Origin of the sequence: Thalassospira sp. MIT121401 (assembly GCF_047125595.1) — a bacterium.
Taxonomy (GTDB): domain Bacteria; phylum Pseudomonadota; class Alphaproteobacteria; order Rhodospirillales; family Thalassospiraceae; genus Thalassospira; species Thalassospira povalilytica.
Window position 1 is genome coordinate 814,902 of record NZ_CP138926.1, and the last position, 57,671, is coordinate 872,572.

At 54.6% G+C, this 57,671-nt stretch carries 27 protein-coding genes (2 of these 27 cut by a window edge); 11 read left to right on the top strand and 16 right to left on the bottom strand.

All coding sequences use genetic code 11. From position 1 onward, the window contains the following. A protein-coding gene (locus SIB88_RS03770; protein WP_412559366.1) for an energy-coupling factor transporter transmembrane component T family protein crosses the window boundary here: on the top strand, positions 1–239 show its final stretch. The gene continues 358 nt to the left of window position 1, outside the view; only the last 239 of its 597 coding nucleotides appear in the window; its start codon lies beyond the left edge, outside the window; its stop codon occupies positions 237–239. Between the two features lie 97 nt (positions 240–336). Here SIB88_RS03770 and fghA read toward each other — a convergent pair whose 3' ends face one another. Both fghA and SIB88_RS03780 read right to left on the bottom strand, forming a co-directional pair. Further along, a complete protein-coding gene (gene fghA / locus SIB88_RS03775) occupies positions 337–1,194 on the bottom strand; it encodes an S-formylglutathione hydrolase (protein ID WP_412559367.1) in 858 nt (285 codons plus the stop codon). 76 nt (positions 1,195–1,270) lie between these two features. After that, complete coding sequence (locus SIB88_RS03780) at positions 1,271–2,395, bottom strand: S-(hydroxymethyl)glutathione dehydrogenase/class III alcohol dehydrogenase (protein ID WP_101245291.1); 1,125 nt, start codon at positions 2,393–2,395, stop codon at positions 1,271–1,273. Positions 2,396–2,516: 121 nt separating this feature from the next. On the opposite strand from SIB88_RS03780, the gene SIB88_RS03785 reads away from it, so the two are divergent. From SIB88_RS03785 to wecB, 3 genes are all read left to right on the top strand, one after another. Then, positions 2,517–3,392: a LysR substrate-binding domain-containing protein gene (locus SIB88_RS03785; RefSeq protein WP_412559368.1), complete on the top strand. Its 876-nt coding sequence runs from the start codon at positions 2,517–2,519 to the stop codon at positions 3,390–3,392. A 169-nt stretch (positions 3,393–3,561) separates the two neighbouring features. Continuing rightward, entirely contained in the window at positions 3,562–4,746 is a 1,185-nt protein-coding gene (locus tag SIB88_RS03790) for a glycosyltransferase family 4 protein (protein WP_412559369.1), read from the top strand. Between the two features lie 6 nt (positions 4,747–4,752). Beyond that, positions 4,753–5,904, top strand: coding sequence for a non-hydrolyzing UDP-N-acetylglucosamine 2-epimerase (gene wecB, locus SIB88_RS03795; protein WP_412559370.1), 1,152 nt, complete (start codon positions 4,753–4,755; stop codon positions 5,902–5,904). On the opposite strand, the gene SIB88_RS03800 is transcribed toward wecB, so the two are convergent. From SIB88_RS03800 to SIB88_RS03835, 8 genes are all read right to left on the bottom strand, one after another. Further along, positions 5,870–7,327, bottom strand: a complete 1,458-nt coding sequence (locus SIB88_RS03800; RefSeq protein WP_412559371.1) for a lipopolysaccharide biosynthesis protein — start codon at positions 7,325–7,327, stop codon at positions 5,870–5,872. The genes wecB and SIB88_RS03800 overlap by 35 nt on opposite strands. A gap of 20 nt (positions 7,328–7,347) precedes the next feature. Continuing rightward, a complete protein-coding gene (locus SIB88_RS03805; RefSeq protein WP_412559372.1) occupies positions 7,348–8,097 on the bottom strand; it encodes a class I SAM-dependent methyltransferase in 750 nt (249 codons plus the stop codon). Beyond that, positions 8,094–9,164, bottom strand: coding sequence for a GNAT family N-acetyltransferase (locus SIB88_RS03810; RefSeq protein ID WP_412559373.1), 1,071 nt, complete (start codon positions 9,162–9,164; stop codon positions 8,094–8,096). Before SIB88_RS03810 ends, SIB88_RS03805 begins: the two co-directional genes overlap by 4 nt. Further along, on the bottom strand, positions 9,130–10,455 hold the full coding sequence (locus SIB88_RS03815; protein WP_412559374.1) for an O-antigen ligase family protein: 1,326 nt from the start codon (positions 10,453–10,455) through the stop codon (positions 9,130–9,132). Before SIB88_RS03815 ends, SIB88_RS03810 begins: the two co-directional genes overlap by 35 nt. Next, a complete protein-coding gene (locus tag SIB88_RS03820; protein WP_250281649.1) occupies positions 10,448–11,680 on the bottom strand; it encodes a hypothetical protein in 1,233 nt (410 codons plus the stop codon). The genes SIB88_RS03815 and SIB88_RS03820 overlap by 8 nt, the downstream gene beginning before the upstream one ends. A gap of 10 nt (positions 11,681–11,690) precedes the next feature. Beyond that, positions 11,691–12,560: a hypothetical protein gene (locus SIB88_RS03825; RefSeq protein WP_412559375.1), complete on the bottom strand. Its 870-nt coding sequence runs from the start codon at positions 12,558–12,560 to the stop codon at positions 11,691–11,693. A gap of 157 nt (positions 12,561–12,717) precedes the next feature. Next, positions 12,718–13,500, bottom strand: coding sequence for a 3-hydroxybutyrate dehydrogenase (locus SIB88_RS03830; protein ID WP_412559376.1), 783 nt, complete (start codon positions 13,498–13,500; stop codon positions 12,718–12,720). Between the two features lie 130 nt (positions 13,501–13,630). Then, positions 13,631–15,259, bottom strand: coding sequence for a sigma-54-dependent transcriptional regulator (locus SIB88_RS03835; RefSeq protein ID WP_412559377.1), 1,629 nt, complete (start codon positions 15,257–15,259; stop codon positions 13,631–13,633). 224 nt (positions 15,260–15,483) lie between these two features. On the opposite strand from SIB88_RS03835, the gene SIB88_RS03840 reads away from it, so the two are divergent. After that, positions 15,484–16,716 carry a methionine gamma-lyase gene (locus tag SIB88_RS03840; RefSeq protein ID WP_206926701.1) on the top strand — a complete coding sequence of 411 codons (1,233 nt, stop codon included), beginning with the start codon at positions 15,484–15,486 and terminating at the stop codon, positions 16,714–16,716. A gap of 116 nt (positions 16,717–16,832) precedes the next feature. Here SIB88_RS03840 and SIB88_RS03845 read toward each other — a convergent pair whose 3' ends face one another. Further along, a complete protein-coding gene (locus tag SIB88_RS03845) occupies positions 16,833–17,735 on the bottom strand; it encodes a hypothetical protein (protein ID WP_250281658.1) in 903 nt (300 codons plus the stop codon). Positions 17,736–18,194: 459 nt separating this feature from the next. On the opposite strand from SIB88_RS03845, the gene SIB88_RS03850 reads away from it, so the two are divergent. Continuing rightward, positions 18,195–20,579, top strand: coding sequence for a hypothetical protein (locus SIB88_RS03850; protein WP_101245298.1), 2,385 nt, complete (start codon positions 18,195–18,197; stop codon positions 20,577–20,579). Positions 20,580–20,600: 21 nt separating this feature from the next. Here SIB88_RS03850 and SIB88_RS03855 read toward each other — a convergent pair whose 3' ends face one another. Next, positions 20,601–22,499 (bottom strand): AAA family ATPase, encoded by a 1,899-nt coding sequence (locus tag SIB88_RS03855; RefSeq protein WP_412559378.1) that lies wholly within the window; start codon positions 22,497–22,499, stop codon positions 20,601–20,603. Positions 22,500–22,763: 264 nt separating this feature from the next. Between SIB88_RS03855 and SIB88_RS03860 the strand changes: the two genes are divergently transcribed. Together SIB88_RS03860 and SIB88_RS03865 are read left to right on the top strand one after the other, a co-directional pair. Next, complete coding sequence (locus SIB88_RS03860; RefSeq protein WP_412559379.1) at positions 22,764–23,183, top strand: Ldh family oxidoreductase; 420 nt, start codon at positions 22,764–22,766, stop codon at positions 23,181–23,183. 180 nt (positions 23,184–23,363) lie between these two features. Beyond that, a complete protein-coding gene (locus SIB88_RS03865; protein ID WP_412559380.1) occupies positions 23,364–24,290 on the top strand; it encodes a calcium/sodium antiporter in 927 nt (308 codons plus the stop codon). Positions 24,291–24,314: 24 nt separating this feature from the next. On the opposite strand, the gene SIB88_RS03870 is transcribed toward SIB88_RS03865, so the two are convergent. The 3 genes from SIB88_RS03870 to SIB88_RS03880 form a co-directional block, all read right to left on the bottom strand. Next, positions 24,315–25,037: a MarC family protein gene (locus SIB88_RS03870; protein ID WP_114112780.1), complete on the bottom strand. Its 723-nt coding sequence runs from the start codon at positions 25,035–25,037 to the stop codon at positions 24,315–24,317. A 122-nt stretch (positions 25,038–25,159) separates the two neighbouring features. Beyond that, positions 25,160–25,495, bottom strand: coding sequence for an HNH endonuclease signature motif containing protein (locus SIB88_RS03875; RefSeq protein ID WP_114112781.1), 336 nt, complete (start codon positions 25,493–25,495; stop codon positions 25,160–25,162). 6 nt (positions 25,496–25,501) lie between these two features. Next, entirely contained in the window at positions 25,502–26,395 is an 894-nt protein-coding gene (locus tag SIB88_RS03880; RefSeq protein WP_101245302.1) for a M48 family metalloprotease, read from the bottom strand. Positions 26,396–26,894: 499 nt separating this feature from the next. Between SIB88_RS03880 and SIB88_RS03885 the strand changes: the two genes are divergently transcribed. The 3 genes from SIB88_RS03885 to SIB88_RS03895 all read left to right on the top strand — a co-directional run bounded on the left by SIB88_RS03885 (position 26,895) and on the right by SIB88_RS03895 (position 56,733). Beyond that, a complete protein-coding gene (locus SIB88_RS03885) occupies positions 26,895–29,390 on the top strand; it encodes a type I secretion system permease/ATPase (RefSeq protein ID WP_412559381.1) in 2,496 nt (831 codons plus the stop codon). Next, positions 29,390–30,694: an HlyD family type I secretion periplasmic adaptor subunit gene (locus tag SIB88_RS03890; RefSeq protein WP_412559382.1), complete on the top strand. Its 1,305-nt coding sequence runs from the start codon at positions 29,390–29,392 to the stop codon at positions 30,692–30,694. Before SIB88_RS03885 ends, SIB88_RS03890 begins: the two co-directional genes overlap by 1 nt. 245 nt (positions 30,695–30,939) lie before the next feature. Next, the gene (locus SIB88_RS03895) at positions 30,940–56,733 is read left to right on the top strand and encodes a M10 family metallopeptidase C-terminal domain-containing protein (RefSeq protein WP_412559383.1); all 25,794 of its coding nucleotides are present in this window, start codon (positions 30,940–30,942) and stop codon (positions 56,731–56,733) included. A gap of 90 nt (positions 56,734–56,823) precedes the next feature. On the opposite strand, the gene SIB88_RS03900 is transcribed toward SIB88_RS03895, so the two are convergent. After that, positions 56,824–57,671 carry the 3' portion of a tRNA dihydrouridine synthase gene (locus SIB88_RS03900; protein WP_412557403.1) on the bottom strand. The gene runs 151 nt beyond the window's last position, so the window shows 848 of its 999 coding nt (coding positions 152–999); the start codon falls outside the window, past its right edge; the stop codon is at positions 56,824–56,826.

Here is a 57,671-nt window from a genome sequence, read left to right on the forward strand (position 1 = left end):
AGCGCGCCCTGCGTCCGCTTAAGCCACTTGGTGTGAGCCCGGAAAAGGTCAGCCTTGCCATTTCAATGGTGCTGCGCTTTATCCCGGTGATTGCCGCGGTCGCATCGGAAATCCGTGATGCCCAGCGTGCGCGCGGCCTTGATCGATCCATCCTTGCGATGATCGTACCGCTGATCATCCGAACCCTTAAAATGGCCGATGATGTTGCCGATGCGATTGAAGCGCGCAGCTTTGATTAGGCGATCATTCGTGCATGAAAAAAGAAAAAGCCCCGACACGTCAGGGGGGTAGGGTGCATGGCGACGTGCCGGGGGAGTTCGAAGATCAGGGGTGCAATCAGCTCAGGCCAAGATGCTTGGCGTGGAAGCGGATGTGATCTTCGATAAAGCTTGAGATGAAGTAATAGCTATGGTCATAGCCATCCTGCATCCGCAGGGTCAGTGGATAGCCTGATGCCTTGGCCGCGGCTTCTAGCGCCTCTGGCTTAAGCTGTTCGGCAAGGAAGCCGTCAGCATCACCCTGATCCACCAGTGCCGGGGTTTGGGCATCGGATGCGGTGGCCGCCTTCATCAGTTCCGAACTGTCCCAGGCCTTCCAAACCGATTTGTCATCGCCCAGATAATTGCCAAGCGCCTTTTGGCCCCACGGGCAATTGATCGGGTTGGTGATCGGTGAAAAGGCCGTAACCGATTTGAAGGTGCCGGGGTTGCGCAGTGCAATCATCAAGGCACCATGCCCGCCCATCGAATGGCCGGAAATGACGGCATCGTCGCTGACCGGGAAATGATCCCTGATCAAGTCGGGCAGTTCCTTGGTCACGTAATCATACATGCGGTAATTGCGTGCCCAGGGTTCCTGGGTGGCATTGACATAAAAGCCCGCACCCTTGCCGAAATCATAGGCTTCGTTCTCGTCATCGGGGACGTGATCGCCACGCGGGCTGGTATCCGGGGCGACAATCGCAATGCCCAGTTCGGCGGCAACGCGAAACGCACCGGCCTTTTGCATGAAGTTTTCATCGGTACAGGTCAGGCCCGAAAGCCAGTACATCACCGGAACCTTGGTGCCGTTGCCCGCCTGTGGCGGCAGGAAGATGGCAAAGCGCATGTCACAGCCCAGTACCGCGGACGGGTGGGTGTATTGCTTTTGCCAGCCACCAAACACCTTGTTGCTTGACGCGTTTTCAATACCCATTTCGGGGCTCCTTCTGATCGGCCATTGCCGGATGGTGTCCGGCAATGGCGTGATAGTTCAATTAAATAATCAATGATCAGTAATGGATGACCGAACGGATGCTTTCGCCTTCATGCATCAGGTCGAAAGCCTCGTTGATGTCTTCAAGCTTCATGGTATGGGTGATGAAGTCCGACAGCTTGAACTCGCCGGCAAGGTAGCGTTCAACATAATCGGGAAGCTGCGAACGGCCTTTGACACCGCCAAACGCGGTGCCGCGCCAGACGCGGCCGGTGACAAGCTGGAACGGACGGGTCGAGATTTCCTGACCGGCACCGGCAACACCGATAATCACCGATTCACCCCAACCCTTGTGGCAGCATTCAAGCGCGGATCGCATGACATTGACATTGCCAATGCATTCAAACGACCAGTCGACGCCACCGTCGGTCATCTCGACAATGACTTCCTGGATCGGTTTGTCGAATTTCTTGGGATTGATGCAATCGGTCGCGCCGAGCTGTTTGGCGAGATCGAATTTTTTCTCATTGATATCGATGGCAAGGATGCGGCCGGCACCGGCCATTTGCGCACCGATGATCGCCGAAAGACCAATGCCGCCAAGGCCAAAGACGGCCACGGAGTCACCCTTTTGCACCTTGGCGGCGTTGACCGTCGCCCCCATGCCGGTGGTGACCCCGCAGCCAAGCAGGCAAACTTCTTCAAGCGGGGCGGATTTGTTGATTTTGGCCAGCGAGATTTCCGGAAGCACGGTGTATTCCGAGAAGGTCGAGCAACCCATATAGTGATAGATCGGCTTGCCATTCTGCGAGAAACGGGTGGTGCCATCGGGCATCAGGCCCTTGCCCTGGGTGACGCGGATTTTCTGGCACAGGTTGGTTTTGCCCGATTTGCAGAATTTGCACTCGCCACATTCCGGGGTGTAAAGCGGGATCACGTGATCGCCGACCGCAACGCTGGTCACACCTTCGCCGATGGATTCAACAATGCCGCCGCCTTCATGGCCAAGGATGGCCGGGAAAATGCCCTCGGGATCGTCACCCGACAGGGTAAAGGCATCGGTATGGCAAACACCGGTGGCAACGATTTTGACGCGCACTTCGCCGGCCTTGGGCGGGGCGACCTGGACTTCTTCGATCGACAGCGGTTTGCCCGCTTCCCATGCGATGGCGGCTTTGCAGGTGATGGTTTCAAGGCTCATGACGCTTCTCCGGCAGATGAATATTTGAATATGCCCAGTCTATTTATTTCTTCTGATCCGATAATCCGGTATTTTGGTAAATGACTTTTACTATTGTGTAATAATCTGATCGGATAGGGGCATGAATACCTGGAACGGAATCAGCGAATTTATCGCGGTTGCCGAACATCAAAGCTTTACGGCGGCGGCCAAACAGCTTGGCATTTCGGTTGCCCAGGTCAGCCGTCAGGTCACTGCCCTTGAAGAAAAGCTTGGCACACAGCTTTTTTACCGCACCACGCGCAAGGTCAGTGTGACCGAGGCCGGGCAGATTTATTACCAGCATTGCCGTCAGTTGCTTGATGGTCTGGGCGAGGCGGAACGCGCCATTGGCAATCTGAGCGAGGTGCCGCGCGGCAAGCTTAAATTGACCGCGCCGACGACCTACGGGGAAACCGTGATCGCGCCGCTGGTCAATGATTTCGTCGTGCGCTATCCCGATCTTGAAGTCCAGTGCCGCTTTACCAACCAGAAGCTTGATCTGGTGCTTGAAGGCTATGACATGGCGATCCGTCTGGGCCGGTTGGAAGGCACGACCGGAAGCCTGATGACCCAGCAACTTTCAACCCGCCGTCTTTATGCCTGTGCGGCACGCAGCTATATCGCCAAACGTGGTGAGCCATATTCCCTTTCGGAACTGACCCATCATAATTGCCTTGTCGGGACGCTTGATTACTGGCGCTTTGAAGAGGATGGCCGCGAACGTACCATCCGCATCCATGGCTCCATCCATGCCAATAGCGGGCAGGCGCTTCTCGATGCGGCGCTTAAGGGGATCGGGATTGTGCAATTGCCCGACTATTACGTCGATCCCTGGATCGCCAGCGGCGATTTGATCCCGGTCCTGACCAAATACCAGCCTTCAGACGAAGGCATCTGGGCGATCTACCCGACCAACCGCCACCTCAGCCCCAAGATCCGGATGCTGGTGGAGCATTTGGGGCGGTATTTAGGATGACGGTCTTTGATGAAGTTTGAACTCGTTCGAGGGGATTTGGACTTTCTTTTATCAGGGTTTGATTGTTTTATACTGAACTTAACGGCTTTGGATTGATGTCAAAGTCGTTACCCGATGTTTTGGTTCGGAGTGGAACAAGATTGCGAGCTGCCGTTAAAAGGTCCCTGTTTTGACGAAAACGCTGATTGTCGTTGTTGCCGCGCGCATCACAGAATGGGTTGAGAAAGGGGAGGTTTCCCCAGGGTATTTCAATCCAGACAGTAGATTTGAGCAAATTGTCATTGTGTCGCTGGTCCAAGACGCTGCGGGGCAAGACGTGCTTCGATATTTGTGTGGTGGTGCGGAATGTTTGTTTGTGCCGATAAATTTTCTGTCCGTTTCCGGTTTACTGCGTTCGGCAGGATTTAACGCATACCTGACGGGCTTTTATATAAAGAAGTGGGTCGTGCCGAAATTACCGACGAACCGCGAGTTTGTTGTGCGGTCATATGGTGATACATTTTCGGGCAAGTTTGCGGCAATTCTTGCGAGTTTTCTGCGGTGCCGATCTGTTGCCAGTATTCACACCACATTCACCCATTTACCACCCCAAGAGGTCCAGACACCAAAGAGCAAGACCATCAGAATTCTTGAGGGGTGGTCGCGAGAATATGCACATCGGCACATTGATGCACTTGCTCCAGTTTATAGCCCGATCACGGCATCGATTTCAGTTTCATATCACGATAAAACCTACATTGTGCCCAACGCCGTTGACGTTAAAAAAAGCGACAGAAAAACTGACTTTTCCCGCTCGGGCGACCTGAAAATCATATGCGTGGGTCGGCTTGTTCCGGGGAAAAGTTTGCTGCCAATCCTGGAAGGACTTCTTAAGCTTGATCAGTGGCACTTGACCATTGTCGGTAGTGGGCCGTGCGAAGGAGAAATAAGAACGTGGGTCATGAAGCATGGCAAGGAAACAAATGTCACGTTCATTGCATCCATGCGCAATAAAGAACTTATTGCTTCTTTAAAGGATTTTGACTTGTTCGTAGCGCATACAAGTTACGCCGAGATCCCCAAGACAGTGATCGAAGCAGGCTTGATCGGGTTGCCAATTATTTTAAACCAGCCTGTTGCAACAGCATCCCAAGAGTACGTCGATGCGCCGATTTTTTGGGCTAATGCGAACGCAGAGGGCTATTATAATGCCTTTAAGGATTTTTGGGCTTGTCGGGAAAAGTGGCAGGGAATAGGCCATAGCACGCGAAAGCATTTCGAAAGATGGTTTGAGCCTGTTTTTGCTGGAAAAATGATGGCTGATCTACTATCGCAGAGCGAGAATGATTGTCTGCGCCCGTGGAACGAGGAATAGGATTGCGTGACTGATATTGCACCGAAACAGATTGCCGTTGTTGCAGGCACGCGACCAGAGTTCATCAAGCTGGCTCCCGTTATTCGTTCTCTGCGTGCAAAATTGGGGGAAGCCCGTGTTAGGGTCTATTCAACCGGTCAACACAGAAGCCTGATGGATCAGGCAATCCACAGTTTGCATTTAAAAGTTGATGTTGATTTTGATTTGATGACGCATGCGCAGCCCGCAGCTGAGATACAGCGTCGAGTTATATCTGCTCTGGACCGCGAATTTCAGGCGAGAAAACCAGATATTGTTGTCGTTCAAGGCGATACGATCTCTGCATTTGGCGGTGCAATGGCCGGATTTCTTAACCATATTCCGGTTGCTCATGTTGAGGCAGGGCTGAGAAGCCATAACATAAATAATCCCTGGCCCGAGGAAGGGTTGAGGCAGATGATCGCGCGGATTGCATCGATCCATTTGGCTCCAACACCCATAGCAAAACAAAATCTTCTTACTGAGGGCATTTCTGACGATTGCATTCATGTTGTTGGGAACCCGGGTATCGATAGCCTGGTCGCGACCCAAAAAATCAACTCAACAAGTTCGCGTGTTGGTGTGGTTGAGCATTATTGCCCGGGAGACAAGCCTTTTGCGCTTGTGACAATGCATCGACGTGAGGCGCTTCAGGGTGCACTGGACGCGTTCTGTGAGAACCTCGAGCTTGCCATAAAAAGACATCCCGAAATTGACTTTGTGTGGCCCGTGCACCCGAACCCGAAGGTTCGCGATACTGTCGGGCGCCATTTCGTTGCCAAGCTCCCAAATATGTATTTTGTTGAGCCGCTGCCCTATGACGAAATGATGGCTCTGCTTCCGCAAGCTCGCATCGTCATCAGCGATTCCGGGGGAATGCAGGAAGAAGCACCATATTGTGGTGTGCCCATTATTGTGATGCGCGATGTCACCGAACGGCCCGAGATCATTGATCTGGGTTTGGGCAAGCTTGCCGGGGCGTGTGGAGCAAGTCTCCCTGATGAGCTGGAGAGATTGCTTGCTCTTGGTGTAGATGAACGGGCAGTTGAGCGCTGGCAGAGTATTCAGGGAAAAGGCAAGGCGGCAGAAGCAATATCAAAGATTCTTATTGCGCGTTTAACCGTTGCAGAACTGGTGTAAGCAAAAAACGGATTGCCCCGTACGTTGCTGCAAAAATAACAGCAGAAAACGCAATTTGGTAGAAGAGCGAAGATGTCGTAAGTATTTGATATGCAAAGAAGTATGTTGTGATTGCCGTGATACCATTAACGGTCACCAGCGTCACGAATGAGCGCATTGGCCAAGCACAACCTACAAATCCGTTTCGATTGGCGCTTATTGCGAAAAATAGCCCAAGCGTTGCCTTGCCAATCAGCATTCCAGACGCAACTCCGACCAATCCCCAGGAGGGAGCTAATTGCCAAGCGGAGCCAAAGCTCAGCAAGGAGCAAATAACCGAAGCTGTCATTAGCCTTTTTCCGGATGAAACGCAGACCAGGTAGTATTCCCAGCCGGTGGTCATCTGCGATATCAGAATTGCACAGCCGGCAAGGAGTATGACCGCCGTCATGTTGCTTACTGGGCTGTTCAATAAAAGTGAAACCGCGGGATTTACGACCAGAATGGCCAAAGCCAATATCGGTAAAGCCAATTCTGTAAACAGCATGGTGCGTTGCCTGACAGTAACCCGGCAATGCTCAGTTTCACCATTACGCACGTGGGCGGAGACGGTTGGAAAAAGCAACCACCAAATTGGTGCCCCCAATGCAGCCAGAACGGACAAAATCATGATCGATGCGCCGTAATGTGCAACGGCCTCGGGGCCAAGAAAGCGCCCCACAATCAGTCGATCGCCCAAGTTCCCCGCCCATTCTGCCAGCCCTGCCAGCATAAATGGTAATCCGCTGAGTGCTACTTGTAAAAGAGAGCTTTTGTTCTTGGTGCTGTGCTTCTTTATACGAATTAGGATCGGTATGAGTAAGTATGCAATTACTACGACCTTGGCAGCTGCAATCGACAGCAGCGTCGATCCCAAAGACAGTTTGTCAAACGTAAGAACGACACCTAAGAATGCCATTTGAAGTGCGAAACTGACAATTTGAATATAAAGAGAAAGTCGCGCTTTGATCATTGCGCGCATATATTCGCCGATTAATGCTTCGACGGCAAAAATCCATGCAAGGCTTGGCACCACTATCGTAAGCCAGCTGGGGGCTAAAATAGTGTTGAGAGATAGAAATATCAGTACGTTTTCGGCCGTGAATGCAAGAATCAGCATGAGAGATAGGCACAAAAAACTTACGATTCCTATCGCTGTCAGCAAAAGATTCGGGGCATCAGAGCTATCGGTCCGACCTGCCAGTTTGCGGATTACGGTAAATCCGAGACCGGCTGATACCAGCGGTACAAATGCAAAGGCAAGGCTCATTATCTGAAGGTAACTGCCAAAAACAACAGCACCAAGTGACCATGAGAGAAGTGGTGTTAGGATAAATGCGTTTGAGCGCACAACACCTTCTGCGACAAACCTCACGCCAAGGTCGCTTTTGAAAAATGTGATCATTTTCCTTGATACGTTATCGATCAAGTTTCAAAGGCCTTTTGCAGAACGATATATTCGCGATTGGCGAAGGTGGGTATCCGTGCAGAAATTTTGCCATCAAGATCGGGAGCCTGCCGCGTGGAGTGGATCAAGCTACGCAGGCGTGTTCTGCTTTCAACAAATGGAAGATACAATAATTGGCTCAGGAAGCCTGTTGCGATGCTTTCGATTACAGTGCATCTCAAATCTCTGAAGAGTTTTCGGGTGTTACCTGCCGAGAGGGGAAAAATCCCCGGAAATCCTATTTTCTTGTAGTGATTTCGCCAATAAAGCCATCCTATGTTCCAGGGACGGGCGATATCCAGGATGATATATCCCCCTGGCTTGACGGTGCGAACAAGTTCGGCAATTGCGTTTCCCTGATCCGGCATAAGGAGAAGTGTGGCAAAACAATAGGCCATGTCTGCCGAATTGTTTGTGATCGGAAGGGACTGTGCAGCTGAAACAACAGGGATTGGTCGCTGCTCTTGTGTGATTGCAAGGAATTCTTTGCGATTACACATCTGCTTGAGCATGCCGGGACTTAGATCAACACATATAACTTTCCGCCCAAGACAGGAAAGGTCTACGGCGTGTCGGCCATTGGCGCCACCAACATCAATAACCGTCTGGCCCGTTTCTGAATATTTCTCAATAAGTTGCCATTTAAGAGCTTGAGGATACTCTTCGCCAATTTCGGTTTCGTACCCTGCTGCACGCTCATTAAAATGCTTTTGTTCTGTAGATGTCACTTTTTAGTCCTGCCCTGTCGCAGATATCTTGCAATGTTCATCAGGGATTCCGTAACAGGTCGATATATCATCTGCCCCCGAAAGTAAGGGTATAATGTTCCCCCAAATGATTTTTTGAAGTCGTTCAGGCCCTTGAGTTTGCCGTCCGCCGCGCCGGGAAATGCTTCTCCACACTCTAGGTAGTCAATTGAAGATTTTGAGAACTCGGTAATTGCATGCCATATCCCGAAATCGTTTGCGCAAAGCTTTAAAGCATCATTGCTTCCTGCTGTCGTCCAATAAAGCGCTTTGTTTTTGTAAAGCAGAAAAGTATGAATCGCCAGAATAGTAGGCCCGTTTTGAACGATGCAGCATTTGGATAGGCCTGCTTCTGCGACTTCACCAAATATGGATTCAAAATAACCTCTTGGATGCGGTGGAATGCCATTTCGGCTACAGGTTTCCAAATGCAAGGCGTAGTAGTGGTCGAGCAAAGAGGCGGCTGGTTCAACCAAGTTTGCGGATAACTGGTTTCGTTCGGCCTTTTTGATTTGTTTTCGGCAACGGTGCTCTAGGTTCGACCAAATCTCACTCTCGCTCTTGCCTGCAATGTTAACCAGCCAAGATTGTGTTGAGGTATCAGAGTAGCCGAAATGACATAATGGGTTTGGACAGGGGTGCGATGCGAGTAGGAGGTTTGGTGCCAGCGGAGGGCAAGAAAGGTCTACTCTTCTTGCTGCTGCATATAGCGCTAAATTCTTGATTTCCTGTGCTATCAGAGCACGCACTTTGTCTTGCGTTCTTCTCGGCAGTTTATCGTTAACAGCAGGGCCTCCAGTACTTTCAAGATGTGGTCCCAAAAGTAATTGTGCGCGTTGCGGTTGGACAGCGACAAGCGGAATTAAAGCCACTAGCTTTGAGCCGTTCTGTCGATCTACGATCGCAAAGGATAAATCGTTCGTACGCGCCCAGTTGCTGCGTGCTTCCAGAAGTTCCCATCGATGCCATGCCCAAGCGTTGTCGATGTCGTCGGCAGCTTGGTTCCAAAGAGCTTTAGAGCAATGTTGGCGATTGAGAACTTCGAGCATTTTGGCCTGCTGTATTATCCTTGCTTGGGTTCAAAGAGACCCATATTCCAAGCAGAGTAAAGAATATCAAGTGAATGTAGTGGAACCGGGTTACACTTAAATCAAACGCCTCTGCAACAAAAAGTCCAAATAGAACGCCTGAAATTACGTGACGATGATTTTCTTTGGGACTGCAGTTGTTTGAGGTGTAGTCGTCAGACAGTGCTGGAGCTATCCAAATCGCGATCAAGGCGAAAGTCCCTAATGCGCCAATTTCCAGAAATGAGTTGAGGAAGACTGAATGGACGGCTTGTGTGTTTGCGGCATCTCCGAACAGGTACTCGGATCCAACACCAAAACCCACACCAAACCCCCAGTTTTGCAAGGCCGCATTCCAAGCTAAGGCCCAACTATCTGCGCGTTCACGGAGTTGCAGTAACTCAAGTTTCTCGACCAATGGCATGTTTGATAGCAGCGTATTTGACGTTCCTGCAGAATATATGAGGAAAGAAATAATAAATATAGCTGATGTGAGCACGAATAATTTTCTGATTTTCACCGATGGTAAGCTCATGTATGTGAAATTTGCCAGAAATAGCACTGCACCCATTCGTGAAAATGAAAGAATCAATCCAGTGATTGAAATGATGCGGATAGTGTATTTAATCCGATTCGAGTATTTGAAATTATATGAAAGTCCAAAAGTAATTGCACAAACTATGGCGAATCCGTTTGGGTTTGGAAATATTCCTGGAATTCTCTGGAGTAAGTACTTTGATTCTTCAAAGGAGAAGGATCTATGCGCAACTTTTTGGGATAATTCTACTCCAAATATATTGAAATCTATTGTGTTTGTGGCTAGTCTGGAAATGTATCTATCTGAAATAATTGCTCCAAATAAAGAGTATAATACAGATATTGTTGTAATAATTATTATGCCATTCATTATGCCATTTGAGAATTCAATGGGTAATTCTTTTCTTATTACTATGTATATTAATACAATTGGGGGGGTGTAGGTGATTGCAAGCCTGTAGAGGCTTGTTTCTGTGCTGTCTGATAATATAGATGATATTAGACTGAGAAATAAGTAAATAAGTGATAGGGATATTAATTGTTTTTTTTCTATGCATTCTGATCTTGGTAGGAAAGCGGTTGCTCCTATTTGAAGTGTCATGATTGTTAGTATTTGTATTAAATTTGGTGCTTTTATATCATTTCCATTTATTGTAATTGTGCAAAAAGATATCAGTGTAATAGATGACAATGAGAATCCGATAATTGTTGGTAGTGTTTTTATTTTTTTAATCATTTTTTTTACTATTTCTTTTTATTAATGATAAAAAGTTTTTCCCCACTTCGGTGGCGGCGTAGGTTTTGTCTGAGGAGTTGTGTGTGGGTGTGCGCTTGTGTTGATTTAGGATGTTAAACATTGCGGATGTTATTGAATTCACATCGTCAATATTTGCGACGTGTTGGTTTCTGGATGTCGTGATTTCTTCTACTGTTCCTTGTTTGCAGATAGCTAATATGCTGGTTCCGCTCCCAAAGTAATCAATTATCTTTGACGGCAAATAGAAGCTTTCACTCAGTTCGGTACTGTCGATGACGATTAGCAGGTCAGATTTCTGCATAATTCGCAAAGCGCTCTTGTGCGGAATTTGTCCCATATGGGCTATTTTACAGTTTGCATGCGTTTGATTGAACTGCTCGAACTCGCGATATTTCTCGTGAAAAGCCCCATATATTTCAATTTGTAGTTTCTTGTTGTTGGGGACTTGCAAAAGCGATAGTGCGCGTATGAGTATGTCGGGCTGTCTATTCCCATAGAAGGATCCGAAAATTCGCCATTGAAGTTCTGTCTGGTCAACTTTGGCGTTAGAGGCGATCGAAGCTTCACGTTCACCGTAAAGCTCAACGTCATAGCAGTGTGGGATTACGGTAGATTTTTTTGTTAAATCTTTTGTTCCTTTGGTCATGTGCTGTAGTAATCCCGCTGTCGGGAAAACCAAGAAATCAGCATTCTTCAGGACCCGGTTTTCTTGAAGTTTACTGTAGCGCGAAAATAGCGGCACGCTTTGTTGGTGGTCTGATCCTGACCAAGGGTCGGAAAAGCATGCGATCCAAGGTAGATGAGGAAATTTTCTCTTAAGAGACAGGCCAACCAAGTGCGCGGAATGATATTGCGATCTTGTGACAATGCAGTCATAGCTTGCAGGATCAAGTTTTAGAGCTTGTTTTTTCGTTATTCTATTTGCAAGTAACCATCTGTCTGGTCGTAGTGGAAGGCGTGGAATGCGGCATAACTTTTTGGTTAGCCAAGAGGGGGTTACTTTAATAACTTTACCATTAATGCCTTCTGCATACCTCCCCATTTCCAAGTCACAATAGTCACTCACGAGGCCGTCTTCAAGTGTAAGGACGTCAATTTCACATTCTGGTATATTGCGTAATAATTTCGCGGTTACAAATGCTTCTGGGCTAGCGGTGGGGGGATAGCAGTAGCCTATGACAAGAATCCGCGGGCTTTTGGTCATATGTGCTTACTCAGTTAACCTGATAAGGAAATGAAACGTTATAGCCCGGCAGGCAATACGGCTTAAACTTCACAAGCAAATCTAATATTTCTTGATCTTCTGAAATGTCGGCGGGGTCAAAGTAAATGTTCATCACGAGATTTGAGCCTAATGATAAGGTTGAAAGGTAATCTTTTAGTGCGTCAATTAAGCTCTGTCTGCCTAGAGCGTCTGGAGCTGAAATGAAGCCCCAGCTGTCGATTAGTTGTGCTGGTCTTGTCAGGCAGCCGCTAAGCGGAATTTCGATTATACTATGCTTTTGCCGATGTATTGGGCCGAGAATGTGTCCCAATATTGGCGTCGAAGACGTTGAGATTTGGTAGTTAAGGGTGGTAAGGAAATCATACAGGCGCTCGAGTTGTTCCGGCTTGTCGAATTCACCAAAATGGGGAGTCCGGAAAATTGTTGGGGCCTTACCAGTTAAGGCTTTAATCGTATTGTGACCATCGATAATGTCTTGTTGCCAGACATGATCTTCTACGTCTCGGTATGTGAAAGTTGAATACGGACGCCCGCTTATCGGATCTATGGCAGCGTGTTCGCGATAGCCGTGGTTTATAAAATAGCCCCCCAAGGAAATAAGTTCCTTGTAGCTGTCCCAATGTTTTTCCAGTAACTGCCCTGGTATGGCATAAGCTGCGTTCATTCCGGCGCTGTGAAGTTGCCTTTGGATTTTCAATGAGGCTGACGCATCACGGCTGGTATCGCAATCAAAAGACAGAAAAAAAACGGCATTATCCGCGATGTGGTCTTTTGCCCATCGGATTGCTTTGCGTCGGTACAGGTTGGGTAATAGCCGTAGCGCTGCCTTGTTAAGGAAAATTTGGGTCGCGCTTATCATGGGTCGAACGTTTTCGCATGTATTTGGCCAACTGGTAGTTCCTAGCATGAGAGATCTAATATGCATAGGAAAATACGTGCTTTCCGCCAAGTGTAAGGTGTTCTGCGCGGGTTGGTTAGCTGGCAAGTGGTGGTTCGAGTAACCCGCGCAAAGATTTTTATTGCGCGGTCCAGCCGCCATCAACTGAAAGATGCGTGCCGGTCATTTGCGATGCGGCGTCAGAGCACAGGAAGAGTGCGGTCTGGCCGATCTGTTCGGGGCTGACAAACTGTTTGGACGGGTGTTTGTCCGAGACAAGGCGGGTTGCGGATTCTTCAATCGAAATGTTGTTTTCCTTGGCGCGTGCCTCGATCTGGCGTTCGACCAGTTCGGTGCGGACCCAGCCCGGGCAGATCGCATTGGCCGTAATGCCGGTTTCGGCCGTTTCAAGGGCGGTGACCTTGGTCAGTCCGATCACGCCATGTTTGGCCGCGACATAGGCTGCCTTCTGGACCGAGGCGACAAGGCCGTGGGCAGAGGCGGTATTGATGATCCGGCCCCAGTTTTTCTTGCGCATATAGGGAACGGCAAGGCGGGTGGTGTGGAAAACCGATGACAGGTTGATCGCGATCACCGCATCCCATTTTTCGGGCGGGAAATCTTCGACATTGGCGGTGTACTGAATGCCGGCATTGTTGATCAGGATATCAATGCCGCCAAATTTGGCCTCGGCATCCTTCATCATGGCTTCGATCTCGTCGGGTTTGGACAGATCGGCACCGCTATAGTGCGCGGTGACGCCATAATCGGTTTCAAGGCCCTTGCGGGTTGCCTCGATTTCATCTGCGTCGCCAAAGCCATTGAGCATCACATCAGCGCCGGCACCTGCAAGCGCCTTTGCCATGGCAAGGCCGATCCCGCTGGTCGAGCCGGTCACGAGTGCGCGTTTTCCTGTCAGCATAATTCTTCTCCCTGTTTTCGGGGCTTTCCACCCCTTGATTTAGGAAGATCATGCCGCACTGCAACCAAGCTGGCAAGAAGTGGCGTGACCAATCGCCATAAACTTGATCATAGCGGGGTATCCGGGCGGTTTACTGTCCAATGCCGTATTTGCGCAGTTTGTTGGCGATCGATGTGTGCGAAACACCCAGTCGTTCTGCCAGTTTGCGCGAACTTGGATAATCCGGATAAAGCCGCATCAGCATTTCACGTTCCAAAAGATCAAGGCCGGCATTGAAATCGTTTTGTGCCAGGGCGGCAGCAATCGGGTCAGAACTGGTCGCTATACCTTTTTGGTGGCTTACAGGCGGGCTGGGGAAATTGTCGGATGGGGGTGTGTCAGCAGACGTCATGGTGCCGCTGGCTGCACTGGTCAGATCGCCCGCACCAAGAACATCTCCGTCCAGCAGGGCGACGGCACGAAACAGGGTGTTTTCCAGTTCGCGGACATTGCCCGGCCAGTCATGGGCGCGCAGCCAGTCAAGCCCGTCCCTGGCAAGATAGGGTGCCGGGCGTTCGGTTTGCTGGGCGGTGCGGTCGATAAAGAACCTTGCCAGATCCGCGATGTCTTCGATCCGGTCGCGCAGCGGTGGCAGGGTGATGGCCAGAACATTGAGGCGGAAATAAAGATCTTCGCGGAATGTGCCGTCATGCGACATGGCTTCAAGGTCGCGGTTGGTGGCGCTGATGATCCGGACATCGACGGCAATCTCGTCCGTGCCGCCAACCCGGCGGAACCGGCCGTCTTGCAGGACGCGCAAAAGTTTGGCCTGCAAATAGGGGGTCAATTCGCCGATTTCATCAAGAAACAGGGTGCCACCATCGGCAAGCTCCAGAAGGCCGGGCTTGCCGCCGCGTCGTGCGGATGTAAAGGCCCCCGCCGCATAGCCAAACAGTTCGCTTTCAGCCAAACCTTCGGGCATGGCGGCACAGTTAAGTGCTAGAAACGGTTGATCGGCGCGTGTGCTGGCGCGGTGGCAGGCGCGGGCAAAAAGCTCCTTGCCGGTTCCGGTTTCGCCAAGGATCAGAAGCGGCGCATCAATCGCGGCAAGTCTTTGTGCCTGTGACTTTACCCGTGTCATTGCACGGCTCGTGCCGATGATGTCGTCAAAACCGGTATGGCTGCGATCCTGAAGGGCGGTGATGACCCGCCCCAGTCGTGCAGCCCGGTGAAAGACCATGACCCCGCCCCACGGTGCATCGTCGGCCGCGTCCGAGCCATCATCAACATGACCGATCGGTTCGACCTGCAACAGATATGTCTGCCCGCCCAGGGTTACTTCATGTTCGGGCATGCGAAAGCCGCTTTGGCGCAAATCTTCAATGCTTGGTTCGGCAAGGATTGTGGAAATATCCTGATCGCGCAGCGGTTTCTCACTGGTGCCTGCGATCGATTGGGCCGCCGGATTGGCCTGGGCGATCTGGCCATTGGCATCAACCGCAATCACCGGATCGCCAAGGGCGGCAAGGGTGGCGTGAAGCTGCGCGCGCCTGCGTTCGGTGGGCAGGCGGTCAATTTCGCGAATGTCGGAAATGCCCGGGATTTGTTTCAGGGCATGGGCCAAAAGCGGAAAGCGACCGGGGCGAATGGCCGGAATATCGGCATAGATGTGATGGGTTGTGACCTCAAAGGCGCGGATATCAAGCCCCTGATCTGTCAGAACATTGACCACATCGCGCGTAATGCCGACCCTGTTTTCACCGCGAATTTCAAACCGCATGTCTGTAACGAAAAGTGTACACTGTAACGAAAAGTGTACATGTGCATGTCGCTGATTTCCAGGGATTTTGTCGTGAAGGCGAAATCCGGGCGAATAAGTGTAAATAAATATTTACACCAAAAGGCAGCAAGATTTATGCAAAGCCCGGAAAACCGGGGCTTTTGTGATCTGGCACGGGGTTTGCGGTTATCAGGGCAGAATAAACGCATTTTCAGGAGCCTCACATGTCTGCCAATGACAGCCGCAACAGCAATGTCGCCAAAACCGGTTTCGCCACCCGTGCGATCCATCACGGATACGATCCGCAAAGCCATAATGGCGCGCTGAACCCGCCGGTTTACATGTCTTCGACCTTCGCGTTCGAAACGGCCGAGCAGGGCGGGCGGTTCTTTGCCGGTGACGAGCAGGGCTTTATCTATTCGCGTATTGCGAACCCGACGCTTGATCTTCTCGAAAAGCGTCTGGCGGTGCTTGAAGGCGGTGAAGCCGCCCTTGCGACCGCGTCGGGAATGGGGGCGATTACATCGGTCTGCTGGACCTTTATCGAGCCGGGTGACGAGATCATTGTGGATCGCACCCTTTATGGCTGCACATTCGCCTATTTCCGTCATGGTCTGGAAAAGTTCGGGATCAAGCACACCCATGTCGATCTGACCGATCCGGCCGAACTGGAAAAGGCGATTTCGGACAAGACCAAGATTGTCTATTTTGAAACCCCGGCCAACCCGAATATGCGCCTGGTCGATATCAAAGCCATTTCCGAGATTGCCCACAAACACGGTGCCAAGGTGGTGGTTGATAACACCTATTGCACGCCATATTTGCAGCGTCCGATTGAGCTTGGTGCCGATATCGTTGTGCATTCCGCCACCAAATATCTGGGCGGCCATGGGGACCTTATGGCTGGTGCAGTGATCGGATCGCTTGAAGATATGACACAGGTCCGTCTGGTCGGGCTTAAGGACATGACCGGTGCGGTTCTGTCGGCACAGGATGCCAATCTTGTGATGCGCGGGCTCAAGACGCTTGAACTGCGGATGGAACGCCATTGCGACAATGCTGAAAAGATCGCGGCTTTCCTTGACTCCCATCCCAAGGTCGAGCGGGTTTATTACCCGGGTCTTGAAAGCTTTGCGCAGCATGCGCTCGCAAAGGCGCAGATGGACCGTTTCGGTGGCATGATCGCGTTCGAGCTTAAGGGCGGGATCGAAGCAGGGCGCAAATTGATGAACGGCCTTAACATGATTACCCGTGCGGTCAGCCTTGGCGATGCCGAAACCCTGATCCAGCATCCGGCGTCAATGACCCATTCGACCTATACCGCCGAAGAACGCGCCGAATATCAGATCACCGATGGGTTGATCCGCCTGTCGGCCGGTCTTGAGAGCATCGATGACATTCTGGCCGATCTGGCCAATGCGCTTGATGGTGGCGAAATGGCGATTGCCGCCGAATAACAAGTCGAACAATCAAACCAAAAATCACCCGGTGCTGTATTTGGACCCGGGGGTAACAGGGCCGGTCTGTTTTCGCAGATCGGCCTTTTGGTGTTTGGAAGATTGATTTGTCGGGATTATTCAAACAGGCCGTATTGTTTCATGATTTGGCGTGATTTTTCCGGAAGGTTTTCATTTGTGCCGTGAATGATCCGGATACTGCCGAGGTCCAGCCCGCTAAAGGACGGAGCGGTTTCCGGATGTGATTTCAGCAGTTCAAGCAACATGCCGTTGGAATAGGCCCGTTCCAGTCCGGTTTGAATGGCATCACGCAGGGCCGGTGTTGTCGGGCTGAAAAAGAAATAGATCGGTTGCGGATAATAAAGGGCAATGTCGCGTGACACGGCGATATTGGGGGCCTGGCTTTGCATCCAGGTCCATTCGCCAATGATCTGCCAGAAAGCGCGGGGATACAGATCAAACCGGTTGGCACCAAGCATCCGGTGCAATGTCTTGTAGCGACCATCGGCGACGGTAAAGCCGTTTTCGATCAGAATGGCGGAATCCGGCCAGCCAAGGCCCTGTCCCATCGAAAAGGTGCGCAGGTCGTCTATGGTTTCGACTTCACGCAGTGCTGGCAGGGTTTCGGGGCGCGCCATAAAAAGACGCAGACCGGTCGTGCCAAGATATATCGGAACATAGGCCGGCAGCAGTTTTTCTTCACGGTTTGAAGACGTCCCGAAAAAGACAGTATTGATCTGGCTTGCCGTCAGCAGCATCGAAATGCGGCGTTCTTCGGTCGGGTAATCCATGCAGACCGGGGTGATTGTGATGTCACGACCGCTTAGCCGGGCGGCAAGCCGCAACAAATCAATGTGATATTCCGAATGCTGTTCCCACGGAATTTGTCCCTGACAATAGGCCGACTGATGATCCATCGGCAGCGTGATCTCAAGATCGCTGGATGCATCCTGTGCGGTGGCCGTCGATTGTGCGGATTGCCCGATCCCCAGAAACAGCGCCAAGGCGGCAGAAGCCATGATCTTCACGGGCCTGTGCCTGAAGATCGAAATCGCCATTGGGGAAAAATGAAATCTGATCAATTAAATTCCGGGGTGAAAGAATGGGCGAAGACGCATGCTATACGAATGGTAGAATTACTACACGATTGGCGAGATTGCCTTGAATTGGTTATTGTTCCCTTAAACCCGGTTTGCGGCGAAGTTTCGCGATATGCATGACGAATCGCTGTCATAAATGTGCCAATTCGCGACCACGAAATATTGTTTCAGACGGGAAATTCGAATGTTTGACCGGGATTGTCGCAGCCGATTCCACGTTTGAGGCAAAAGTGACGAATCTTGTGTGAAATGCAGGTGGCATCCCTTGATTTCCGTCATTTCCCCTTAAAAATCGGTAATTCAATACCGGAATGTCGCGGGCCGATAAAAGTCCCGCAAAAGACCCGGAACAGCAGGCTCGAACAAGGGATCAGGAAAATGTCAGCACAGGATGCCGCACCCGAAATCGGTGAAATTATCGAAGCCACCAGCACCGGCAATGTCAAAGCCGAAGACCTTGAGATGCTGGGGCAGATCGAAAAGAAGGTGCGCTGGCTATCAAGCTGGACGATCCATAATGCCAACCATCTGCGTCCGAAGCGCGACGGCATCAAGGTTGGCGGCCATCAGGCCAGCTGTGCGTCCATGACGACGTTGATGACGGCCCTTTATTTCAATGTTCTGCGTCCGCAGGACCGGGTGGCGGTCAAGCCGCATGCAAGTCCGGTTTTCCATGCGATCAACTACCTGTTTGGACGTCAGACCAAGGAAAAGCTTGAAAACTTCCGTTCATTTGGCGGCGCGCAATCCTATCCGTCGCGGACCAAGGATGGCGATCAGGTTGATTTTTCCACCGGCTCGGTCGGGCTTGGTGCGGCGGTGACCAATTTCGCAGCCCTGACACAGGATTATCTGCGCTATAAAAACATGCTGCCCAAGGGCGAGAAGCCCGGCCGCATGGTCGCCCTTGTCGGGGATGCCGAACTTGATGAAGGCAATATTTACGAAGCCTTGCTTGATACCTGGAAGCATGACATCCGCAATGTCTGGTGGGTGATCGATTATAACCGTCAAAGCCTTGATGGGATGATTGATGCGCATCTGTTCCGCGTCATTGGCCGGTTCTTCCGCGCGGTTGGCTGGAACGTGATCACCATCAAATATGGCCGCAAGCTTCATGATGCCTTTGCCAAGCCAGGCGGCAAGTCGCTTAAGAAATGGCTTAATGATGTGCCAAATGACATTTATTCGGCCCTCACCTTCCAGGGCGGGGCCGCATGGCGCAAACAGATCACATCCGATATGCCCGGCGACAATGCATTGGCCAATCTTCTGGGGGATTATGATGATGACGCCCTGCATGATCTGATGACCAATCTGGGTGGTCATTGCATGGAGGCGGTGCTTAATGCCTTTGATGCAGTTCCCAACGATAAACCGACCGTGTTTATTGCCTATACGGTCAAGGGCTATGCCACCCCGCTTCAGGGTCACAAGGACAACCATGCCGGTTTGATGAATATCCCGCAAATGGATGCCTTCAAGCTGCAAAACAACATCGCCGACGGGCAGGAATGGGATATGGCGGCGGGCCTTGATGTCAGTGCCGAGCGTGTGCGCGACTATATTGCCAATGCACCGTTCAATGACCGTGCCCCGCGCCATAAAATGGCCGAGGTCATCACCATCCCCGAAATGCCCTATGCCCGGGTTGAGACATCCAGCACCCAGGAAGTGTTTGGCAAGATCCTCAATGAACTGGCCAAGATGAAAGACAGCGATCTTTCCGATCGTATCGTCACCACTTCGCCCGACGTGACGGTTTCGACCAACCTTGGCGGATTTGTGAACCAGCGCGGCCTGTTCGGGCGCGAAGAACTGGCCGATGAATTCCGCGAACGCAAAGTTCCCTCGGCCCAGAAATGGATCAGATCGCCGGGTGGTCAGCATGTCGAGCTTGGCATTGCCGAAAACAACCTGTTCCTGAACCTGGCCGCCCTTGGCCTGTCGCACAGCCTGTTCGGGCAGCGCCTGTTTCCGATTGGCACCCTTTATGATCCGTTCATTGCGCGTGGTCTGGATGCGCTTAATTATGCCTGCTATCAGGATGCGCGGTTCATGGTCGTGGCCACGCCAAGCGGCATTACCCTTGCCCCGGAAGGCGGCGCGCATCAGTCGATCTCGACCCCGATGATCGGCATGGGGCAGCCGGGCCTGACCAGTTTTGAGCCAAGCTTTGGCGATGAACTGGCAACCATCATGGGCTGGTCGTTTGATCACATGCAGGCCCCCAAGGGCGGGTCGGTTTATCTGCGTCTGTCGACCAAGCCGCTGGCTCAGCCCGAACGCGAACTTTCCGATACCACCAAGGCGGAAATTGTTTCCGGTGGTTATTGGCTGCGTGAACCGGGCAAGGATTGCAAAATGGTCATTGCCTATTGCGGGGCAATGGCGCCCGAGGCAATCGCCGCCTGGGAAAAGCTTTCCGAAACCCATCCGGGTTTGGGACTTTTGGCTGTGACCTCCACCGACCGGCTTTACAATGAATGGCAGGATCTGGAACGCGCCCGCCTTGAAGGCAAGGCAAAGGGCGAAATGTCGCATGTTGAAAACCTGCTTAAACCGCTGGCATCCGATGCGCGCCTTGTCACGGTGATTGACGGCCATCCGGCCGCGCTTGCCTGGCTTGGCTCGGTCCGTGGTCACGCGGTCGCACCGCTTGGTGTGAATGGATTTGGCCAGTGCGGCGACAGCATCGCGCTTTATGATCACTACCAGATCGGCACCGATGCGATCCTGCGTGCAGCAAAACGTTGGGACTAGAGCAAGCTATTCAAGATAGAGCTACTCGTTGTCGGCGAGCCTCTTTGATAGAGAGTCTAGTACAGATTTTGAGGATTTTCTGAACTTAGTGCCCAAGTCAATGATGTCTTCGCTGGCTAATTTCTCTTGGAAGAAGCGAAGTATTTGAGGTTTCGTTGGCGTCTCGGTCAAGTTTAGGGACGTCATGATGGTTTTTGCGGCTTGCTCATCAATTATGTCTTCAATCACTTTTGCACTCTCGACGATTTCGTCGAGAGTGATTAGGTCTGTGCCCCGAATGCCGTAATCATTTGTATATCTCCGTTTCTCTTTTTTACCCTGCGGGTCTCCATCAAGGAGAAAAATGCATCCAAGATTCCAGCCCACATTCAACGCAGCCAGTGCTCCAAATGTGCCTGCGCCGATTCCGGGGATTAATGGCAAATCGATTACTTTGAGCATTTCGGCAGCGTACCGCAGAATGAAATAGTCTGATTTTCCCTCAACTACGATTGATTTAGTTCTCAAATCGAACCTTGAGGGGGCAACCTCGAGGCGGTCCAGAATAGGCTGAAAGTAGCTTGTTTGGTTAGAGTGGCTGTTAACAAATGATCGGTACGAAGTTGCTGTGACATCAAGAGATTCGTCGTCCAGCGATATCTCATCTAGGATCGATTCCGATGGATCGTCCGTTCTGTTGGATACGATAAATGTTTGCTCCAGCCACTTCGGCTCAATCATGTAATGACTATGAGTGGAATAGGCCAAAACATGACCGTTACGGGCGATTTCGGGAAAGCTATCAATAAGTTTTTGTTGTGCGGCCGCATGCAGATTTGATGCCGGTTCATCGAAAAGAAAGAGTAGGGGCTGACTGCCGCTACTAGCTCTAGCGACTCGGAATTGTGTAAATAACATAAACGAAAAGAACCAGCGGAAGCCAAGAGATCGATCATTAACGAAATATCTTCTAGTGCCATCCTTAATTTGAAATTTTACAAAAATATCGTGCTGTTCTGTTTTTGTTTTAACTCCATTTACTATAATTTCTCCCTCATCTGCGCTATAAGTTATTATTACTTCCTTTCCTCCAGTTTCTTCGCCAAATATCTTATTCCATTTTCCAAAGACAAGCCGAGTTACTGCAGCGCCAGCTCTGTCAACGACATGCTGTATCTTGTCTTTTTCATCATAGGTACTCCAAAGAGGAAGAAAACTGGACCATGAGGTTTGAAGTTTTTCGTTTCTAACCCTTCTTATAATGTCTTTCTCAATAGTCTGACCACGTCCGTCATAATCGAGGATATCTTGGAATGCCCTACGGTAGAATTTATCAACTACTCCACCCCTGTCAGTTAAGTAAATTGTTTTTGGAAAGTTGAAAACGAAAGTGGGAAAATAAGCTATTTTGGGTGCGTATTGAAATATCACATCTCTTACGATTGTCTTTATAGGGACATTCATTTGCTTCCACGTTTTTTGTCTTTTTTTCTTGTATTCAATCTCTGTTCGAATAGTGAAAAAATTGTGCTGAAAGTCACCATCTTTAAACCTCTGGTGCCTTTCTAGTGATATTTTATTTGGAAATGTAGTGGGATTTAGTTCTATTTCGTGATCTCTCTTAAGTTGTGTTTTTATTTTTTGTTTATCATCTTCAGTAAGTTCTAGCGTCGCAGTTACTGAAACATCGCCGGTAAATTCTGAGAAAAGGTGTCTTGGAACACGTTCTTTTATTGGTACACCCAGCCCCTCGTCGCCCCCAAGAAGTTCGCTTGTTGCTTCATCTGGAGCAAAGCTATGGATCGCCTCTAATATTGTGGTTTTTCCACTTTCATTTAACCCAACAAATGCGAAAACACTTGCACCAGCAACAGTTTCGAGTTGCACAGTTGTGTCCTTGATTCCTTTGAAGTTTTTAATGCGGAACGAAACGTATCGCATCTGTGTGGCCTTCCATCCAGTTTTTGGTGTGAGAGATCGACATTAACTAAATTATAGGTTGATAGGCAAACCTTAAGCGCTCGCGCGAGCTTTTAGGGTTCGTTGCTCAAAAACTGAGAGGGTTATTCGGTTGTTAGAAGCTGTTGTTTTTCGCTATATAAAAAAGCCTGTTTGACACCAACAATGATGAACTGAACCGCAAGGGCAGCCGGGGTCATGTCAAGCCGGTGCGATACCACGGTTGCCACTGTTGGGCTGAGGTGTTTGGCAACAACGTTCGATGCCGATGGTCAACCGACCACCGATGCCACCAAGGCCCTTGAAGGTGCGATGCTGACATTTGGCGGGCATAAGGGTTCGGCCCTTTCGACCATGATCGGTTTGCTGGCCGGCCCCTTGATCGGTGATGTGCTGGGCCATGAAACCCATGCCGCGTCCGAAGATGCACCGGGCAATCCGCATCACGGCGAGATCATTATTGCCTTCTCCCCGGAAACCTTCCTGGGGGCAGGGGCGCAACAACATCTTGATCATGCCGAAGACCTGTTTGAACGGATCATGGCACAAGGTGCCCGTCTGCCGTCGCAGCGCCGGTTCGAAGCGCGTGAACGCAGCCGTCAAAACGGGGTGACGATCCCCAAGGCCCTGCATGACGAATTGGTTGCGCTGACCATGGCAGGCTAGAGGAACTAAATGGTTTGAACAGCACCTTTGGCCCTGTCGCGGTTTTTATCTTTGCGCTGTGATCTGTATTGCTTGCAAACGGGTCGGGCGTGACACACATCTCGGCGTTGCGGCCATGTGGGGGCATTTCGGACCCATCTGGGGCAAAGTCATTGGTCGGCAGATGAAAAGGCGTCGATTGTGGAATATTTGATGTTGCTGGGTGGTTTGGCGGGGCTGTTTTTCGGGGGAGAGGCCCTTGTCCGCGGCAGTGTCGGCATCGCGCGCCGGCTTTCGATGCCGTCCCTGCTGATCGGATTGACTGTGGTCGGTTTCGGGACGTCAACGCCCGAACTTCTGGTGTCACTTGATGCGGCCTTGCGCGGGGTGCCCGATATTGCGCTTGGCAATGTGGTGGGATCGAACATTGCCAATATCCTGCTGATTGTCGGGGTTTCGGCACTTGTCTGGCCGATTGCGGTTTCGGGCGGGACCCTTGGTCGTGACACCGCGGTCATGCTGGCAGCAGCGATTATTCTGATACCAATATTTGCATTGGGTGACGTCGGACGCATTGCCGGATGTGTGATGTTTGCCGGGCTGGTGACGTATTTGCTGGTGGCCTATCGCCAATCGCAAAGCCAGCCGGTGAATGAAGATGCGCCAACCGATCCGTCAGTGCCCGGCGGGGTCTTGTGGGTGTCGGTACTTTGGGTGGTTGCCGGTTTGGTGCTTTTGATGGTTGGTGCCCGTTTTCTGGTCGACGGGTCGGTCACGATTGCCCGATCCTTTGGTGTTTCAGAAGCCTTTATCGGTTTGACGATTGTTGCGGTGGGCACATCCCTGCCAGAGCTTGCGACATCATTGATCGCCGCCCTGCGCAAACAGTCCGAAATTGCCATCGGCAATATCGTCGGATCGAACATTTTCAACATTTTGGGCATACTTGGCCTGACCGCGGCAATATCCCCGATCCCGGTTGCCGCGCGTTTTCTGAGCTTTGATTTGCCGGTGATGATTGCCGTTTCGCTGTTGCTGACCGTATTGCTGAGGCGCCCGTCAATCGGGCGTCCGGTCGGTCTGGTGATGCTGATCGGTTACGGCGTTTATGTCTGGGCCGCGCAATAGAGTTTGAACGGCCCGGGTTTCCGGTTACTGGAAAAACGCCTGTTTGACGCCATCAATGATGAACTGAACCGCAAGGGCAGCCAGGATCATGCCAAGCAGGCGCGATACAACGGTTGCCACTGTCGGGCTGAGGCGTTTGGCAACAACGTTCGATGCCAGGAAAAAGGCAAAGGCGATCAGCATGACAACAGCAACCACGCCAATCACACTGGCCTGCATGGCGATGTTGTTTTCAAACTTGCCCATCAAAAGCATGACCGAGGCAATTGCACCGGGACCCGACAGGAAGGGGATCGACATCGGGAAGATCGAGATGTCGTCGGCTTCTTCGTCAGGGATGGTATGCCCGGCTGTTTGCGGGGCGGATGTGCTGTCGGGTTTGGTCTTTTCGCCGTCGTGGTCGTCTTCGAGTTCCTGATGAACCTGTTCGGCGCGCTCATTTCGTTTCTGGCTGCGCTTTTCAAACAGCATTTCAAGTGCGATCAGGAACAGAAGCGTGCCACCGGCAATGCGGAAGGCCGGCATGTGAATACCGAAAATGCCCAGCAACCCTTCGCCAATCAGGGCAAAGGCGGCAAGGATGAAGAAGCTGGTGATACAGGCGCGGATCGCCATGCGCCGACGGTGGGCGGCACTTGTGCCTTGGGTCAGGACAATGAAAACCGGGACCAGACCCAGCGGATCAATGATCACGAAAAGCGTGACAAAGACCGGGATCAGTTCATTGAGCATGTCAAAGCTTGGCATCGGCTTTTCCTGAAAACGACAGTTACGGTGCAATCGGGCAGGATCACCATAAGCCCGGTGGGCTGGACAAGTAGCGAGCATAGTCTGGCAGGTAAATGTTTTTTTGCCAATTGTCGCCGGTCTTAACGACGTTTTCCCCGGTTCCTGCCATAACGGCCGGCACTTTCGGGCCAGTCGATGTAATCAACGGGCTTTTTGCGAACCCATGTGATGAATTTCACGATGTCGGGGTGGGTTTTCAGCCTGTCGGGTGTGTCGTAATCACGCGCAATCGTTGCTTCGTCAAACAGGCGGTGGATCATGCGATGGCACACCCGATGGAGCCATTGGGTATCGGTGCCACCCTGTGATTTGGGTCGCCAGTGATGGCGATCAACACTTGGCCCGGCAATCATCAGACGGCCGCAGATCGGGCAGGGGCCAAGGTCGGTATCGGTTTTGTCACGGTGCGACGCCATGACCCATTATTGTCCGGGCATGCGGCGGTTTTCAAAAAATTTCTGCCAGGTTCCGGGTTTGAGTGCGCGCAAGGCCTTTATCCGGGCGGTGACCGATGGGTGGGTGTCGAGAAGTGTTGGCGGCTGCGTGCTGCGATAGGGGATAAGTCCGAGGCGGCGGCGATTGATCTGATCGATATGAAGCAGGGCATCAATCATGTCTTCGGGACCGTTCAGCAAATCACTGGCCCCGTGATCGGCAGCAAATTCGCGATCACGGATGACCGCCCGTTGCAGTAAAAAGCTGATGGTTGGGACTGCGCCAAACAGAACAACCATCCATGCCGGCGGATTGAAATCGCCAAAGATAAAGATCGCCAGACCAAACAGCGCAATGGTCCATGTCGCGCGATACAAAACATCCGTCATCAGCAAAATCCGCGTATCCCCATGCCAGGCATGGGCGATTTCATGGGCCAGAATGGCCCGCATCTGTCGCGGAGACAGATCATGGAGTGCGTCACTTGAAATGGCGATGGTGGTTTGCGCATCGGTGCCGGTGGTAATTGCATTCACGCCCTTGCCCGGCAGGATGAAAAGCTTGGGCGTGTGATCAAGCCCTGCGCGTTCGCACAACAGATGCATCATTTCATGGATCGCGGGATAGTCTTTGGGGCGCAGCGGATTGGCGCGCAGCATCTTCATCAGAATTTCGGGGGATATCATCGGTGTCAGAAACAGCATCAGCGACACGGCAATACCGGCCGAAATCATCATCGAAAACCCGCCAAGCATCCAGGCGCATGCCGCCAGAACACCAATCATGCAGGCCATCAGCGTACCGGCATGGGATGTGCTGCCAGGTTCGATGGCAAGAAATCGCTGGATGACGTCAGGAAGTTGCGGGGTTTCGTTTGTCATTGGCATTCCGCATGTTGCGAGTCTTTGGGGTGACATGCCCGGTGGCAGTATTTCCGGGGGCGATTACGGCACTTGGGCGTTGATGGTGCCGATGCGCGAAGCGGTCGCGATATCCGGCTCTGATCTATAGATGGGGGTGGAGACGGGGCTTGCGCAAATCGCGATCGGCTGAATTGTCAAACAAGTATGAATGACAAGGCGTTGCCGGCATTGATCTATGACATTTGTGATGGCGGAAATATCGGATGTCGTTCCGGTGCGGCCCGTGGTCAGGCAGGGTTGCCAGGCAGCGGATAGCGCAATGAAATAAAGGGATTTCGGGCAGGATTTTAACACATCCTTATATATTCAACCAGAATAGTGGCAGTATGCCATTGGCTAGGTTACCCGTCTCAGCACTGTTGCGCGGGGCGTTTGCCATGCGCAATAGGCAGATGCCAATGCGCAGCGGCATGATATGATAAGGCAGTTGCCAAAGGCGACAAAACGGAAGGAATGCATGGGCCTGCTCGATAAAATCCGGCCAACCCGCAAAGCGGATGCGGGACGCGAGGGGGATCGGACCCCGCTTGAACGGTTGTTCTGGCGGTCGATCGCGCTTGTCGGCGGATTCTCGATGGTGATCAACATGCTCAACATGGTGATCCCGATCTATTCCATGCAGGTATTTGATCGCGTCCTTTCAAGCCGCAGTGTCGATACGCTGGCACTTTTGACCGTTGGTATCGGGCTTGTTCTTTTGTTCATTGCCTCGATGGAGCAATTGCGGTCCCGGGTTCTGATCCGGGTGGGAACGGCCCTTGATCTGCGTCTTGGCGGGGATCTGTTTGCCCATGTCGTGCAGCAATCGGCACGCGGTGCCCAGATGCGCCAGCGTCCGTTGCGCGATTTGTACGGGCTTCGCGGGTTCCTGACCGGCAGCGGGCCCTTTGCGCTGATCGATTTCATGTGGGCGCCGGTTTATATCGGGGTTGTGTTTATCTTTGATGTCCGGCTTGGGCTTGTTGCCTGTGGCGGGGCGGTGCTTTTGATTGCCATCGCCATTGCCAACGAAGCCGCAGCCAAGATTTCCGTCGACCGGTCCGAAGAAAGCCAGAACCGCGGCATTGCGCAGGAAGAAACCTATGTCCGCAATGCCGAGGCCATGGAAGCCATGGGCATGACCCAGTCGGCCCGCCAGCGCTGGCAGGCAGACCAGTCGGACGCCCTTTACTGGGAAGGTCAGGCCAGCCGCCGGGTCGGGACATCAACCACGCTTTCGCATTTCATCCGGCTTGCCATGCAGGTGTGCTTTATCGGGGTTGGTGCCTATCTGGTTTTGTCCGAAAGCATCACGATCGGGATCATGGTGGCGTCGATGATCCTGGGCATGCGCGGGCTTGCGCCATTTGACGGTGCGGTCAGTGCCTGGCGCAGCTGGAATGCGGCGCGCAATTCGTTTGAGCGTCTGAACAAGATTTTGCTCGATAAACGACAGACCGTTCCGGCACCGCTGCCGCGTGGTCGGGGCATGGCTGTCAGTGTGGACCGGCTGGTCTTTGCGCCGCCTAACAGTCGCAACGTCCTGTTCAAGGGGTTTTCCTTCAAGGCCGGACCGGGCCAGATCATTGCGATCGCCGGGTTTAACGGTGTTGGCAAAACCGCGCTGTTGAAGCTGATTATGGGGATCTGGCTTCCGGGTTCCGGGTCGGTCAAGCTTGACGATGTCGAAGCGTCGCGTGTCGACCGTTCGGAAATCGGGGCGCAGATCGGGTATCTTGCGCAGAACCCGTTTCTGTTCCCGGGCACGATTGCCGAAAATATTGCCCGCCTTGGCAATGCCGAGATGCGCGATATCATCCAGGCCGCCGAACTGGCCGGGGCGCATCAGTTTATTCTTGATCTTCCGGATGGGTATGACACGCGCGTTGATCGCGGCGGGCGTAACCTTTCAGGCGGGCAGCGCCAGTTGATTGCATTGGCCGCGGCCCTGTTTTCGCGGCCGCGCATGTTGTTGCTTGATGAGCCGACAACCGCCCTTGATGACACCGGTGTCAGCCATATCAGTGATCTGATCGACATTCTGCGCAAGAACGGCATTACGACATTTATCGTCAGTCACGAACGCGCCATCCTGGCCCGGGCGGATGCGATCCTTGCGCTTGCAGACGGGCAGATTCAGGTGGTTCCGGTCAAAAACCCGGCTGGTGTCGCCACCGGCAAGCCGACCGTCCAGACCGAAGATATTGCGCGCGGTCTGCCGCCTGTGGCCCGCCCGGTTGAGAATGCCGATCCGGCGACCGTTGCCGCAGCGGGCACCACGGACGGGCAAATGCGGATCACGCCCAAACAGATCGAGATCCCCAACCCCGACGCACCGCGCCCGATTGTTGAAAAGAATTCCAGTGCCGGACAACACCCGGCAAGCGTGATCGAAGAACCGGAAATCGCCGATGCAATGCCCGAGATCGAGGATTTCGGGCGCAGCAGTGATGCCGGATCGGACCGCGCACGGGCCGCCAAACAGGCGGCCGGTATTGCCAAGCCGGAAATGAAACCACAGCCGACCCCGGGTGGAACCATGATGACCATGCGCCCGGTCGTGCCAAAGGCGGAAAAGGCTGAAAAGGCGGCAAAATCCGCGCCGGTGAAAAAATCGGTCAGCTGGTCCGAAGACGAAAAGTCTGAGCAGACGGCCGCAAAAGCAAAGCCCGCTCCGCAAAAGCCGCGCGCCGAGCGGCAGCAGCCAAGTGGCCGAAAAACTGTAAGCAAACCGGCCAAGCCGGACGCGCCGAAACGCAAGATGAGCGAAGCCGAAGCCATCGCACGGGCACGTGAAGAGGCGGCAATGCGCATGCGCAAGGTTCGCGAAGACGCCGAACGCGCCGCCGCACAGCGTGCTGCCACCCGCAAGAAACCGACTGCACCCGCCGCATCGGGGGATGCACCGCGTCGTGGTCGCCCGCAATTGCGGGTTGTCGAAGGATCGGCTGAACGTCGACAAGGTGGGGCCTGATGTCCGGAGTAGAATTACCAACCGCGCGCCAGCTTGATACCGATGTGAAGCCGCTTGTGCGGATCGGGCTGCTTATCCTGTTTCTCGGGGTTGGGTCGGTTCTGCTATGGGCGGGGACGGCCGAGGTCAATTCGGCAGCAACCGCAAGTGGTGTCGTGGCCCCGTTTTCCGGGCGGCAAAGTGTGCAGCATCTTGAAGGCGGCATCATTCGCGAGATCCTTGTGCGTAACGGAACGCGGGTAAAGGCCGGGGACGTTCTTGTGCGTCTGGATGATACGCGGTCGCGGGCAAGTTATGATTTGCTCAATAACCGTTATCTGAATGCGCTGGCGACCCAGACGCGCCTGATTGCAGAGCGGGCACAAAAAGACGAACTGATATTCCCCGATGTTTTGAACGATCCGCGATATTTTTCGATTACGGATGCGCAAACCACGCTGTTTGAAAGCCGGCGCAGTGCGTTCAAGGGCGAGGTCGAGCTGTATGACGAGCGGATCAAGGAATTGCGTCGCGAAATCGTTGGCACGCGCGAACAGAAAACAGCCGCCGAACAGCAAGTCGGGATCGTCAAGGAAGAGCTTGCGATGGTCAAGCCGATGGTCGAGCTTGGCTATGCGCGCCGCACCCGGCTTTTGCAGCTTGAAAGTCGGTTGGTCGAGACGCTTGGCAATATCGGTCGCTATTCCGCCGATATCGCCCGGATCGAGCAGCAAATTCAGCAGGTCAAGGCCAGCCAGTCACAATTGATGCGCGACCATCTGCAATCGATCAATACCGAGCTTCGCGATGTCCAGAGCGAGATTTCCGATCTGAATGAACGGTTGCGTTCGGCCGAGGATGTTCTCGTGCGCTCCGACATCAAGGCACCGCGCAACGGGACAGTGACCAACATGCAGTTCACGACGGTTGGCGGGGTTATTCCGCCCGGTGCGCAGGTTCTTGAAATTGTGCCCCTTGATGACCGTCTGGTGATCGAGGCGCGTGTTTCGCCCAATGATATCGACGTGGTTTCTGTCGGGCTTGGTGTGAATATCCGTGTCACCGCCTTCAGTCAGCGCTGGTTCGCGCCGGTCAAGGGGGTTGTCACCGATGTATCGCCCGATCGCCTTACCGATTCGGAAGGCAGATCGTATTTTCAGGCCATGGTCGAGATCGATGCAGACAGTCTTGCCGAACATGAAGGCATGATCCTATCCCCTGGTATGCCTGCCCAGCTTGAGATCGTAACCGGTTCCCGGACGATTTTGGCCTATCTGTTTTCCCCGATTACCACCAGTTTCGAGCGCGCTTTCCGCGAGCAATAACGATTTTTATGCTCTGATTGGATGCGGTGTTTGACCTATACAACCTGACAGAATCTGACAGGTTGTATTTAGAGCTTCCAAATCCCGAAAAAACATGAAAAAAAACTAAAACAGGTTGGTTTCCAGCCTTTCAGTGGTTGATGGGTTGCAGATAGTGATCTATACTAGTGTATAAATCGATTCTGCTGTCAGCGCCGCTGCTTTCGAATCAGGTAAATATAATTCCCAAGTAGGGAGTAACTCTCGTGGCCTCGCCCGCCAATCAAGATGATGGTGTTGGTGTTACCGACACCGATATTGAACAGGTTCTTGATAACCGCGCAGAAGATGATTCTGCTGCGGCGAATTCCGATTCCGGAACCAGCGCGCAGGGCGGCGGCAATTCCCCGGCCTTGGCCAATCAGGTTTTCACCAATGTTCAGCACGTCATCGGCAGCGCCTATGACGATGTTCTGGTTGGGGATGGTGCAAACAACACGCTGATCGGCGGCGAAGGCGACGATATCCTCGAATCGGGCGAGGGTGAGGATGTCGTAACCGGTGGTGCCGGGCGTGATACCTTTGTGCTTGAAAGCGGGTTCGAGAAAACCACCATCACCGACTTCAATGTCGACGAAGACGAGCTGGCCTTTACCGATCTTGGCGTCGACAGTATCAACGACCTGATGTTGCTGGCGGCCGATGATGGTGCGGGCAATGTGGTTGTGACCTTTGCTACCGGCGATGTTCTGGTGCTGCAAGGGGTGACCAAGGCGCAGCTTGCCAGTGCAACCATTGTCGAAGCGCCGCAAATTTCCCCGGTAACCGTGGTTTCCGATGACAGTTCCGATGCCGGTGGCTATGCGGCAACCGACGAGACGGCCAATGTCATCGACGGTACTTCGGGCGATGACACAATTGCCGGGTCTGACGGCGATGACATGATTTCGTCGGGCGGTGGGGCGGATACTATCGACGGTGGCGCGGGTGAAGACACCTTGTCGCTTGATGGTGCTGCTGATGGCATGCGGGCCGATCTCGGCGAGGGGCTGGCGACCGATGATCTTGGTGCCAACCGTGTTTCGTTCAGCAATTTTGAAAATATCCGCGGCACGTCGGGCAATGATGTGCTTGCCGGTGATTCCGGTGACAACACGCTTGTCGGCGGTGCTGGCGATGACACGTTCAAGGTCAGTGACGGCAGCGATGTCATTGACGGCGGTACGGGCGAGAACACCCTTGATTACAGCAGTTCCGAGCAGGGCGTTCGCGTTGACCTTGGTTCGGGTGCTGCGCAAGGCAATGACGTCGATGAGACGTCGGAAAATTCTGCTTCTGGCGATACCGGCGGTTCGACCGGCGGCGACAGCACGTCTGAGTCCGGTGCGTCTGAAGCCGGTACGGGTGACTCTGCATCAGGCGATGCAGGTGCAACTGATCCGGATGCCGGTGATGCCGGTGATGCGGGCGCGTCCGGCGAGGGTAGCACGGATACGGGCAATTCATCTGAAACCGATACAAGCGGCGATACGACAGGTGGCGATTCCGCAAGCGATGATGCCAGTGGATCGGACGGCGCGGACCCGGTGGAGTCCGGCGCAGGCAGCAGCGATGCCAGTTCCGATACGAGTTCCGATGCAGGTTCCGGTGGCGGATCGGATGACACGACGTCCGATCAGACCGACGCAACGAATTCCGGTGACAGTACAGACAGCACTGGCGGCGACGGCACTTCTGCCGGGGCAGAGGGCAGTGGTGCGGATTCTGGTTCAGATTCTGGCACGGAATCCGGCGCGGATGCCGGAACGTCCGGCGGTTCTGATGCATCTGGTGAAACCGGTGGTGCAGAAACTGGTGAAACAGGCGGTTCAACAGGTTCCGGTGCAGATGACGGTACGAATGCGGCATCGGGCGGCGATGGTGATACACCCGCCGAAACCGGATCCGGTTCGAATGATGCGACCGGGGATGGCAGTTCTTCGGACGGTGGTTCATCAGATGGCGGATCTTCTGATTCCGGTGCATCAGCCGGTGGTGCAGACGAAACTGCGTCAAGTGGTTCTGATGGCGTAAATAGCGGTTCCGTTACGGATGAAACAGCCGGTTCCGACGGTGGTGATACAGCCGGTGGCGATGCAGTCAATGACGGCGCGGGTAGCGATGCGGGTTCGGGCGAGACCGCATCGGGTGACAGTGGATCAGTTGCTGGCGACAGCACATCTGGCGATAGCGGTTCTGCTGACACCGGCAGTGATGCGGGTGCAGATGCCGGTACGGATACCGGGGCAGATCAGCCTTCTGGTGATTCCGGGGCCGAAAGCGGTTCGGAGCCACAAACCGGTGCCGGTGATGAAACATCGGGCGCGGAAGGCAGCGGTACGCAAACTGAAGCCGGTAGCGGTTCGGATGGATCCGATAGCACCGATGGTACTGGCGGCTCTGATGGTGCTGATGGTGCCGATGGTTCGGACACGCTCGGCGGTGCTGACGACAATGCCGGCGGCACTGTTGATACCGGTGATACCGGCCTCGAAGGTGGCGAAGGGTCTGAGGGTGCGCTGCAAACCGGTGCGCAGGATGGAACAGATCCTGTTGCCGGTGGTGACGGTTCCGATCCGCTGGGGGATGCGGGTGCAGGTGATGGCACCACCACCCAGGAAGACAACACGACCCCGGGCGCGCAGGCTGGTGCGGGCGCTGGTGGTGATGCGACCAGCGATGCCGAAGCAGGTGCACCAACTGATGGTGCAACCGAAGGTGCTGCCGAGGGCGAAGAAACAACCGGATCGAACGAAGCCGATCCCAATACCGAAACCAACGAAGATACTGCGTCCTCTGGCGACGAAACCGAGCAGACCGGCGATACCGGTACCGGTGACGAAACCAGTGAAGAAACCACCGATGGCGACGGGGATGCTCCGGCCTCTGGCGATGCTGGCGATGGCGACAGCACGGCAATTTCGTTTGATAACGTCCCGACCGCAGGTGATGACCTGATGCAGGGCGGCGAAGATGCAGACGTGTTTGGCGGCGGTGCGGGCAATGACACCCTTCAGGGCAATGGTGGCGACGATACCCTTGTGGGCGGTACCGGCGATGACCTTTTGCAGGGGGCGGCCGGTGATGACGTCCTGAGCGGTGAAGCCGGGAACGACATTCTTCAGGGCGGCGAAGGTAATGACAGTCTTGATGGCGGTACGGGCGACGATGTCCTGCAAGGGGGATCGGGCAACGATCAGCTGATCGGTGGGGCCGGTAACGACGTTATGGCCGGTGGATCGGGGGATGATACCCTTTCCGGTGGCGCCGGGGATGATCACATCCAGGGTGGCAGCGGCACCGATACCGTCGATTACAGCGATGCAACCGGCGCGGTGACGGTCGATCTTTCCAATGAAACGGCGACTGGTGCGGCGGGCAATGACGTTGTCCAGATGGTTGAAAATGTCGTCGGGTCGGATTTCGACGACCACATCAAGGGTGACGACGGCAACAACGTTCTTGAAGGCGGTGCGGGCATCGATACCCTGACCGGCGGAGCAGGTGATGACACGCTGAGCGGTGGTGCGGGCAAGGATGACTTCGAACTGACCGAGAATTTCGGCAGTGACACCATCACCGATTTCAACGGTTCTGAAGATATCATCGATCTGTCGCGTCTGGGCATTCAGGATTTCGCGACCCTGCAAACCATGATGTCGGACGATGGCAACGGCAATACCGTCATCGATTTCGGTGAACAGGGCGTTCTTACCCTTGAAGGGGTAAGCAGCGACAGCCTTGTTGCCGATGATTTCCGCGGTTTCGGTCGTATCTTTGAAACCGAAGATGATGACATCGAATTCGGAACCGGCGGCAATGATGCTGTTTACGGTTACGGGGGCAATGACACGCTTGGCGGTGGCGACGGCGACGACGTCATTTCCGGCGGCTTTGGCAATGACACCGTTTCGGGCGGTGCGGGCAATGATACGCTGCGCGGGCAGGAAGGCATCGACACCGTCGATTATTCCGGTGCGAATGGCAGTGTTCGCGTCGATCTTGAAGCCGGTACCGCAAGCGGTGCGGACGGGGACGATCTTCTTGATCGTATCGAAAACGTCACCGGTTCAAACCATGACGACGAAATTTACGGCGATGGTGGCGTAAACGTTCTTGCCGGCGGGGCTGGCAATGACACGATCGTCGGCCGTGGCGGGAATGACACCCTTGATGGTGGCGCGGGTGATGATCTGTTTGTCGGTGAAGACGGCAATGACACCATCATCGGTGGTGACGGATCAGATACGCTTGATCTCAGTGCGCGTGACACCGCGCAAGATGTGCGTCTGAATACGGGGACCGCACGCGATTCCGAAACTGGCGAAAGCGACAGCATTTCGGGCATTGAAAACATCATCACAGGTGCGGGCAACGATACGGTCATTGGTAGCGGGGATGACAACTTCATTTCCACCGGCGCAGGTGACGATCTTGTCCGTGGTGTTGGTGGCAACGACACCCTTGATGGCGGCGAAGGAACCGACACCATTGGCTTTGGCAGCGAAAGCGGGCTGAATGTCAATCTGGAGACCGGTGTTGCGGTTACCAATTCCGGTACGTCTCAAATCTCGAATTTCGAGAACGTGGTCGGCACCGGCAATGATGACATTATTACCGGCGATGATGGTGACAACGTTCTTTCCGGTCTGGCTGGTGATGACACCCTTGCCGGTGGCGGTGGCAATGACACCCTGCTGGGTGGAGACGGAATTGACACTGTTGACTATTCAGATGTCGCAAGTGGTGTTCAGGTCGATCTTGTAAACGGCGTTGCCCAAGGGGATGGCACCGACAGTTTGTCCGACATCGAAAATGTTGTCACAGGTGCTGGTGATGACGTTGTTGTCGGGAACAGTCAGGGCAACATTATCGATACCGGTGCCGGTGATGATACCGTTTATGGAAGTGGTGGCATCGACACCCTGATCGGTGGCGATGGCACAGACACCCTGAGCTACAATTCTGGCGTGGACAGTACCCTTGCATCTGGTGTTTCAGTTGATCTTGAGGCTGGCACGGTTACCGGGCGCAACTTTGTCGACCAGATTTCCGGCTTTGAGGAAATAGAGGGCTCCGCTGGCGCTGACACCATGTTGGGTAGCAGCGGCAATGATGTTTTCATCGGCGGTGCGGGTAATGACACCATCGATGGGCGCGGTGGTGACGATACCCTGACAGGCGGTTCAGGCGCTGATACTTTTGTTGTATCCCCTGAAAGCGGAAACGACGTCGTCACTGACTTCAATCCGGCGGTGGACGTCATCGATATTCAAGGCATTGATGGTCTTGAACTGTTCTCGGACATCACCGATTTCATCGGCCAGGATGCTGCTGGTAATGCGACGATCACGGTTGGTGATGCGGTAATTACCCTTGAAGGTGTTGATCCCGATAGCCTGACATATGCAAACTTCCGGGGTATCCGGTCGCTGGAAGGCACGGATCAGAAAGACATTCTGGACGGTACAAGTCGCAGCGACGTCATTACGGCAAAGGCTGGTGACGATACTGTTACCGGTGGTGACGGTAATGACATCATTGACGGCGGATCGGGCAATGATCTGATATCTGGCGGCAAGGGTTCCGATACCATTACCGGCGGTGATGGAAATGACACCATCAATGGTGGATCGGGCAGTGATGTTCTGGACGGTGGCGACGGCGTTGATACGCTTGTCTACCAAGGCCAGTCATCAGGGGTCAGTGTCGATCTTGAGACCAATCAGGCCGTGTCGGGCAGTGACAGCGATACGATATCGAATTTCGAAAATGTCACCGGGTCCTCATATAACGACAACATATCGGGCGATGACAATGCCAATATCCTGAAGGGTGGCCTTGGGAACGATGTGCTTGAGGGGCGCGGCGGTGACGATGAACTGATTGGTGGTGCCGGTGCGGATACGCTTGCCGGTGGTGCAGGCAATGATATCCTCAATGGTGAAGCTGGCTTTGATACCGTTACCTACGAGGATGCAACGGGTGGCGTAAACGTTAACCTTGCGGCTGGGACCGCAACCGGTGCAGACGGTGAAGACAAACTTGTCGAAATCGAAAACCTTATCGGATCCGATTATGACGACATTTTAACCGGGTCGTCTGTTGATAACACGATTATCGGTGGTGCCGGTGATGACACCATCAATTCCGGTGCCGGGCAGGATGTGATATCGGGCGGCGACGGGGCAGATACTTTCGTCCTGAGCAATATCAGCGACGACGTGGTGGTGACCGATTTTGACCCCGCCGAAGATCAAATTGATCTAAGTGATTTCGGCATTCCGAATTTCGAAGCACTCAAGAAGCTGATCACCAGCAACGACAATGGTGACTCGGTCATTTCGATTAATGGTCGAACAATGACACTGACCGGCGTTTCCCCGGACGAGCTGAGTGCGGATAATTTTGTCGATATCGACAGCCTTGGTGCCACCGACGGTGATGATGTGCTTGAGGGTACATCCGCCGAAGAAATCATTGACGGCCTTGATGGAAACGACACGATCAGTGGCGGCGCCGGAGACGACACAATATACGGAAACAGTGGTGATGACACGATTTCCGGCGGTCAGGGCAATGACATCATTGATGGTGGCGATGGCGAAGACACCGCCGATTACAAAGGTAGCGGTGGCATAACAGTCGATCTGGCTGCGGGCACTGGCGGTGTTAATGGTGAAGACACTCTTGTCAGCATTGAAAATGTCAGCGGTTCAAACCTCAAAGATGTGATCTCAGGGGATGACGGTGCCAACACCCTTTTCGGTGGGGCTGGTGATGATACGATTTCGGGCGGTGCAGGTGATGACGTCATTCTGGGCGGCACCGGAAATGACAAGCTGGTTGGCGGTGCGGGCGACGATGCACTGGTCGGTGGCGAGGGCGTTGACCTTGCCGACTACAGTTCCGCCGATGGTGGGGTTACTGTCGATCTGGCCGCGGGCACAGCCAGCGGTGCGTCCGGGAATGATACCCTTGCAACCATCGAAAATGTTACTGGTTCCGATCACGACGACACGCTTGTCGGCGATGATGGTGCCAACACGCTTGCCGGCGGCCTCGGTGATGATGTGCTTGACGGCGGGGCTGGTGACGATCTTCTGATTGGTGGTGTCGGGAATGACACGATTGAAGGCGGTGAAGGCGTTGATACGGTCAGTTATGAAACCGGTGGCGCTGTTAATATTGACTTGTCAGAAGGTATCGCAACCGGTGCAGATGGAACGGATCGTCTCAGCGGCGTAGAAAATGTCATCGGTTCGAACCAGGCCGACACGATTACGGGTGATGATGGTGCCAACATTATCAAAGCCGGTGGCGGGGCAGATACCATCACCGGTGGGGCGGGCGATGACACCCTGATCGGTGGTGCTGGTGCTGATGTCTATGTTGTTGGTCCGAATGACGGAACCGATACAGTAACCGATTTCGCTGTTGGTGAAGATCAGATCGATATTACCGGCCTAGGTATAGATACCTATGGCCAGTTGTTCGAACTGATGTCGGAGAACGAAAACGGTGACCTTGTCATCGATTTCGGTGAAGGTACGTCGATGATCCTTGAAGGGGTCGGTCTGGATGACATTTCAGCCGACAACTTTATCGGGGTACGTGACATTGTCGGCAGCACCGGCGACGACACAATGTATGGTACCGACGGCCAGGATACGATGTCGGGGCTTGACGGTAATGACATCATCTATGGTCTTGAAGATGATGACAGCATCTATGGCGGCGACGGTGATGATACGCTGGTTGGCGGGGACGGAGATGACGTCCTTGATGGCGGCGATGGTGTCGACACTGCTGATTACAGCGACGAAACCGAACAGGTTACTGTCGACCTGAACGCCGGGACGGCCACGACAGATGGCGGGAATGACACGCTTCGCAATATCGAAAACATCGTTTCCGGTGCGGGCAATGACCACCTGACCGGATCTGGTGCAGACAATATTCTTGTCGGTGGCGAAGGCGACGACGTCCTTGAAGGACTGGATGGTAACGACACGCTGGTTGGCGGTGACGGGCGCGACACGGTCAGCTATGCCAATGCAGACGGCGGGGTGACGGTCAATCTTGAAGATCAGACCGCAAGCGGTGCAGCAGGCGAAGACACCCTTTCAGGGATCGAAAACATTGTCGGTTCCGGCCATGCCGATATGCTCGAAGGTGATAGCGGCGATAACAGCATCAATGCCGGGGCTGGCAACGACACCATTGTTGCAACGGGCGGCGATGACGTGCTGCGCGGTGGTGCGGGATCGGACACTGTCGATTATCGCAATGCAACCGGTGGCATCACGGCTGACCTTGAGGCCGGTCGGGTAACCGGTCTTGGCACCGATCAGCTTGAAAATATCGAGAACCTGACGGGATCGGATTACAACGATACGATCAGTGGTAACGAGCTCGACAATATTCTGTCCGGTGAAGGCGGCGACGACATTCTGTCGGGCGGCAATGGCGATGATACCCTGCTTGGCGGGGCTGGCAACGACACCCTTGTCGGTGGCAGGGGCAATGACCTGATTGATGGTGGCGAAGGTGTCGACACCGTTGATTATGCAGATGAACAGCAAGGTATCGAGATCAATCTCGGGACTGGCGAAACCGACGAGAATACCGGTGACACCGTCCTGAATGTTGAAAATGTCGTCGGTAGCGGCTTTAACGATGTCATTACCGGATCTGATGCGGATAACACCCTGCTTGGTGGCGGTGGCCAGGATACCTTCAATGTCAGTGCCGGCGATGATGTGATTGACGGCGGAGCCGGTATCGACACCGTTGACTACAGTGGCAGTCAGACCAGTGTGGATGTTGATCTTGGTGCGGGGACGGCTGACAAGGCCGACGGCACCGACAGTCTGAGCAACATCGAGAATGTTATTGGTTCGGATGCCAATGACAGCATTACCGGATCGGCTGACACCAATACTCTGGTGGGCGGGGCTGGCGACGATACCATTGATGGCGGTGCCGGAGACGATCTGATCGCGGGTGGTGAGGGGAATGATACCCTTGCTGGTGGTCAGGGTACGGATACACTCGATTATTCCGATGCAACGGGTGCACAGACCATTGAGCTTGCGGCTGGTACGGCAAGCGGCGCGGATGGCGATGACACCATTTCCGGGTTCGAGAATGTCGTCGGGACCGAATACGGGGATACCATTACCGGGGACGATGCCGCCAACGTTATTGACGGCGGTGCGGGTAATGATCTTCTGACTGGTGGCGCTGGCAACGACACCCTGCGCGGTGGTGCAGGTGATGACAGCTTTGTCGGTGAACTTGGTGATGACACCTATTTCGGTGGTGAAGGTGCCGATACGCTTGATTATTCGGATGCCGGTTCGGGTCTGGATATCAATTTGCAGACAAATATCGCGACCGGTGCCGATACCGGGACAGATAGTTTTAGCGGCATTGAACAGGTTATCGCATCCGACCACGACGATGTGATTACCGGCGGTGCCGGCGACGATACAGTTCTGGCAGGCGACGGGAATGATACGATCACCGGCGGTGCTGGCAATGATGTGCTGTCTGGTGAAGATGGCGACGATACGATTTCGGGTGGATCCGGCCGTGACACGCTTGACGGCGGCGCGGGCGAGGATACCGTATCGTTTGCAGGTGAATCTGGCGTATCTGTTGACTTGCAAACCGGTGTGACAAGCACCGGCGACATTATCTCCAACTTTGAAAATATTACCGGTTCGCTTGGTGATGACACCCTTCGGGGCGATGCAGGTCGTAATACCCTGAAAGGTGGACAGGGCAACGACGTTCTTGATGGTCGTGGCGGTGATGATGTTCTGTCCGGCGGGGCGGGGAATGATACCCTGCGCGGTGGTGAAGGCAGTGACACCCTTGATGGCGGCACCGGTATTGATACCCTGGATCTGTCGGATATTGATGGTGACCAGACCGTTGATTTCACCACTGGGACCGCGACGGATGGCACGGATACCGACAGCTTCAGAAATATTGAAAATGTCACGACCGGTGACGGCGATGACCTGATCACCGGCGATGGCAACGGCAACGTGATCGATGCCGGCAATGGCGACAATACCGTCAATGGCGGTGCGGGTGCCGATACCATCAGCACCGGTGACGGCGAAGACATTATTGATGGCGGTTCAGGTAATGACACCATCAATAGTGGTGCGGGTGCCGATACCGTTCTGGGCGGTGATGGCAATGATGTCATTTCGTCTGGCACGGGGGATGACCTTGTTGAAGGCGGAGCCGGGAACGACACCATTTCGGCCGGAAGCGGAAATGACACCCTTGATGGTGGTGCAGGCAACGATACCCTGCGCGGCGGCGAAGGTGATGATGTCCTGATCGGTGGCGATGGCGTTGATACCGCAAGCTATATCGATTCAGAATCCGCCGTCACCGTTGACACCAGCAACAATACTGTCAGCGGCACATCAAGCGGTACTGATACCCTTGACGGGATCGAAGTGGTCCGCGGTTCGGAATTCAACGATACCTTTATCGGCGGCGGTCAAAGCGACACCTTTATCGGTGGCGCAGGCAATGACACCTTTGATGCCGGCGCCGGTAATGACACGCTGAGCCTTGGTGGCGGCGCCGATCAGGTCATCTTCAATCCGGGTGACGGCAATGACACCATCACGGACTTCAATGTCGGTGCCGACCAGATCGATCTGACCAGTTTCAACATTGCCGGTTATGACGCGCTTGAGGAAATGTTTGGCACCAATGCCAATGGCGATCTGACCATCAATCTTGAAAGCGGCGATACCATCACGCTTAAAGGCGTGTCGGCAGCCCAGCTTAGTGCAGACAACTTCATTGGTGTCGATGTCCGTTTGGGCACCGACGATGCTGATGAAATGATCGGCGGGGACGGCGATGACATCATCAATGCGCTGGGCGGCGATGATACCGTCGAAGGCGGCATTGGCAATGACCGCCTGATCGGTGGTTCCGGCAACGACACCCTTGATGGCGGGACAGGTAACGATACGCTGGTTGGCGGTTCGGGTTCGGACGTGCTGGTCGGTGGCGAAGGCAGCGATACGGTTGATTATTCGACCGAAGGTGCCGGCATTGTCGCCGATCTTGAAAACGGCACGGTTACCGGCGGTGACGGCGACGACGTTCTTGACGGGATCGAGAATGTTACCGGCACGCTGCATGATGATACACTGATCGGTAATGATCAGAACAACACGCTGTCTGGTCTGGACGGGGATGATACCCTTGTCGGCGGGACCGGTGATGACGTCATTGATGGCGGCGAAGGGTCCGATACCGTTGATTACAGCACCGCAACCCAAAGCGTTGATGTCGATCTGGATGCCGGTACTGCAACCGGTCAGGGCACAGACCGCCTGAACGATGTCGAAAATGTCGTCGGTTCGGACTTCAATGATGAAATCCGTGGTGATGCCGCGAACAACACCATTTCGTCGGGCGCGGGTGCCGACGCGGTGGATGGTGGTGCCGGGGATGACGTGATCGATGCCGGTGACGGTGCCGATGAAATCAGCGGCGGTGACGGCAATGACACCATCGAAGGCGGTGCCGGTGGCGACATCCTTCTGGGTGAAGCAGGCGACGATACGCTGAGCGGCGGCGACGGCGATGACATTGTCGAAGGCGGCAGCGGTGATGACTGGGTCTATGGCGATGCCGGGGATGATATCCTGGATGGTGGCGATGGCGATCTTGATACGGTCGACTATTCCAATGTCGATGGCGGCGTCACGGTTGACCTGATCAAGGAATATGCGACCGGTGCGGCCGGTGATGACATCGTGCGCAACTTCGAACGCGTGATCGGTACCGATTATGCCGATACGCTGGTCGGTAGCGACGGCATCAACACCCTTGATGGCGGATCGGGCAACGACACCCTGTTTGGTGGCGCGGGCGATGACGTCATCATTACCGGTGACGGCGAAGACATGATCGTTCTGAAGCCGGGTGGCGGCCATGACACCGCAACCGATTTCAATGTCGATGAAGACATGATCGATCTGTCATCCTATGGCATCGAAGATTACGCGACCTTGCGTGACCAGATGGCCGATGACGAAAATGGCAATGCGGTCATCACACTTGATGATGGGGACAGCATCACGCTCGAAGGCGTGTCGGTTGATGACCTGTCGCCAAAGAACTTCTTTGGCTATGACGTCATTTATGGCACCGAATTCGAAGACAACATCACCGGCAGCCAGATCAGCGATGAAATCCACGCTCTTGAAAGCGACGATATCGTCGATGGCCAGGCCGGCAATGATGACATTTACGGCAATGAAGGCAATGACACGCTGATTGGTGGCGCAGGCAATGATACCCTGCGCGGCGGCGATGGCAGCGACACGGCCGATTATTCCGACACGACCGAAGGTGTGACTGTTGATCTGAGCGCGGGGACCGCGACCGGCGAAGCAGGCAACGACACCCTTGAAAGCATCGAAAACGTTACCGGTGGCGCCGGTGATGATGTTCTTGTTGGTGATGACAATGACAACATCCTTGACGGTGGTGCAGGCAATGACACCGTTTATGGCAATGGCGGTGATGACACCCTGATCGGTGGCGACGGCGACGATGTCCTGTCCTATGAAGATGCCCAAGGCGGTGTAAATGTCGATCTCGATGCCGGAACCGCAACCGGTGGTGCAGGCAATGACGTCATTGACGGTTTCGAAACCCTGATCGGGTCGGACCATGACGATACGCTTGCCGGCAATGATGCCGATAACGTCATTGATGGCGGTGCCGGTGACGACACGCTTTCGGGTGGTGCGGGCAATGACACGCTGATCGGTGGCGACGGTGCCGACATCGTTGATTATTCCAACGATACTGACGGTGTTGCGGTCGATCTTGAAACCGGTACCGGCATTGCGACCGATGGCACCGATACCCTTGACGGTATCGAAGGTGCGACCGGTGGTTCGGGCAATGACACCCTTACCGGATCGAGCGGCGACAACATTCTGGATGGCGGTGCCGGTGATGACACCCTGAGTGGCGGTGCAGGCAATGACACGCTTGCCGGTGGCGAGGGTGCGGACCTTGTCGATGGCGGCGCGGGTGATGACGTTCTGTCGTTCGAAGGTGATCGCATTGGTGCGGACGGTGAAACCACCGATCATGTCGGCAGCCCGACCACGGATGGCACCGGTGACGTTGCCGATATTTCCGGCAAGAACATTTCCGATGACAGCTTTGTCGGTGGGGCAGGCAATGACACCCTGGTTGCCGGTTCCGGTGACGATGCGATTATCCTCGACCGTGATCACGCCGGTGGCGGATCGGCGAACCCGGCAATTGTCGATATTGAAAACATCGATGCCGGTGATGGCAACGACGTTGTCGATCTGACGAGCGAAACCCATTCCTATGGCGATGTGACCATTGATGGTGGCGCAGGTGACGACACCATCTGGTCCAATGATGGCAATGACGTCATCGCCGGTGGCGAAGGTGCCGATAACATCCACGGTGGTGCGGGTAACGACGTTATCGATGGCGGTGCCGATGACGACATCATTGATGGCGGCGAAGGGACCGACACCATCGACGGTGGCGCCGGAAATGACACGATCGTGGCCGGTGCCGGGGACGATGTCCTGATCGGTGGCGACGGTTCTGACACCCTTGATATGTCCGGCGCAGATGGCGCGACAATTGACCTTGCTGCGGGCACAGCAAGCAGCGATGAAACCGGCAGCGACAGCATCGACGGATTTGAAAACGTCATTGCGACCGATGGTGATGACACCATTACCGGGTCGGACGGCGACAACACGATTGATGCCGGTGCAGGCAACGATAGTGTGACGCTGGATGCCGGGAATGATGATCTCGATGGTGGCGCGGGTATCGATACCCTTGATCTGTCCGGAACGACCGGTGGTGTTACGGTTGATCTGGGCGCAGGTACGGCAAGTGGGGCCAATACCGGTTCTGACACGATTGCCAACTTTGAAAATGTCACGGGATCGGATGATACCGATACCATTACCGGTTCGGATGATACCAACGTCATTGATGGTGGTGCCGGCGACGATGTGATCGATGGCGGTGCTGGCGACGACATCCTGTCGGGTGGTGCTGGCAATGACACGCTTGTCGCGGGCGACGGCAACGATACGCTGTCGGGCGGTGCCGGGGCGGATACCTTTGTCTTTGAAGATGGCAGTGATGCCGATCTTGTCAGTGACTTTGATCTGAATGGCGATGTGATTTCGCTGCCGGATGCCGGTGTTTCGACCTGGACCGACTTGCAGCCGCTTCTGTCAGATGGACCGGATGGCGCGGTGATCACGCTTCCGTCCGGTGGCACGGTTACCCTGTCGGGGATTTCGGTTGCCGATCTGACACCGAACCACTTTGACGGCATCGAAAATGTCGGCACGCCGGGTGAAGATACACTTGGTGGCGGCGAAGGTGATGACACGGTCGATGCCGGTGACGGTGATGATACCGTTGATGGTGGCGGCGGGGATGACACCCTTCAGGGCGGCGGCGGCAGTGATACGGTCGATGGCGGTGATGGCAACGATTCCGTTGATGGCGGCGATGGGGATGATTCTGTCGGCGGCGGCGCGGGCGATGACACGGTTGCAGGCGGTGGCGGCAACGACACCCTGAGCGGTGGCAGCGGAACCGACACCCTTGATGGTGGCGACGGTGACGATGTTCTTCAGTTCGAAGCCGATCGTACCGGTCAGGCTGGCGACAGCACGGACCACGCCGGCAGCCCGGGTGTGGATGGCACCGGGGATGTTGCCGACCTCGAAGGTCTTGGTCTGAGCGACGATCAGTTCGAAGGTGGATCTGGTACCGATACCCTGTTGGGGACGTCCGGTGCGGATGCCATCATTCTTGATAACGATCACGTCGATGGTTCGAATACCCCGTCAATCAGCGGTATCGAAGTGATTGATACGGGCGCGGGCGACGATGTTGTCGATCTGACCAGCCAGACCGATGGATATGGTGATGTAACCGTCAATGCCGGGACTGGCAATGACACGGTCTGGACCAGTGCGGGCAATGATGAAATCAATGCCGGTGACGGTGATGACGTCATTCATGACGGTGCGGGCAACGATATCGTCAATGCCGGTGCGGGCAATGACACCATCGAAGGCAGCCAAGGCAACGACACCATTGACGGTGGCGACGGCATTGATCTTCTGGATCTGTCGGATGCCGATGGTGTGAATGTTGATCTGGATGCCGGGACGGCACAGTCCGGTGCATTTGGATCAGACATCGTTTCGAACATCGAAAATGTGACCGGTTCGTCTGGTGATGACATCATCACCGGTTCGGATGCCGCCAACGAAATTGATGGCGGTGCAGGCCATGACACCCTTGATGGTGGTGCAGGTAACGACACCGTCATCGCTGGTGCAGGTGACGATACGGTTCTGGCTGGTGCAGGCGATGATACGCTTGCCGGTGGTGAGGGTACTGACACCCTGGATATGACCGGTGCCGATGGTGCGGTGGTTGATCTGGATGCGGGTAGTGCATCTTCGAGTGCGACCGGCAATGACGCAATTTCCGGCTTTGAAAATGTAACTGGCAGTGACGGTGCAGACACCATCACAGGCAGCGACGGCGCAAACACCATCGCAACGGGTGCCGGCGACGATACCGTCGATGGTGGTGCCGGTGACGACGTGATCGACGGCGGTGCCGGGAATGACAGCCTGCTGGGTGGTGCCGGAAACGACATTCTGGACGGTGGTGCTGGCGATGACCGGATGGATGCAGGTGTTGGTGATGACACCCTGACCGGTGGTGCGGGTGCCGATACCTTTGTCTTTGCCGATGGTACGGATGATGATCTGGTCACCGACTTTACCGTTGGAACCGATCAGATCGCCCTGCCAGATAGCGGTGTGACCAGCTGGACCCAGTTGCGTGACATGCTGTCCAATGGTCCCGACGGTGCAGTGATTACATTGCCGTCCGGTGGCACGGTCACCCTTTCGGGTGTCGCGGTCGAGGATCTTGGTCCGGGCGACTTCGAAGGCATCGATAACGTTCCGACCGAAGGCAATGACAGCCTTGGTGGCACCGATGGTGATGACACCTTCAATGGCGGCGGCGGCGATGACACGATTTCCGGCGGCGGCGGTAATGATACGCTCGGTGGTGGCGAAGGTGACGACACGCTTGAAGGCGGATCGGGCAATGATACCCTGACAGGTGGCAGCGGCACCGACACCCTTGACGGTGGCGATGGCGATGACGTGCTTGAATTCGGCGCGGATGGCACGGCACAGGCCGGTGACAGCACCGACCATGCCGGAAGCCCGGGTGTCGACGGTACCGGCGATGTCGCCGATCTCGAAGGTCTTGGTGTCAGCAATGATGTTTATGACGGTGGTGCGGGCACCGATACGCTGGTGGGGACCAGCGGCGGGGACGCGATCATTCTTGATGGCGATCATGAAAATGGTGCAGCAAATCCGTCCATCGTTGATGTCGAAGTTATCAATACCGGTGACGGTGACGATGTCGTCGATCTGACCAGCCAGGTTCATTCCTATGGTGATGTGACGGTTGATGCCGGTGCGGGTAATGACACTGTCTGGACCAACGAAGGCAATGACAGCATCAGTGGCGGTGACGGCAATGACCACATCAATGCCGGTGCAGGCAATGATATCGTTGATGCCGGTGCGGGGGATGACACGGTTGTCGGTGATGCCGGTAATGATACCCTGATCGGTGGTGATGGTGCCGATACCCTTGATATGTCCGGTGTCGATGCGGATATCGCGGTCAATCTTGATGATGGCACCGTCAACAGCAGCGAAACCGGATCGGACGTTGTTTCGGGCTTTGAAAACCTGATCACCGGTTCGGGCGACGATACGGTAACCGGCAGCGCATCCGATGACACGATTGCGACCGGCGACGGTGCCGACACCATTGATGGTGGCGATGGCATTGACCTGATTGATGCGGGTGCCGGAAATGACGTGATTTCCGACGGTGCCGGCAGTGATCTTGTCATGGCGGGTGCGGGCGACGATACGGTTGTTGCCGGTTCCGGAAATGACAGCCTTGATGGTGGCGACGGTGTTGACACCCTTGATATGTCGAACGCGTCCGGTGATGCGGTTGTCGATCTGGGTGCCGGAACGGCAAGCTCGTCGGAAACCGGCAATGACCAGATTTCGAACTTCGAAAATGTAACCACCGGTGCCGGTGATGATCAGATCACCGGGTCGAACGGTGATAACGTCATCCATGCCGGTGCAGGCAATGACACCATTGATGGCGGTGCCGGTGACGACACCGTTTCGGGTGGTGCGGGTGCCGATACCTTTGTCTTTGCCGATGGCACGGATGACGATGTCGTCAGCGATTTCACCCGCGGCGAAGACAAGCTTTCGATTGATGATCTTGGCATCGAACGCTGGGCCGACCTTGTGCCGATGCTGAGTGAAAATGGCAATGGCGACGCGGTGCTGAACCTGCCGTCTGGCGGGACCGTAACCCTTGTCGGTGTTGGTCTGAGCGAACTGAGCGCAGATGACTTCACCAACATCACCGATGGCGCGACACCATATGATGACGTTCTTGAAGGCACCGATGGTGACGACACCATCGATGCGCTGGCCGGTGATGACACCGTAACCGGTGGCGCAGGTGACGATACCCTTCTTGGCAATGATGGTTCGGACACCATTGATGGTGGAACCGGAAACGACGACATTGACGGCGGTTCGGGCAATGACACCCTGGCCGGTGGTACCGGGAATGATGACATTGCCGGTGGCGATGGCAACGACACCCTGACCGGTGGTGCGGGCGACGATACCCTTGATGGCGGTGCTGGCGACGATGTTCTGAACTTCGAAGCGGATGGCACTGCGGACACCGGCGAAACGACCGAACATACCGGAAGCCCGGGTGTTGACGGCACCGGCGATCTGGCCGGCGTCAGTGGCAAGAACATTTCCGATGATACGTTCATTGGCGGTGACGGCAACGACACCCTGAACATGACCGGTGGCAGTGATGCACTGGTTCTGGACGGTTCGAAACTGGGCGATGGTCAAACCACCACGCCAACCGTTGAAACCCGCACTCTGGGTCTGACGAATTCGGCAAGTGCGGCCGATGTTCAGGCAGCCTGGTCGGATGCCAACCTGTATGCCTATGATTTCGGGACATCTTTTGTCGACGAGAACGGCAAGCTGAACCTTGGTGCTGCGGATGATACCGTGACCTTTGATGGCAACGGTATCGGCAATAATGGTGGCAGCCCGGCAGGCAGCCAGATCAACCACGATGCGGCAACCGGCGAAAGCGAAGCAATTGTTGTCGATCTTGGTGCCGATGCAACCACCGCAACGGTTCAGGTTTCCAACCTGATGGCCGGTGAAGGTGGCGGCGAAGTCGGTTCCTGGCAGGCCTTTGATGCCGATGGCAACCTTGTTGCGTCGGGTACGCTTGATGACAGCACGATCGACTACACCAGTAACGGTGTTGGCACGGCAACCATCAGTGTGACCGACGGTGCAGGCAACCCGATCGAATTCCGTTATCTGGCATTTGAAAGCGAACCATATGCCAACGGTTCAAGCGGTTCTGACAGCAGTGACTTCTTTGTCCGGTCGATCAGCTATGACACGGTTGTTGATGAAACAACCGCTGACGGGGCGCGTCTTGACGGGGTTGAAGTCATCAATGCCGGTGACGGTAACGATGTGGTCGATCTGACCAGCGATACGATTTCCTATGGCGATGTGACCATCAATGGTGGTTCGGGTGCCGATACCCTTTGGGGTAACGCGGGCGACGATACCATTCGCGGCGAACTGGGTGATGACAATATCCATGGTGGTGCCGGTGATGATTACCTTGATGGTGGTTACGGCGATGATGTGATCAATGGCGGGGTTGGCAATGACACCCTGCTTGGCGGCACGGGCGAAGATGAACTTCGTGGTGGTGCAGGCGATGACACAATCGTTGGCGGGGCCGATGTCGATACCGTCATTTATGACGATGCGACATCCGGTGTTGATGTCGATCTGGCCAATTACACGGCCACCGGCGGTGCGGGTAACGACGCGATCTATCAGGTCGAAAACGTTACCGGTTCGGACCATGACGACACCATCAAGGGCGATCACAAAGCCAACATCCTTGACGGTGGTGCGGGCAACGACACGCTGGTCGGTGGTGCGGGCAACGATACCCTGCGAGGTGGCGAAGGTTCGGATACCGTTGATTATAGCAACGCATCCGGTGCGGTGAATGCCGACCTGTCGACGGGAACCGCCCAGATCGGCAATACCGAAACCGACAAGCTTTCAAGCATCGAAAACCTGATCGGATCAAGCGGCAATGACACGCTGACCGGATCGGACGGGGATAACACCCTGGTCGGTGGTCTTGGCAATGACACGCTTGTTGGCAATGATGGCAACGACGTTCTTGAAGGCGGTGCCGGAAACGACACCCTTGACGGTGGTGCGGGCGAAGACACCCTGTCGGGCGGCGACGGCAATGATGTGATCAATGCCGGTGCGGGCAATGACATTGTCGATGGTGGTGCGGGTGACGATACCGTCCTTGCAGGGGCCGGCGACGATACCCTTGCCGGTGGCGACGGAACCGATACCCTTGATCTGTCTGAAGCCACCAGTGGTGCGACGGTCGATCTTTCGGCTGGTACGGCAAGCGCGACCGAGACCGGCAATGACAGCATTTCCGGATTTGAAAATGTAGTTGGCGGTGCCGGTGCAGATACCATTACCGGTTCTGACGGCGACAACGTGATTTCCGGCAATGGCGGGGATGATGTCCTTGACGGTGGTGCTGGCAATGACACGATTTCGGGTGGTGCTGGCAACGATACGGTAATGGCCGGTGCCGGTGATGACACCCTGTCGGGTGGTGCAGGCACCGACATGCTTGATCTGTCTGAAGCCACCAGCGGTGCAACAGTTGATCTGTCGGCGGGTACGGCAAGCTCGACCGAGACCGGCAATGACAGTATTTCCGGCTTTGAAAATCTGACGACCGGCGACGGTGATGACACGATTACCGGATCGTCGGGCGATAACGTGATTGATGCCGGTGCGGGCAACGACACGATCGCCGCAGGCGATGGCAATGACACCATCACCGGCGGTGCTGGTGCCGACACGCTGATCTTTGAAAATGGCACCGATGACGATGTCGTCAGTGACTTCAATATCGGCGAAGACGTTATTTCATTGCCTGATCTTGGCATCGATGCCTGGACTGACCTTAAGGCGCTTCTGGCCGATGATGGCAATGGCAACACGGTAATCAATTTGCCGGCGGGCGGTACCGTGACGCTGGTGGGTGTGACGCTTGATCAGCTTGGCCCGGATCAGTTTGAAGGTGTGTCCAACATCGGCACACCGGAAGACGACAATCTGAGCGGCACGGGCGGCGATGACAGCATTGACGGTCTTGCTGGCGATGACACGATTGCCGGTGATGGCGGCAATGACACCCTGATCGGTGGCGCGGGCGACGATACCGTTTCCGGTGGCGATGGCAATGACACGCTTTCGGGTGGCGAAGGTGACGATACGCTTGATGGCGGATCGGGTGATGACACCTTTGAATTCGATGCCGACGATGTTGCCGCGACCAATTCGGAAACCACCCATGACGGCAGCCCGGGCGTTGCTGGCACCGGTGATGTTGCCGACATCAGTGGCAAGAATATCAGTGACGACACCTTTGTTGGCGGGGATGGCAATGACACGCTGAATCTGACCGGTGGTGATGATGCGCTGGTTCTTGATGGCGCCAAACTGGGCGAAACAGACACAACGCTTGAAACCAGAACACTTGGCCTGTCGGGCAGCGGTTCGGCATCGGCTGTCGAAGCGGCCTGGTCGGATGCAAATCTGTATGCCTTTGATTTCGGAACGTCGCTTGTTGATGAAAATGGCAAGCTTGATCTGTCGGCTGCGGATGACACCGTCGGGTTCTTTGGTGCTGGTCTTGGCAATAGCGGTGGTCAGGTTGCCGGTAGCGAGATCAATCATGATGCGCCATCTGGCAACAGCGAGGCGATTGTTGTTGATCTTGGCAATGATGCCCGCAGCGCGAATGTTCAACTCTCTGCCTTCTATGGCAACGAACATGGCGGCGAGACAGCGTCTTGGCAGGCCTTTGATGCCGACGGAAACCTTGTCGGTTCGGGCGTTCTTGATGACAGCACGGTAACCTATGGCACCAATGGTGTCGGAAGCGCGACCATTTCGATCACCGACGCATCGGGTGCACCGGTTGATTTCCGCTATATTGCGTTCCAGGCCGAACCGTATGCCGATGGCACGGTTGGCAGTGACAGCAGCGATTTCTATGTCCAGTCGATTTCCTATGAAGCGGTCATTGAAACGCCGGTTACCGATGACGTGCGCCTTGAAGATGTCGAAGTCATCAATGCCGGTGATGGCAATGACGTTGTCGATCTGACCAGCCAGACCCACGCATATGGTGATGTCACCGTTGATGGTGGTGACGGTGACGATACCCTGTGGACCAGTTCGGGCAACGATACGGTGCTTGGCGGTGCCGGCAATGACGTGATCAATGACGGTGCGGGCAATGATGTTGTCTATGGCGGTGTAGGGGACGACACCGTAACGGGCAGTGCCGGTGATGACACGATCGACGGTGGCGACGGGTCCGATACATTCGATGCATCGACCAGCAACGGCGCGACGATTGATCTGGCAGCGGGTACAGCATCCTCGGCCGAAACCGGGAATGATACCCTTGCCAATATCGAAAACGTCATCGGGTCGTCCGGTGGTGACACCATCACGGGCAATGACGCGGCGAATACGATCGCGGCAGGCGACGGCGCCGATACCATCAATGATGGTGCGGGCAACGACGTTGTCGATGCCGGTGCAGGCAATGACAGCCTGATCGCAGCAGCCGGTGATGACAGCATCGATGGCGGCGAGGGTGAAGATACCCTTGATATGGGTGCGGCCAATGGCGCAACGGTTGATCTTGATGCCGGTACGGCAAGCTCGGATGCGACCGGTTCGGATGCAATCAGCAGCATCGAAAATGTCATCGGTTCGGGCGGCAATGATGTTCTGAGCGGATCGGATGGCGCGAACACCCTTCTGGGTGGGGCCGGTGATGATACCATCGAAGGCGGTGCCGGTGGCGACTACCTTGATGGTGGCGAAGGCCGCGATACGATCAGCTATGAAGGATCGGATGCGGGCGTCGAGGTTTATCTTGGCGAAACCGATGCCAATGCCCGCAACCCGGGTGATGGCGGTCGTGCCTTTGGCGGCGATGCAGCCGGTGACATTCTTGCCAACTTTGAAAAAGTCATCGCGTCGGCCCATGACGACTACATTTATGGCAACAGCCAGAACAACGAAGTTGATCTGGGCGATGGCAATGACACGTTTGACAATGTCGAAGCCGATGTCAGCGAAGACACCATTGATGGCGGTCTTGGCAATGACACCATCTGGACCGGTGACGGTTCGGACACCCTGTCGGGTGGCGAGGGCAATGACTATTTGAATGGTGAAAAAGGCGACGACTATCTTGATGGTGGTGCCGGTACGGACCGTCTGATTGGCGGCGAAGGCAACGATACCCTCGATGGTGGTGAAGGCAATGACACCCTGACCGGTGGTTCGGGTGCGGACCTTATTCAGGTCAGCAGCCTGATTGGTGACAAGGTGGTCACCGATTTCAACACCAGTGTTGACCAGATTTCTCTTGATGCCCTTGATATCAGCACCTGGTCGGAACTGGCGCCGCTTCTGTCGGAAGTCAATGGCAACACGGTTATCGATCTGGGTGATCAGGGATCGGTCACGCTGCTTGGCGTGCGTCTGAATGATGTTTCTTCGGACATGTTTGTCGGCATTGAAAATGATGGTGGCGCAACGCCGTTTGACGATGTTCTGATCGGCACCAGCGAAGATGATTACATCGACGCACTGGCCGGGAATGATGTTGTCGATGGCGGTGCCGGTGATGACACGATCAACGGCATGGAAGGTGATGACAACCTTTCGGGCGGTACCGGCGATGACACCATTACCGGCGGCAGTGGTAATGACGTTGTTTCGGGCGGTGACGGTGACGACACGCTTGACGGCAACGAAGGCCATGACGTGATCTCGGGTGGTGCGGGCAACGATACCCTTATCGGTGGCAGCGGCAACGACGTCATGGATGGTGGCGGCGGCGATGACCATATCGATGGCATGGACGGCGACGATACCATCACCGGTGGCGACGAAACCGACACCATTTACGGATCGGCCGGTAATGACAGCCTTGATGGCGAAGGTGGCGACGACGTCATTTCCGGCGGCGACGATAATGACAGCATTGCCGGTGGTGCGGGCAATGACCTTCTGTCCGGGGATGCCGGCGACGATACGATTGATGGCGGTACCGGGAACGACACGCTTCTGGGCGGTGACGGCAATGACACCCTGCGCGGCGGGGATGGCGATGACGTTCTGTCTGGCGGTGCGGGCAATGACCTGCTTGACGGTGGTGCCGGTAATGACACCCTGACCGGAACCGACGGGACAGATACCCTGATTGGTGGTTCGGGCAACGATACGCTTGATGGCGGTGCCGGTGATGACACCTATACCGGCGGTACCGGTGCTGATCAGATTCTTGTTTCCAATAATTCCGGCAACAAGGTTGTTACCGACTTCAACCCGCAGGAAGACCAGATCAACCTGGCATCGCTTGATGTTGATGACTGGACCGAACTGCGCGGGCTGATGAGCGAAGTTAACGGCAACACGGTCATTGATCTGAACGGTCAGGGATCGCTGACGCTGGTCGGTGTTTCGATGGGGGCACTTACCGCGGACATGTTTGTCGGTGTTGAAGCATCAAGCGGCCCGACCCCGTATGATGATGTGCTTTATGGCACCAGCAACAATGACACGATTGCGGCCCTTGCCGGTGACGATACGGTTTATGGCCTGAACGGGCAGGACACCCTGTCTGGCATGGAAGGCAATGACAGCCTGTATGGCGGTGACGGCGACGATACCCTGTCGGGTGATGCCGGAAATGACCTTGTCGAAGGTGGCAGCGGTCAGGACAAGATCACCGGTGGTACAGGCGACGATACGCTGGATGGCGGTTCGGGCGATGACAGCATTTCGGCCGGGGATGGCAATGACACGCTTCTGGGCGGTCAGGGCCAGGACAAGCTGTTTGGCGATGCCGGCAACGATACCCTGTTTGGTGGTACCGGCGACGACACCCTTAAAGGTGGCGCTGGCGATGACGTGCTTGATGGCGGCGAAAATAACGACAAGCTGTATGGCGGTGACGGCAACGACACGCTGAGCGGTGGCAACGGCGACGACAAATTGTATGGCGAATCCGGGAATGACACGCTTGAAGGCGGTGCTGGCAATGACACACTCAATGGCGGGTCGGGTCGTGACGCGGCAAGCTATGCCAATGCATCTTCAGCCGTTGCTGTAAGTCTTGAAAGTGGCACGGCCGTTGGTGGTGCTGGCAATGATATTCTGTCTTCGATCGAAGACCTGATCGGGTCGAACTTCAACGACTATCTGTTCGGGGATGATGGATCGAACCTGCTTTCGGGTCTGGACGGAAATGATGTTCTTGGTGGCGATGATGGTGATGACACCATCTGGGGCGGTGCCGGCAACGATACGATCAATGGCGGGTCGGGTTCGGATCTGATTGATGCGGGTGCGGGCAATGACACCATCGAATATCAGAAAGACGCGACCTGGAGCGGCAGCTATGCTGCGAAAAACGTTGGCGATCCGGGTATGGATGGCACCAACGAACAGATCAATCTTTCGGGTTACAACCGTTCGGAAGATATCTTTGACGGTGGTGACGGGACCGATACCCTGTCGATGACCAGCGGCAATGACGCGCTGTTCCTGGATGATACCTTTACCGATCCGGGCACCAGCCCGCGGATATCGAATGTCGAAGTCATTGATGCCGGTAACGGCGATGACATTATCGATCTGACCAGCGATACGCTGTCTTATGGCGATGTCACCATTCTGGGCGGCACAGGCGATGATATCGTCTGGAGCAACGCTGGTGATGACGTTATCAATGGTGGCGAAGGCAATGACACCCTGTGGGGTGGTTCGGGTGCCGATACCATCAGTGGCGGCAACGGGGTTGATATCCTTAATGGCGGCGCGGGCGATGATGTCCTGCAATACAATGCAGACGATACCTGGGGTAACAGCTGGTACGCGCTGAATGACGGCTCGCCAAGCGAGGATGGTCATAACCACGACAATGGCTGGGGCCACAACAACCATAATGGCAATGGTTGGGGACATCATGACGGTGGCGACGAAGGCACTGGCGAATATGTCAATCTGGGTGGTTACAACCAATCCAACGACGTCTTCATCGGTGGCGAGGGTGTCGATACCCTTCAGATGACAAGTGGCGATGATGCCCTGTTCTTGCGTGATTCGGTCAGCGAAGGCAGTGCCAATGTCCGTATCAGCGGTATCGAGGTGATCGAAGCCGGTGATGGCAACGATATTGTCGATCTGACCAGCGATATTGAAAGCTATGGCAATGTCACGATTGATGGTGGTGCGGGCAACGATACCCTGTGGTCCAATGCCGGGGATGACCTGTTGCTTGGCGGGGCTGGCAATGACCATCTGTATGGCAGTGCCGGGGATGATACCCTGACCGGTGGGACCGGTTGGGATACGTTCGAAATCGGCAAGACCGATGGCCATGACATCATCACCGACTTTACGCCGGGCGAAGACATCATTGATCTGTCGGAATGGAACTACAACAACTTCAACCAGATCCAGAACGACATGCATGTCGATGTTGACGGCAATGTCGTGATCGAACTTGGCAATGATGCATCCGTGACCCTGATGGGGGTTCATGATCCGGATGACCTTGATGCCGATGATTTTGGATTTGGCAGTTAAGTGACGGCTGATCACGGAACGCAGAAGACACAAAAACGGGGTGGTCAAAGGCCACCCCGTTTTGCATTTCAGACAGAAAAAAGGTGCTGACTATTCCGCCGCAATCGGAACGTCTTGCCGCTGATTTTCCCGAAGCGTCATATCGTGGCGCAGTTTGGCACGCAGTTCGTCGATTGACCGTATCCGTTTGATTTCATCAAAACAGGTCGCGCCCTGGGCGTGGCTTTTGCGGATCAGTGCCATCCATTGTTTTATGCGCCCGGCCTGATGGTTTTCCGACGCGCCGTCTTCGTCCATCAGATCACAATAGGCCAGCAACATGGCCAGAACATCCGCCCAGCTTTCCTTGGGCAGGCGGGATCCGCCTTCGAATGCCTTGATCCGGTTGGCAAGATCCGGGGCCGCAATCGCACCCCGGCCCAGCATGAAGCTGTCACAGCCGGAAATATCGCGGCATTTCTCATAATCGGCGACGCCCCAGATTTCGCCATTACCGGTCATGCCGATCGAAATGGCATCCCGGATACGGGCCAGATATTCCCAGTGTGCTGGTGGTTTGTAACCTTCAAGCTTGGTGCGCGCGTGAACCGTCAGATGCTGCGCGCCGCCGGCTTCGACCGCACGGGCGATATCAAGAAACAGCTCCTTGTCACTGAAGCCAAGGCGAACCTTGGCGCTGACCGGAATGTCGGCCGGAACTGCGCGGCGCACCGCCGAAACGATATGAAACAGATTGTCCGGACATTTCAAAAGCGATGCACCGGCCTCGCGTTTGTTGACGGTCTTGGACGGGCACCCGAAATTGATATCGATCCCCGGTGCGCCAAGTGTTGCTGCAAAGGCAGCATTTTCGCCCATCAGTTCCGGGTCATGCCCCATCAACTGGACCAGTACCGGCACACCTGAAAGGGTCTTGCCGCCATTCAGAAGTTCCGGGC

Excerpts from the sequence above, each read along its gene's own strand:
- SIB88_RS03825 (WP_412559375.1), bottom strand. The coding sequence starts at position 12,560 with ATGATAAGCGCGACCCAAATTTTCCTTAACAAGGCAGCGCTACGGCTA.
- SIB88_RS03800 (WP_412559371.1), bottom strand. The coding sequence starts at position 7,327 with ATGATCACATTTTTCAAAAGCGACCTTGGCGTGAGGTTTGTCGCAGAA.
- SIB88_RS03785 (WP_412559368.1), top strand. The coding sequence starts at position 2,517 with ATGAATACCTGGAACGGAATCAGCGAATTTATCGCGGTTGCCGAACAT.
- SIB88_RS03830 (WP_412559376.1), bottom strand. The coding sequence starts at position 13,500 with ATGCTGACAGGAAAACGCGCACTCGTGACCGGCTCGACCAGCGGGATC.
- SIB88_RS03810 (WP_412559373.1), bottom strand. The coding sequence starts at position 9,164 with ATGCTCGAAGTTCTCAATCGCCAACATTGCTCTAAAGCTCTTTGGAAC.
- SIB88_RS03880 (WP_101245302.1), bottom strand. The coding sequence starts at position 26,395 with ATGACAAACGAAACCCCGCAACTTCCTGACGTCATCCAGCGATTTCTT.
- SIB88_RS03850 (WP_101245298.1), top strand. The coding sequence starts at position 18,195 with ATGTCAGCACAGGATGCCGCACCCGAAATCGGTGAAATTATCGAAGCC.
- SIB88_RS03815 (WP_412559374.1), bottom strand. The coding sequence starts at position 10,455 with ATGATTAAAAAAATAAAAACACTACCAACAATTATCGGATTCTCATTG.
- fghA (WP_412559367.1), bottom strand. The coding sequence starts at position 1,194 with ATGGGTATTGAAAACGCGTCAAGCAACAAGGTGTTTGGTGGCTGGCAA.
- SIB88_RS03835 (WP_412559377.1), bottom strand. The coding sequence starts at position 15,259 with ATGCGGTTTGAAATTCGCGGTGAAAACAGGGTCGGCATTACGCGCGAT.
- SIB88_RS03845 (WP_250281658.1), bottom strand. The coding sequence starts at position 17,735 with ATGGCTTCTGCCGCCTTGGCGCTGTTTCTGGGGATCGGGCAATCCGCA.
- SIB88_RS03890 (WP_412559382.1), top strand. The coding sequence starts at position 29,390 with ATGTCCGGAGTAGAATTACCAACCGCGCGCCAGCTTGATACCGATGTG.
- SIB88_RS03855 (WP_412559378.1), bottom strand. The coding sequence starts at position 22,499 with ATGCGATACGTTTCGTTCCGCATTAAAAACTTCAAAGGAATCAAGGAC.
- SIB88_RS03870 (WP_114112780.1), bottom strand. The coding sequence starts at position 25,037 with ATGCCAAGCTTTGACATGCTCAATGAACTGATCCCGGTCTTTGTCACG.
- SIB88_RS03885 (WP_412559381.1), top strand. The coding sequence starts at position 26,895 with ATGGGCCTGCTCGATAAAATCCGGCCAACCCGCAAAGCGGATGCGGGA.
- SIB88_RS03840 (WP_206926701.1), top strand. The coding sequence starts at position 15,484 with ATGTCTGCCAATGACAGCCGCAACAGCAATGTCGCCAAAACCGGTTTC.
- SIB88_RS03780 (WP_101245291.1), bottom strand. The coding sequence starts at position 2,395 with ATGAGCCTTGAAACCATCACCTGCAAAGCCGCCATCGCATGGGAAGCG.
- SIB88_RS03875 (WP_114112781.1), bottom strand. The coding sequence starts at position 25,495 with ATGGCGTCGCACCGTGACAAAACCGATACCGACCTTGGCCCCTGCCCG.
- SIB88_RS03820 (WP_250281649.1), bottom strand. The coding sequence starts at position 11,680 with ATGACCAAAAGCCCGCGGATTCTTGTCATAGGCTACTGCTATCCCCCC.